At 60.2% G+C, this 57,671-nt stretch carries 46 protein-coding genes and 1 pseudogene; 23 read left to right on the top strand and 24 right to left on the bottom strand.

The genetic code is table 11. From position 1 onward, the window contains the following. Positions 1–159 precede the first annotated feature (159 nt). Positions 160–369, top strand: a complete 210-nt coding sequence (locus BBF93_RS19485; RefSeq protein ID WP_162786460.1) for a hypothetical protein — start codon at positions 160–162, stop codon at positions 367–369. Positions 370–394: 25 nt separating this feature from the next. Continuing rightward, the gene (locus tag BBF93_RS06945) at positions 395–586 is read left to right on the top strand and encodes a hypothetical protein (protein WP_114105446.1); all 192 of its coding nucleotides are present in this window, start codon (positions 395–397) and stop codon (positions 584–586) included. Here the strand turns inward: BBF93_RS06945 and BBF93_RS06940 are convergent. From BBF93_RS06940 to BBF93_RS06925, 4 genes are all read right to left on the bottom strand, one after another. Next, a complete protein-coding gene (locus BBF93_RS06940) occupies positions 580–828 on the bottom strand; it encodes a hypothetical protein (protein WP_114105445.1) in 249 nt (82 codons plus the stop codon). The two genes, BBF93_RS06945 and BBF93_RS06940, sit on opposite strands and share 7 nt — an antisense overlap. 180 nt (positions 829–1,008) lie before the next feature. Next, the gene (locus BBF93_RS06935) at positions 1,009–1,230 is read right to left on the bottom strand and encodes a hypothetical protein (protein ID WP_035595742.1); all 222 of its coding nucleotides are present in this window, start codon (positions 1,228–1,230) and stop codon (positions 1,009–1,011) included. Beyond that, positions 1,230–1,775 (bottom strand): MgtC/SapB family protein, encoded by a 546-nt coding sequence (locus BBF93_RS06930; protein ID WP_114105444.1) that lies wholly within the window; start codon positions 1,773–1,775, stop codon positions 1,230–1,232. Before BBF93_RS06930 ends, BBF93_RS06935 begins: the two co-directional genes overlap by 1 nt. 68 nt (positions 1,776–1,843) lie before the next feature. Next, the gene (locus BBF93_RS06925) at positions 1,844–2,872 is read right to left on the bottom strand and encodes a mechanosensitive ion channel family protein (RefSeq protein WP_114105443.1); all 1,029 of its coding nucleotides are present in this window, start codon (positions 2,870–2,872) and stop codon (positions 1,844–1,846) included. A 174-nt stretch (positions 2,873–3,046) separates the two neighbouring features. Between BBF93_RS06925 and BBF93_RS06920 the strand changes: the two genes are divergently transcribed. Beyond that, entirely contained in the window at positions 3,047–3,367 is a 321-nt protein-coding gene (locus tag BBF93_RS06920; RefSeq protein ID WP_114105442.1) for a hypothetical protein, read from the top strand. After that, positions 3,360–3,695, top strand: coding sequence for a hypothetical protein (locus tag BBF93_RS19480; RefSeq protein ID WP_162786459.1), 336 nt, complete (start codon positions 3,360–3,362; stop codon positions 3,693–3,695). The genes BBF93_RS06920 and BBF93_RS19480 overlap by 8 nt, the downstream gene beginning before the upstream one ends. 71 nt (positions 3,696–3,766) lie before the next feature. Here the strand turns inward: BBF93_RS19480 and BBF93_RS06910 are convergent, their stop codons facing one another. Beyond that, positions 3,767–4,429, bottom strand: a complete 663-nt coding sequence (locus BBF93_RS06910) for a hypothetical protein (RefSeq protein WP_035595746.1) — start codon at positions 4,427–4,429, stop codon at positions 3,767–3,769. A 235-nt stretch (positions 4,430–4,664) separates the two neighbouring features. Further along, positions 4,665–5,192, bottom strand: coding sequence for a DUF4142 domain-containing protein (locus BBF93_RS06905; RefSeq protein ID WP_114105440.1), 528 nt, complete (start codon positions 5,190–5,192; stop codon positions 4,665–4,667). Positions 5,193–5,669: 477 nt separating this feature from the next. On the opposite strand from BBF93_RS06905, the gene BBF93_RS06900 reads away from it, so the two are divergent. After that, positions 5,670–6,401: a BON domain-containing protein gene (locus BBF93_RS06900; protein WP_114105439.1), complete on the top strand. Its 732-nt coding sequence runs from the start codon at positions 5,670–5,672 to the stop codon at positions 6,399–6,401. Between the two features lie 579 nt (positions 6,402–6,980). Here the strand turns inward: BBF93_RS06900 and BBF93_RS06890 are convergent. Beyond that, complete coding sequence (locus tag BBF93_RS06890) at positions 6,981–9,044, bottom strand: catalase (protein WP_114105438.1); 2,064 nt, start codon at positions 9,042–9,044, stop codon at positions 6,981–6,983. 594 nt (positions 9,045–9,638) lie between these two features. Here BBF93_RS06890 and BBF93_RS06885 point away from each other — a divergent pair. The 5 genes from BBF93_RS06885 (at position 9,639) to BBF93_RS06870 (ending at position 14,389) form a co-directional block, all read left to right on the top strand. Continuing rightward, positions 9,639–10,658 carry a glycosyltransferase family 2 protein gene (locus BBF93_RS06885; protein ID WP_114105437.1) on the top strand — a complete coding sequence of 340 codons (1,020 nt, stop codon included), beginning with the start codon at positions 9,639–9,641 and terminating at the stop codon, positions 10,656–10,658. Positions 10,659–10,750: 92 nt separating this feature from the next. Next, a complete protein-coding gene (locus BBF93_RS19475; RefSeq protein WP_162786458.1) occupies positions 10,751–11,647 on the top strand; it encodes an acyl-CoA dehydrogenase in 897 nt (298 codons plus the stop codon). Beyond that, positions 11,644–12,300: a PIG-L deacetylase family protein gene (locus tag BBF93_RS20025; RefSeq protein ID WP_370454413.1), complete on the top strand. Its 657-nt coding sequence runs from the start codon at positions 11,644–11,646 to the stop codon at positions 12,298–12,300. Before BBF93_RS19475 ends, BBF93_RS20025 begins: the two co-directional genes overlap by 4 nt. Further along, the gene (locus BBF93_RS06875) at positions 12,297–12,899 is read left to right on the top strand and encodes a class I SAM-dependent methyltransferase (RefSeq protein WP_162786456.1); all 603 of its coding nucleotides are present in this window, start codon (positions 12,297–12,299) and stop codon (positions 12,897–12,899) included. The genes BBF93_RS20025 and BBF93_RS06875 overlap by 4 nt, the downstream gene beginning before the upstream one ends. 386 nt (positions 12,900–13,285) lie before the next feature. Then, complete coding sequence (locus BBF93_RS06870) at positions 13,286–14,389, top strand: Fic family protein (protein ID WP_114105434.1); 1,104 nt, start codon at positions 13,286–13,288, stop codon at positions 14,387–14,389. 80 nt (positions 14,390–14,469) lie between these two features. Here BBF93_RS06870 and BBF93_RS06865 read toward each other — a convergent pair whose 3' ends face one another. The 5 genes from BBF93_RS06865 to BBF93_RS06845 form a co-directional block, all read right to left on the bottom strand. Further along, complete coding sequence (locus tag BBF93_RS06865) at positions 14,470–15,288, bottom strand: alpha/beta hydrolase (RefSeq protein WP_233349301.1); 819 nt, start codon at positions 15,286–15,288, stop codon at positions 14,470–14,472. Positions 15,289–15,452: 164 nt separating this feature from the next. Beyond that, positions 15,453–17,564, bottom strand: a complete 2,112-nt coding sequence (locus tag BBF93_RS06860; RefSeq protein WP_114105432.1) for a TonB-dependent siderophore receptor — start codon at positions 17,562–17,564, stop codon at positions 15,453–15,455. 90 nt (positions 17,565–17,654) lie between these two features. After that, positions 17,655–18,053, bottom strand: coding sequence for a DUF2946 family protein (locus tag BBF93_RS06855; RefSeq protein ID WP_114105431.1), 399 nt, complete (start codon positions 18,051–18,053; stop codon positions 17,655–17,657). A gap of 122 nt (positions 18,054–18,175) precedes the next feature. Beyond that, the gene (locus BBF93_RS06850; RefSeq protein WP_114105430.1) at positions 18,176–18,604 is read right to left on the bottom strand and encodes a hypothetical protein; all 429 of its coding nucleotides are present in this window, start codon (positions 18,602–18,604) and stop codon (positions 18,176–18,178) included. 63 nt (positions 18,605–18,667) lie between these two features. Beyond that, positions 18,668–19,204 (bottom strand): DUF1826 domain-containing protein, encoded by a 537-nt coding sequence (locus BBF93_RS06845; RefSeq protein ID WP_233349300.1) that lies wholly within the window; start codon positions 19,202–19,204, stop codon positions 18,668–18,670. A gap of 157 nt (positions 19,205–19,361) precedes the next feature. On the opposite strand from BBF93_RS06845, the gene BBF93_RS06840 reads away from it, so the two are divergent. The 7 genes from BBF93_RS06840 (at position 19,362) to BBF93_RS06810 (ending at position 28,934) form a co-directional block, all read left to right on the top strand. Further along, complete coding sequence (locus BBF93_RS06840; RefSeq protein ID WP_114105428.1) at positions 19,362–20,567, top strand: GTP-binding protein; 1,206 nt, start codon at positions 19,362–19,364, stop codon at positions 20,565–20,567. Between the two features lie 114 nt (positions 20,568–20,681). Then, entirely contained in the window at positions 20,682–22,874 is a 2,193-nt protein-coding gene (locus BBF93_RS06835) for a TonB-dependent siderophore receptor (protein ID WP_114105427.1), read from the top strand. Then, a complete protein-coding gene (locus tag BBF93_RS06830) occupies positions 22,874–24,064 on the top strand; it encodes an ABC transporter substrate-binding protein (RefSeq protein WP_114105426.1) in 1,191 nt (396 codons plus the stop codon). The genes BBF93_RS06835 and BBF93_RS06830 overlap by 1 nt, the downstream gene beginning before the upstream one ends. Beyond that, positions 24,061–25,122, top strand: a complete 1,062-nt coding sequence (locus BBF93_RS06825) for an iron ABC transporter permease (RefSeq protein ID WP_114105425.1) — start codon at positions 24,061–24,063, stop codon at positions 25,120–25,122. Before BBF93_RS06830 ends, BBF93_RS06825 begins: the two co-directional genes overlap by 4 nt. Next, the gene (locus BBF93_RS06820; RefSeq protein WP_114105424.1) at positions 25,122–25,889 is read left to right on the top strand and encodes an ABC transporter ATP-binding protein; all 768 of its coding nucleotides are present in this window, start codon (positions 25,122–25,124) and stop codon (positions 25,887–25,889) included. Before BBF93_RS06825 ends, BBF93_RS06820 begins: the two co-directional genes overlap by 1 nt. 348 nt (positions 25,890–26,237) lie before the next feature. Next, positions 26,238–27,821, top strand: a complete 1,584-nt coding sequence (locus BBF93_RS06815; RefSeq protein ID WP_114105423.1) for an alpha-glucosidase — start codon at positions 26,238–26,240, stop codon at positions 27,819–27,821. A gap of 147 nt (positions 27,822–27,968) precedes the next feature. After that, the gene (locus tag BBF93_RS06810) at positions 27,969–28,934 is read left to right on the top strand and encodes an aminotransferase class IV (protein ID WP_114105422.1); all 966 of its coding nucleotides are present in this window, start codon (positions 27,969–27,971) and stop codon (positions 28,932–28,934) included. A gap of 49 nt (positions 28,935–28,983) precedes the next feature. Here BBF93_RS06810 and BBF93_RS06805 read toward each other — a convergent pair whose 3' ends face one another. Then, positions 28,984–29,733 (bottom strand): TetR/AcrR family transcriptional regulator, encoded by a 750-nt coding sequence (locus tag BBF93_RS06805; protein ID WP_114105421.1) that lies wholly within the window; start codon positions 29,731–29,733, stop codon positions 28,984–28,986. Positions 29,734–29,768: 35 nt separating this feature from the next. Here BBF93_RS06805 and BBF93_RS06800 point away from each other — a divergent pair. Further along, positions 29,769–30,083, top strand: a pseudogene (locus BBF93_RS06800) (integrase core domain-containing protein); the annotation flags it as partial. Between the two features lie 249 nt (positions 30,084–30,332). Next, entirely contained in the window at positions 30,333–31,223 is an 891-nt protein-coding gene (locus BBF93_RS06795; RefSeq protein ID WP_162786455.1) for an endonuclease/exonuclease/phosphatase family protein, read from the top strand. 140 nt (positions 31,224–31,363) lie between these two features. On the opposite strand, the gene BBF93_RS06790 is transcribed toward BBF93_RS06795, so the two are convergent. From BBF93_RS06790 to BBF93_RS06775, 4 genes are all read right to left on the bottom strand, one after another. After that, the gene (locus BBF93_RS06790; protein ID WP_114105419.1) at positions 31,364–31,606 is read right to left on the bottom strand and encodes a hypothetical protein; all 243 of its coding nucleotides are present in this window, start codon (positions 31,604–31,606) and stop codon (positions 31,364–31,366) included. Positions 31,607–31,771: 165 nt separating this feature from the next. Next, the gene (locus BBF93_RS06785; protein WP_114105418.1) at positions 31,772–32,410 is read right to left on the bottom strand and encodes an acyl-homoserine-lactone synthase; all 639 of its coding nucleotides are present in this window, start codon (positions 32,408–32,410) and stop codon (positions 31,772–31,774) included. A gap of 164 nt (positions 32,411–32,574) precedes the next feature. After that, positions 32,575–32,976, bottom strand: a complete 402-nt coding sequence (locus tag BBF93_RS06780; RefSeq protein WP_114105417.1) for a helix-turn-helix domain-containing protein — start codon at positions 32,974–32,976, stop codon at positions 32,575–32,577. Between the two features lie 360 nt (positions 32,977–33,336). Continuing rightward, positions 33,337–34,515 carry a hypothetical protein gene (locus BBF93_RS06775; RefSeq protein WP_162786454.1) on the bottom strand — a complete coding sequence of 393 codons (1,179 nt, stop codon included), beginning with the start codon at positions 34,513–34,515 and terminating at the stop codon, positions 33,337–33,339. Positions 34,516–34,583: 68 nt separating this feature from the next. On the opposite strand from BBF93_RS06775, the gene BBF93_RS06770 reads away from it, so the two are divergent. Next, the gene (locus BBF93_RS06770) at positions 34,584–36,098 is read left to right on the top strand and encodes a trypsin-like serine protease (RefSeq protein WP_114105415.1); all 1,515 of its coding nucleotides are present in this window, start codon (positions 34,584–34,586) and stop codon (positions 36,096–36,098) included. Positions 36,099–36,245: 147 nt separating this feature from the next. Continuing rightward, entirely contained in the window at positions 36,246–37,607 is a 1,362-nt protein-coding gene (locus tag BBF93_RS06765) for a serine protease (protein ID WP_162786453.1), read from the top strand. Between the two features lie 201 nt (positions 37,608–37,808). Here BBF93_RS06765 and BBF93_RS06760 read toward each other — a convergent pair whose 3' ends face one another. Next, on the bottom strand, positions 37,809–41,093 hold the full coding sequence (locus BBF93_RS06760) for a CHAT domain-containing protein (protein ID WP_162786452.1): 3,285 nt from the start codon (positions 41,091–41,093) through the stop codon (positions 37,809–37,811). 86 nt (positions 41,094–41,179) lie between these two features. Here BBF93_RS06760 and BBF93_RS06755 point away from each other — a divergent pair, with 86 nt between their 5' ends. Continuing rightward, on the top strand, positions 41,180–43,441 hold the full coding sequence (locus BBF93_RS06755) for a caspase family protein (protein WP_114105412.1): 2,262 nt from the start codon (positions 41,180–41,182) through the stop codon (positions 43,439–43,441). A 457-nt stretch (positions 43,442–43,898) separates the two neighbouring features. Here BBF93_RS06755 and BBF93_RS06750 read toward each other — a convergent pair whose 3' ends face one another. The 3 genes from BBF93_RS06750 to BBF93_RS06740 all read right to left on the bottom strand — a co-directional run bounded on the left by BBF93_RS06750 (position 43,899) and on the right by BBF93_RS06740 (position 52,672). Next, positions 43,899–44,444, bottom strand: coding sequence for an RHS repeat-associated core domain-containing protein (locus BBF93_RS06750; RefSeq protein WP_114105411.1), 546 nt, complete (start codon positions 44,442–44,444; stop codon positions 43,899–43,901). Between the two features lie 453 nt (positions 44,445–44,897). Further along, complete coding sequence (locus tag BBF93_RS06745; RefSeq protein WP_114105410.1) at positions 44,898–45,989, bottom strand: RHS repeat-associated core domain-containing protein; 1,092 nt, start codon at positions 45,987–45,989, stop codon at positions 44,898–44,900. Positions 45,990–46,198: 209 nt separating this feature from the next. Further along, positions 46,199–52,672 (bottom strand): RHS repeat-associated core domain-containing protein, encoded by a 6,474-nt coding sequence (locus tag BBF93_RS06740; RefSeq protein ID WP_114105409.1) that lies wholly within the window; start codon positions 52,670–52,672, stop codon positions 46,199–46,201. Between the two features lie 106 nt (positions 52,673–52,778). Between BBF93_RS06740 and BBF93_RS19970 the strand changes: the two genes are divergently transcribed. Beyond that, entirely contained in the window at positions 52,779–54,188 is a 1,410-nt protein-coding gene (locus tag BBF93_RS19970; RefSeq protein ID WP_114105408.1) for an RHS repeat domain-containing protein, read from the top strand. Positions 54,189–54,487: 299 nt separating this feature from the next. Here the strand turns inward: BBF93_RS19970 and BBF93_RS06730 are convergent, their stop codons facing one another. From BBF93_RS06730 to BBF93_RS06720, 3 genes are all read right to left on the bottom strand, one after another. Further along, positions 54,488–54,748 carry a hypothetical protein gene (locus BBF93_RS06730; RefSeq protein ID WP_114105407.1) on the bottom strand — a complete coding sequence of 87 codons (261 nt, stop codon included), beginning with the start codon at positions 54,746–54,748 and terminating at the stop codon, positions 54,488–54,490. A gap of 38 nt (positions 54,749–54,786) precedes the next feature. Then, complete coding sequence (locus BBF93_RS06725) at positions 54,787–55,035, bottom strand: hypothetical protein (RefSeq protein WP_114105406.1); 249 nt, start codon at positions 55,033–55,035, stop codon at positions 54,787–54,789. A gap of 395 nt (positions 55,036–55,430) precedes the next feature. After that, complete coding sequence (locus tag BBF93_RS06720) at positions 55,431–57,671, bottom strand: hypothetical protein (RefSeq protein ID WP_162786451.1); 2,241 nt, start codon at positions 57,669–57,671, stop codon at positions 55,431–55,433.

Below are 57,671 nucleotides of genomic sequence, written 5' to 3'. Positions count from 1 at the left end.
GAAACAAGAGCCTTGTTCCCCAAGGCCTACACATTTTTTCCAAGGCACGCTTCAGCCTACGGAGTTTAAGCTCAATGGGCTTCCATCCACTTACTACAGATATTTAACGCAACAAAACGGCGGCACATCCGTTCCGGCCACACAGCTCAGGAGCATGATATGTCCTATACACCTCCCCCAGAGGATCCCCACCGGCCATCTTCTTCCACCTCGCCGCCTGATCGCCAGGAAAGTCCGGCCGAGACAACAGAGCGGAAACCCGTCCGCCCACCACCGATGCTTACACTTCTGGCGTTTCTGGTGGGTTTTGGTTTGATCATCGCCTTCGTCCTTTTCCGGTATATTCTGCCGGGCCATGCAGACTACTGACCACCTCACTCTGGAGGATAAGACCATGCTCTTGCGTCTACACTCTGCTTTATCTGGATTCTGGCAAAAAAATCGCACAGAGAACAAAACAGCAGCGCCGCAGCCTGTTCGGGATGCTGGCCCCGAAGCCATGAAAGATCCGCCTGCCGAATGGGATGAAATTGACGAAGCAGTGGACGAATCCTTTCCGGCGAGCGATCCACCGGGCGGCTATTGAGACGGCTTCTTCTTGGCGATCAGCCACCGGTAAATGCCAGCGACATTAATAAGTGTCAGCACTGCATTCTGCAGGATCAACGGCGTTTCGCCATCCTGAAATGCATATGTGATCCAGGTTATAGAAGAGATCGTGAAGATCACGAATCCATAACCCGTTAGCCTGCGCCCAACATTGGCAGACACCATGACCGCGGCGACCGTTCCTGTCAGCATGGCCGCATATCCGAGAAACTCCTTCATCGGAATACCGGCTGGAAATATTGCAGGATCATGATTGCTCTTCAGACTTTATATTAATGTCCCCTCACAATGCGTCAGCTTTTCGCCGGTTCCACGCTGGCCCCATCATTTAAGCTGACGTTTGAACTGAGCGTCTGCCCCTAACGCCAGGATGCCCAATGTGCCTGTACTTTCTGAAGGTTATTTGTCCGATATCTTTCCGACTGGGCTCTCCGGGCCGCCGCCGAGAACCGCATCTTCCGGCCGGCCACTGTAATGACTGACTTCTTCTCCGGGAGGCCCGACTGGCTCAGCGCCAGGGATCATCTGCCGCCAGCGCCGCCGCGCCGAAGCCAGTGACTGGAGCGCAAAACTGAGAGAAGTGCGCGGCATGGCCAGCCGGTCGAGGGGGGTCTTTTTCATCACGTATCCTCCTGTCTTCCTTCAACGCCTGGAGGGACGGATGGTTTCTGGTCTTTGTGGTCATGTTGGCGCCTGTCCGCCAGATCAAGCATGCGTTCAACGCGGCGCATCGGCCTGAGAATGAGCAGTACCAGGAAGGTAGCCGCCAATGCGAGGGTGAGCATGCCAGCGCCGCAGGCGAGGCCGATAGCGCCCGCAAGCCACATACCGGCCCCGGTGGTCAGCCCGATCACCTTCCCGCGTGCCTGGATGATCATTCCCGCCGCAAGGAAAGCGACGCCGGAGGTGATGGCCTCCACAACCCGCAGCGGATCGATCTGGACGCCTTCCAGCGTCCCGAACAGTGCGGTGATCTCTATCGCCGTGAGCGTGAAGGTGGCAGCGGCGAGGGAAACCAACATATGGGTCCGGAGACCGGCCGGCCTCCCGCGTATTTCGCGGTCGATCCCTATGAGAAATCCGAGGAGACAGGCACATCCCAGCCGGAGGAGAATGCTCCAGCCCGGGGTCCGGGTTGCAAACAGCTCTGCCAACTCATCAGCCATCGTATACTCCGGCGTATTTGCGTCTTCCCCGGAGAAGGCACCGATGCTGAGCGTGCGCGGCGAGCAGGTCAGGTAGCTGAGCGCGGGGCGGCATCGTCAGTGTCCGGGGGATCGGTCCTCTCGTGGGTTTCGTCGTGATCGCTGCGATTGGCACCCTCATCCCCTTCCCTGTAGAAGCGGCCTTCCAGCCGCTGAACCGGCAACGCATAAGGGGCCTGCGCCCGCAACCATACAATCATCTTTTCCCGCAGGTCACAGCGCAGATCCCAAGCGTCGGGCGACGAGCGGGCGCTCGCCAGAGCCCTCAGCTCAATTCGGTCCTGCCGGGCTTCGGTGACCTGCAGCACACAAACTCTGCCGTCCCACAGCGGATGGTCCTCGCAGCACTGCTTCAGGTGCGCCCGCATCTCTTCCAGAGGGGCTCTGTAATCGAGAGACCAGAAGATCGACCCGATGATGGACGCGTTTTGCTTGGTCCAATTCTGAAAGGCATTTTGGTTGAAATAGGTCAGAGGGGTTACGAGGCGGCGTTCATCCCAAAGCCTGATAATTACGTGGAACAGCCCGATTTCTTCAATCCAGCCCCACTCGCCCTCAACGACCACGGCGTCATCGATGCGGATGGGTTGGGTGATGGCAATCTGCAACCCGGCAATAAGATTTGCGAGGACCGGCTGAGCCGCAATCCCGACCACAATCCCCGCTACTCCGGCGGAAGCAAACAGGGACAAGCCGACTTCCCTGGCTACCGGGATCGACATCAGCGCCACAGAAAGGGTAATAACCCCCAACAGTACGCCCGCCACCCGCCTGAGGACGAGCATTCGTGTACGGAATTTTCTGGCTGATAAATTGTCCGCCACACTGATATCGGCGCGGTCAATTGCAGCTGCAAGCCGCCAGTCGGTCAGCAGCGCAACGGCCCATCCTACGGCGCACACTATCAGCACACGGCCCGCATATTCCGCCCATCCATGAAGCCCGCGGGAATCTGCCTCCAGCACCAAGGTCGACAAACCGATCAGACCGGCTCCGGACAATGCCAACAAGACCGGCCAGGACATTGGCCAGAGCCGCCGCTTTTTTCCAGAGATCATGCGCGCATCTTCCTTCTGTCCGGCGAGACAAGGCCTTTTGCACAAAGGCCATCATCGACGCGAATGAGACCAGAGAGTTCCATACTGCGAGCGCGAAACATCCTTGTTGCGCATGTGTAATGCAACCTTGGCGAACCGCAGGCGTAAGTCACCGTGTTGAACAGGAGCAACTGCATGCCAGACAAGCAGCCCCCTCCCAGCCCGACATCGGCAGCAACACGCTTGAAGCATGCCATCGACTCCGGAAACACTGGAGAAAAGGTCAACTATCCCGATCTGGCCGCAGCGCCTCTCGGAACGGATGATGAAGCGGCCGGAACCACACCTGCACTGACCAACAAGGAAATGGACATGGTCGGCGTCAGCCCCGCTTACAACCAGCGAAACTGGCTCCGGGAAAATCTCGGGGAAAGATCGGCGAGGATCGTCGTCCTGGCGATTCTGCTGGCACTCGCGATTGTGACGGGTCTTATCGTGCGCGGCCACAATGCCTGAACACGGCGCGCTGCGACACCTGGTTTTCCTCGACCCTGATCCCGATTTATCAGCTTTCGCAGAGCAGTGCATCGCTCTCGGCGGCGGGCTTTACATCTATTATACCGGCCTCTCCCGATCGCGCCTTTATCATAGACTTAAAGCGGCGCATCATCCTGAAAGACTTCTCGTGGCGCCTCTTGCGGACGATCCAAAATTCAAGGGCATGGCCGCTGGCGCGCTCAAGACTTTGCGTCTGCAAACAAAAACACATCCGACCAATACCCTGCAGGCAAAGCAAGCCGTCCATACTGGGAACTCGTCATTGGTAGCGGACGGTTCCCATTAATCCTCAACTACGACAAGAGCGCCGAAGTCAGGTTAGAGCGCGAGGCCTAGATTTTCGGCAGTTTCGAACACCTAAACCAAATCACCTGCCTTAACGGTATTTCTTTCCCTGTCCGGATTATTCAACAGGCTTTCTTCGCCCCCCGCCATCCAGTCGGCTATATCGGCAGGATCGGTAAGAACAGAGGGTAAGGCATCTGAGCGAAGTCGGCCTCCCTCCACTGGCTGGACAGCGAGAATAACGAACAGCTTCAGCCGGCTGTATACCCGGCGCCGTTCTGTCTCGCCCGGAAGGGATACAAGCCGCGTGTCACCCTCCCAGGAACGCCAGAAACCCGCCAAAAATCCCAGACCACCCTCCGGGAAAAACCACCTCTGGCGCCTGCCCTGCGTGATAGCAAATGCAGAAACCGGAACCAGGCAGCGATGACGCGCCTCAAGCAGATAGGACCGGTTCAACTCCTGCCACCACCGATCCTCGAGATCATGCACCTGGGAGATCGGAGGATTCCAGCCGTTCCGGTTGGTCAGGCTGCGCGGCGGAAAACCCCAGCGCATAAACTCCATCCCGGTCCCCTCTGCTCCCTTGCGGATAACGAGCGCATCTTCATCAATCCCCACAGGGGTTTCCGACGGCACACCCGCGCCGCGCGGGAGTTTCACTGCCTCCGCAAGAGATTTGTTGATGGCGCTGACGGCAAGTACCGGCGAGCCGGATAAAAAGCTGACTAACATTCCTGCATGAGGCGCTCATCTGCCTGTCAGGTCAACCCCAAAGCGAACACTAGATAAAAGTAAATACTTCAGATGTTGCATAGCGGGACACCAGAACGTTCTTCCCATCCAAACTCATCCGTACACAACTCGGGTCCGCAAGAACCACGCTGCGCATGCCTGCTGGCGGACTCGGACAATCGCCCGGCGGAAGCAAGAAGAACGGGGATCTGGCGCCAAATGCCTGCCAGGAAGATCAGGCCAGCTGCGCCATCTGATCAAGCCGCCGCTCCAAGAACGGCAAGGTAATACGGGCAAAAGCCCTCAACGCCTCGTTCTCGCCATACACCGCATAATAACAAAAGATGCTTACCGCCTCTTCATGCGACGCTCTCTGCTGATTAATAAACAAGGCACCGAAGTCATCTTTATCGCTTGTTCCTCTCAACCGCCCAAAAAGATGTTCGCGCCGTGGATCAAGCTGGTAGGGTACGAAATGATCAACGTCCCCCAGCGATGCAATTTTGAGGGTAGACCGCAGGCGCTGGGCCTGCTGGCGGCGTTCCTGCAGAAGCGACCGGGCGAGTGTCCGAACCTTCTCTCCGCCCTGCGCAAGCGCCAGTTCGGCGACCCTCATCTCGAAAAGATCCGCCATGGAAGCAGCCGCGACAAAAGCCCTCGAAATTTTCTCCGGCGCCTCACCTTCAATCCAGGTCGCGTCGCGTGACCGCAGCTCAGCATTGAGCCGCATTACGTATTCATGAGGGAGACGGAATTTTGTCATCGCCGGACTCTTTTCTGTTACCGGTCGCGATCACTGACCTGATATCAAAAAAAATATTAGCATAAACTACATTCACTGTTTCTTACGATCCAGTAATATTCTGTTCAAACAACGGCTGTTCCTTCGAATAAAGGATCTCGGTCATGCCAATCCCAGCTCCATCTGATCGGGTTACACTGCCAGGACGAGCGATTCCGATGAAGTCTCAAAAGGGCAAACAGACTGCAGGCCATCTGACTGCCTGTTCCAGCGACCATGTCTCCGACGCATTTTGGGCTTTCTGCGGCGTTTTCCTAAACCGCCTCACCTGAGATTTTATCCGTATAGGGATTATTGGTTGACAAGGCGCAGGGAAAGATAGCGTCCCTAATATTATTTAATGCAACCAGGCAGCGGTCGTCTGGTTGCTTGGGACCACCTTCCAAGAAGGTGGTGGCGGCACAGACCGTCACCCAAGAAGTCAAGGAGGACCTTCTCATGTCAAAACATAGCAGACACGCCCCTTATCAGGAACGGCGCCGGGACCATGGCTCATATGAGTCGAGGCAGGCACATGAGTCCCGTAACCCCGACACCAATGAAAGATACGAAGACAGTGATCTGTGGGAAGAAAATGAAGCCAGCGGCCGCTTCGAGGACGCCCAGTCTAACTACTTTGACCGCTCCGGAAGAGACCGCCCCCGGTCCTACCGCGAGAACGGTCGCAACCGGGACCGCGCAGACCGGCCCGACATGACCTATGACGATACCTACCAGGGGCGGCCCGCACCGGGCAGGTTTGACCAGGAAAGCCGCGGAAGTGACTGGGATGGCCGCGGCAGTGATGGCGTTGTCCTGCCTACAGGTCCTTCGGCCTATCTGCACGAACGCAGCAACGGGGACCAGCGCCATAGAGGAAAGGGCCCCAAAGACTATCAGCGATCGGATGACCGAATTCGCGAAGACGTCTGCGACCGGCTTGCGGACGATGGGGCCCTCGATGCGTCGGACATCACAGTCCGTGTCGAAAAAGGTGAAGTGACCTTGGCTGGACATGTTGATTCCAGAAGATCCAAACGGGCCGCAGAAGATTGCGTCGAAAGCGTCTCGGGCGTGCGTCATTGCCAGAATAATCTTCGTGTTGCTCGGAATGAAAATTTCCAGAGCAGCGAACGACAGAGCGCCGAAAATAAAAATGACGGCTCGTCCCGGAAGCAGAAGCAGAACTAGTACCTGATAGAGCTGCAAATTGAACGCCGCCCGGGAAGCCGGGCAGCGTTTCTCTGCATGGTGCTCGGGCGGACAGGTTGATGGGGGCCCTTAGCGCTGAGGCGGGTTCTTCCGGTACCGTCCGACTGATCGCCGGCCTTTCAGATAACTCAAGGCGATCAGGCCGGTCAGGCCGGCTGCCACAACCAGAAACACTCCGATACCTGCCAGAACGAAAATCTGGCTCCCCGCCAGATTCGCCCCCTCCAGAGAGACTTGCACATTGTTGATATCTGCGCGCACTTCCTTCCTCCAAACCCCGCTTTCCACACCCTTCCCGCCAACGCATAAGCCGCTTCAAAGTGCCATGCGGAGACCGGTTTCCTACCCCCCCATTCCTGTTAGCCGGGCCCATGGCGATGATACTGTCCGTGCACGGATGTCCAAATCCTATCTGGCGAAAAGAATCTGCGGGCAGCTCAGGGGTCAGAAGCTGCCCGCAGACATAGGCTGTTCTTCAGGTCAGGACGGCTCTGCAGCTTCGACGGCCTGAAGAGTGCCCATGCACGTAATCGAGATGTCTTGCCGACGTGCCGGCGATCAGGGGCGCTCCCAGTATCGAAGTTTGGGAAGCTGAGAGACAAATTGATCAATGTCGTCCGTCCCATTGAGTTGAACGCAACCTGAATCCAAGTCCGCGGGCAAACCTGCCGCCTGCCACAGAACCGAGGCGTCTGGCGAAAACGCGATAAATTTCTTGTGCGAATGGGCGTCCGCAAGGAAATCTCTCATGGCCGGATTGCCGGCAAGTTCTTCCGCTCCTTCCTTGGATGCCAGGATGGCGACCGCATCGAACAGTACGGAGGGCGCGCCTTCCAGAGCCTCATCTGCAGGGCGCAGGGTGCCATCTGAGTCCGTCACCCCGCCCACCCGCGGGCAGATCAATACCGGGACGCCGCCTGCATCCATGACCGCGTCCAGAATGCCTGAAACCATCCCGGCATCAGCGCCCTCAGTAAGCACCAGGCCCAGCTTGCGGCCGGAAAAACTCTCCGGCCCGTTCGAAAGGATGCTCAAGGCCGGTGAAGCCGGCAGGTCAGTAATCGGTTCCCGCGCGCAGGGCGCCGGCTCGGGCAGACCGAGATTCAGCCCATCGGCCACCTGCCGGGCAAGATCCTGATCAATGTTCAGGAGATGAGACACCATCCTGCTACGGATTTCCTCCCGCTCGCACTTCCCCAACTCGAACACCAGCGCCGAAGCTATATGAGCCTGTTCAATCGGTGTCTGGCTGCGGTAGAATTGGGCAGCCTGACTGTAATGATCGGCAAAAGTCTCGGAGCGTTCCCGCCCGCGCTCTCCGGACGCTGCCGCCGGCCAGGAACGGAACCCACGCGCCGGATCCTCTCGCGGCCCGCCCTTCTCCGCCCCCCAGCTATTGGGCTCATAATTGACCCGCCCTTTGGGGTTGCGCATGGCCATATGTCCATCCTGATGGAAATGGCTGACGGGGCAATGCGGCTGATTGATTGGGATATGGGTGAAGTTGGGACTACCGAGGCGTTTGAGCTGGGTATCGAGATAGGAAAAGTTTCGCCCCTGCAACAAGGGGTCATCGGTAAAATCAATCCCGGGCACAATGTTTGCGGTATGAAAGGCGACCTGTTCGGTCTCGGCGAAGAAATTGTCGACGACGCGGTCGAGAACAAGTCTACCGACAATCCGCACCGGGACCAGCTCCTCGGGAATAATCTTGGTCGCATCAAGAATGTCGAACTCGAATTCATCCGCGAAGGCTTCATCAAACAACTGTACGCCCAGATGCCATTCCGGAAAATCTCCAGCGCCGATAGCATCCCACAGATCGCGGCGGTGATAATCGGGATCAGCGCCGTTTATCTTGACTGCTTCATTCCAGAGGACGGATTGAAGCCCGCCCGCGGGCTTCCAGTGAAACTTGACAAAGGTCGACTGGCCCGCCTCGTTAACGAACCTGAATGTGTGGACGCCAAACCCCTCCATGAACCTGTAGGAGCGCGGAATGGTTCTGTCGGACATGATCCACATAACCATGTGCATGCTTTCCGGCGTCAGGGAAATGAAGTCCCAGAAATTGTCGTGCGCCGTCTGCGCCTGAGGGAATCCGCGGTCTGGCTCAGCTTTCGCCGCATGGATCAGATCAGGGAATTTGATGGCGTCCTGGATGAAAAACACGGGAATATTGTTACCCACAAGATCCCAGTTGCCCTCCTTGGTATAGAATTTCACGGCAAATCCGCGGACATCCCGCGCGAGATCCATTGAGCCCTTATTCCCGGCCACCGTAGAGAACCGGACAAAGACCGGGGTCTTCTCACCCGCCTTGCGGAATATATCTGCAGAGGTCACATCCGTCAGCGGATCAAGCGTCTCGAAGAATCCATGGGCTCCATAACCCCTCGCATGCACCACACGCTCGGGGATACGCTCGTGATCGAAATGAAACAATTTCTCACGGAACACGAAGTCATCCATGAGCATGGGCCCGCGGGCGCCGGCCTTGAGGTGGTTCTGATTGTCCGAAACCAGAACCCCCTGCCGGGTCGTCAATTTTTCCCTGCTTTCGTCTGCTGTCTGATGAAGAACACCAGCAGCATCAAGGCCGGATTGATCTTTGTCTTTCATAACGAAACCTTTTTTGCTGGTTGTTTTGGCAGGCGTCTTATACCGCCACGAACGGCGTCAAACGGAATTGCAAAGGCAACCTTCCTTTTGATCTGTATACGTTCTTTATTTAAAGACTTTCGCGCTGCCCTCAGCGCATGCGCTCTCCCTGCGGCGCGTCCTCCAGGCAGCGTTCGCGGCTGAAAGACACGCTCGCCAGGATCACAGGCCTTGACGCGTTTAATCGAAACGAATTCATGAAAGGGCCTCGCGAAATTGGCGGCATTATGCCTGTCTGCCCTCCCGCTGCCCCAACGCAGCTTCTCGGGCAGAGTTCCCGGTGGAGTTCCCTTTTTTACGACTATATCAGCGTCGTCTCCCGCCCCGCTTAACTTAGTTTAATGCAACCTTGGAGAATGTCAGACGTCGTTCGGCACACTTCACAGGAGCGCGCGCATGGTAGACAGGCCAGCCCTTAAAAGCCCGCTATCCTCGGCGGCTGGTCTCAGCCCCGCAATCGATTCTGGGGAGATCCCTTTCGCGATCTATACAGATTATGGGCCCCTGCCGCGGGTTGCCGTCCTTCATTTTTTCCTAACTTGGTAACGAGCTTCCATGCACGCTCCCGGCGTTGTCATCTCCATCCCTGTCCGAAACGAAGCAGAACTGCTTCCCCGCCTGATCGACGCCCTGGCCGGTCAGGACATCTGCCCGTCCTTATTTGCAGTCCTGTTTCTCTTCGATAGCTGTCATGACGAAAGCGTCTCCGTTGCCAGCGCTGCTCAGCAAACATGCGGCTTCCGGATGCTGAAGGCGCACCTGCCCGACGGTCCTCCAAATGCCGGACGGGCTCGCCGCGCAGCCTGCCGGCACGCGCTCCAATCAGTTCCTGAAGCGCAGTTTCTTCTGACCACCGACGCCGACACGCTCCCCTCTCCCGACTGGATACGCAGAAATCTGGCAGCGCTGGAGGCGGCCGATGTCGTCGCAGGACGGATCAGCCGCGAGAATGCCGCCGACCTGCCGCTGCGTTGCCGCCAGGAAACCTATCTGGAGCGCTTGCACAGCCTACGCAGGTTTCTGGACCCGGTCGCACATGACCCTTATCCCTCTCACCCCTCCCTCGGCGGCGGCAGCCTGGCCTTCCGGCGAAAAACATACGAGGCCCTGGGCGGATTTCCCGCAATCTCGACAGGCGAGGATACGGCACTTGTGGCCGAGGCACGCCTCCAGGGCTGGCGGGTTCGCCATGACCGCAGCGTCCATGTTCTCACTTCCGCCCGGACGCTCGGCCGGGCCCAAGCCGGCCTTTCCTGTGAACTCGCGGCCTTTCCTGCCGCCGCCGAAGCAATCCTGGTCCCCGATCCGGACGCGGCCGTCGTTCACTACCAGTGGCACAACTGGCTCAGGCGTCAGGTTATGGGTGTGGGCCCGCTCACGCTGCCGGCGGAGTTTAATCTCGCAATCAGCCCTGCACGGCTTTCAGAACTCAGAAAGGCCGCCCCGAGCTCTGATGCCTTTGTCGAAGCCGTCATCTTTGAAACTTACAAACTGCCCGAGCTTTCCCTTGATCGGGCCGAACAGCGGCTCGCCCAACTGGAAGCCGCGCTCTTGCCGAAAGCGGAAGCCGCATGAGCCCGCTCACCGTCCAGTTCTCCGCATCCTCCGTCCCCGCGGGCCTCCCGGAACACGGGATATCCTGTACCGATCCTCAGACGCCGAAGGAGATGAAATGCCTGCTGAGCCAGCTTCACGCGGCAGGCCGCCAGGATCTTCCCTATGCGCGGCTTCTTGAAGGACACGTCGATGCTATCCAGATCATCCGGCGATATTCCGGAATGCCGGGTCTGGCTGACACCCTTGCAAAAGCCAGCTGGTGTGGCGTGTGGAATGCTGATCTTCCCGGCGCCCCGCTGCGGATCGAGAGCGGCGTCGTGCGCGGTGGAAAATCCTTTGCCAGTGGCGCAGGCAGTCTGACGCACGCGCTGGTGACGACGGCCGCGAATGATCCGGCCCGCGTCCAGCTCTGGCTCGTGGATCTCCAGAAAACGCCGCCGCATATTGATCGGGACTGGTGGCAGGTCGTTGGTATGCAGGCTTCCCAGACGCACAGGGTCAGCTGGTCTGCCGTTCCGGCACATGCACTGACGAGGATTGGCGCGCCCGGCGATTACGCGCGTGAGCCCTGGTTCAGCGGAGGCGCGCTGCGATATGTGGCCATCCATGCAGGGGGCATTGCCGCCCTCTTTGATACCGTCCGCACTCACCTTGTCGTCAGGGAGCGGGAGCGAGACCCGCATCAGCTTGTCCGCCTCGCCCGGCTGTTCACCGCCGCTGAAACCGCGGCTGCCCTTTGCGACCGGGCCTCTGACATCTGGTTTTCGGCGGCGGGCGAAGCGCAATTGGCTTATGTCTCTCATGTCAGGCTGGCGGTCTGCGATCTTGCCATGTCCGCCATCGCCCTCACCCAGGAAGCAATCGGTGTCGAAGGCCTTTTTCACGACCATCCGGCCAGTCGCATATTGACCGATCTGATGGTCTATCTGCGACAGCCCGCGCCGGATCGTCACCGCGAAAAGCTTGGAAAGGCTGCGGCTCTGGGCTGCATTGCCCCTTCCCTGTGAAGCCCCTGACGCATCCTGGTCTGGTCAGGCGGGTGCGCGTCGTTGCCCCTCATCCGGATGACGAGACGATCGGCGCTTTCGGTCTCATGCGGCAACTGTCCCGGCACGGCGTGTGCGTCGAGGTCACCATTGTAACCGACGGGGCGGCGTCTCATCCGGCCAGCCGGGCCTGGCCGCCGGAGCGCTTGAGGCGGGCGCGCCGCCGTGAAACGCTCGCGGCGGTGCGCCTCGCCGGTGTTCACGCCGGCTCCGTTCGCTTCCTGGATTATCCCGACGGGTCCCTGTCAGCGCTCGGAGAGGCCCCTTTCCGATCGCTTGTGCAGCGGCTTGCGGCTGGCCCGCGCCCGGATCTTGTCCTGCGCCCTTCGCTCAGCGATACACACCCTGATCATGGGACTGTCGCTGAAGCCTGCCGGCAGGCCTGGCCGCCCGGTATACCGCAGGCTACTTACCAGGTCTGGCCCGCACACAGCCAGCCACCGGGCGCTAAGCCCTTTGTATTGGGCCGGGATCAGCTGGTTAAACAAGCTGCGCTCCGGCTCTATAAATCCCAAACCGGTCTGATCACGGATGATCCCGATGGGTTCAGCATGAACCGGGATCTGCAGCGAATATTCGCGGGGCCTGTCGAATGGTACGGGTGTGGGCCATGACCCGCCCCATCACGCTGGCAGAATTTGACGCGCGCTTTGAAGCAGATCCCGATCCGTGGCAGACAAACACGCAGCGCCTGGAGATGGTGAAACGGCGCCAGCTTTTGCAGGCCGCCGGCTTTCGCCGATGGAGCCGCGCGCTGGAACTGGGCGCCGGCAACGGCTCCAACAGCCCGCTCCTCGCGCGCCGCAGCCTCCGGCTTGATGTGTGCGAAGCAACGGCAAGTGGTGTCGCCCTGATCCGGCAGGCCGTAGCGCACTGCCCGAATACCGAGGTGTATGCCCATATCATTCCAGACAGGTTCCCCGCCCCGTCCTACGATCTGATTGTCATCTCTGAAGTGCTTTATTATCTGCGCCCCGATCACCTCGACAAACTCGCCGGTGAAATTTCTCGTTCGCTGGTGCCGGGCGGACGCCTCCTGCTTGCCCATCACCATCAGCGTTTTTCCGATGCCTGGCAGGCGGGCGAGAGAGCGCAGCGAAACCTGGTCGCGGCAATCTCCGCGCCGCTTCATCCGGCATGGTCCCGGCGCGATCATCGCTGGACCGTAGCGGGCTGGGACCGCGCAGCCGTAAAAAGTTGCGGGAAAGGCTGAGAGCAGGAGCGCGGCGAACCGATACTCATCGCGACGTCTCCTGCCCGGAATCGATCCGGCAAGACCTCGCTGAATACCACGGGGATCGAACCCGAAGGCTCGATCCAAGTGTTCAATTTTATAGGAGTTTTCAAAGACCAAAAATGGCGCGAGTGACGCGCTTCGAAGCGTAGGAGTAATCTTCAATATATCAATGCACTAAAGTTCTCTGATGCACGAATTGTAGTCCACCAAGTATCCAGTTTGTATCTCACTCATTTAAACGATATTGCTGCGGTTCATGCGGTAAACCCGCGTGCATATCGGCGCGCAGTGATCGATAAAACACCCTTTTATTAATCATTTTTACCGCATAATGTGATCGAAATCTTGGAGCTTTTTCGATCATGAACTGGAACTGGCAGCTTCGCGACTGGCCGGATTTCCTCCGGGACTCGCAGAGACTCGCCGCCCGAGAGGCCCGTTTTCTCGAGCAGGCCGGCCTGCTGATCGGCACATCCCGTCATATTTCCGATGAAGACCGGATCGAACTCGGTATATCGGTCATGAGCCTGGAAGCGATCGATACGTCTCAGATCGAGGGGGAAACGCTGGACCGGGCAAGTGTGCAGTCCTCTATCCAGCGCGCCCTCGGTCTGAAGGCCGCCCGGACATCCGCCCGCCCCGCCGAGAGCGGGATCGCGGACATGATGGTCGATCTCCTGCAGACAACAGGTGAACCGCTTTCAGGCGAAATGCTTCATCGCTGGCACAGGAAGATGCTGGCCGGTCGCACTGACCTCAAGAGACTCGGCGGCTACCGCCAGCATGAAGAACCGATGCAGATCATATCGGGCGCATCCTACGCGCCGAAGGTTCACTATGAGGCGCCGCCTTCAAGCTCCGTTCCCGGCCATATGGCAGCGTTCATCACCTGGTTTAACCAGACCGCGCCAACCGGCGAGGCGCCGCTGCTTCCGATCGAGCGGGCAGGACTTGCCCATCTCTGGTTCGAGTGCATCCATCCGTATGAAGACGGTAATGGCCGCATCGGCCGCGCCATCTCGGAAAAGGCGCTCGCGCAGGGAAGGCAGCGGCCTGTCTTCACCTCCCTGGCCGGCGCCCTGTTGCGTCACCGCAAGGACTACTACCGTGAACTGGAGCTGGCGAGCGTTACCCTGAACGCCGACCGCTGGCTCAGCTGGTTTGCGGATATCGCGCTCGAAGCGCAGGATCGGAGCCTGAGGCAGGTTGAGTTCATGCTGGCCAAGACCCGCCTCTTCGACCGGCTCGCAGGGCAGCTGAACCCGCGGCAGGAGAAAGCGTTGCTGCGCATGTTCGCCGAAGGCATTGACGGCTTCAAAGGGGGGCTGAGCGCGAAGAATTACATGACGATCACAGGCGCCCCGAGCGCAACAGCGACGCGCGACCTTGCCGACATGGTCGCCAAAAGCGCAGTTGTTAGGCAAGGGGAACTTAAATCCACCCGCTACTTCCTGAACCTGGACTGAAAAGGCTCTCGTGACAGATCTCAGTATCCCAGACTTGAAAAGACCAGAGCAGGCGGACCTCGAATAACGAGTGTCCGTTGTTAGTCCATCAGACCACGCATTCTCATCCAGGCAATGAACTGATCAAACCACGCATCACTCGTCGTCCCGTTTGGCCTCAGATCGAATCCGTGACCACCGCGTTCATAAACATGCAACTCTGCCTCCGCGCCCGCTTCGACCCAGGCCTGAAAAATACGGACACTGTCATTTCTCAGCATCTCATCATCGGCGGCCGAAGCGATGAATGCCGGCGGCGCGTCACCGGGCACTGGTGTACGCAATCCACCATACAGCACACCGATGAAATCCGGCCGGTCGGCCTCCTCTCCAATTGCCAGGTCCACCGCCAGGAAAGCGCCGGCAGAAAAGCCGAGGACACCCACCCGCCGGGGGTCGACACCCCAGTCGGCGGCATTCTCACGGATGAGCTCTATCGCGCGTACGCCGTCGGCGAGCGCAGCGGCCTCTCCCGCAAAGCCCGGGATCTCGGCCGGCGTCCCGGTCTGCGCGCGATCCATCAGCCTCTGCATTTCTTCCAGGTGAACCGCCGGTAACTGGTACGGGTCTCCTGCGCTCGGAATTGTGCGATATTTTAGCACGAATGCCGTCACCCCCTGCCCGGCCAGTCTTCGGGCGATGGCCGCGCCCCCTTGTTCGTATCCGATCCCAACGAATCCGCCTCCCGGGGCAACAATCACGCCAACCCCCGAGGCGTCACCTGAAGCGGGCAGAAACACTTCGATTGCCGGATCGCTGACATTGAAGATGAACGTCTCCCCGGCCTCGTCGACCACTACGCGCGTCTCCGGCACGCCAAGCGGGGTAATCTCTCCTGCCTCATAAAGCGGAATTATCACTCTGGCGTCCCCCACCGATTGGGGGGACGCACAGGCGACCAGCATTGCGGCAAAGCCAAGGGCAAGGATTATTCCAGCGCTCTTCTGAAGGTACGGTCTCATATGCCGGCTTTCAGCGTAAGGAAGACCATGACCTACCCCAGCCAGATTGTGCCAATACGGTCTCATATGCCGGCTTTCAGCGTAAGGAAGACTGATCTTGGCTGATTAGGCGCGACGATTGCATTTCCGAAATAGGAGAACGGATCGAAGGCTTCGCGTCCCCCGAGATTGATTGCGGATACGCCGACCGTAAAATGATCGAATTCGTAAGATGCCTGCGCATCAATCGCGGCATATCCGGGCACGGCCACGGTGTTTGGCAACGTAAGCTCGCGAGAACTGAACGCCGTGACGCCAGCCCCGAATGAAAGCCCTTTCAGAGACCCGTCGAGAACCCGGTAGCGGGCGGCAATCCTTCCGCTGTTATTGGGCACGCGCGTCAGCTCATCGCCTGGCGCAACGCCCTCATCGCGGGTGTCGGTGTAGGCATAGTTGGCGAGCAGCGAGAAGGCCGGAACGGGTTCCCAGACGAGATCGAGTTCCAGCCCGCTCGCCCGTTGCCGCCCGCTCTGGATGTAAAATCCGAGATTATCCGGATCGGACACGGTCACATCGTCCCGCACCTGCCGGAAGGCGGCAACTGTGCCCGACAGGCCTGTCGCCGGCAGATCCAGCTTAAGCCCACCCTCCAGATTGTCGGAAGTTTCCGGGCGCGGACTGGCAAGACCGATAAAGCCGAATGGCGCACGAAACGCGGTGGCATAGCCGGCATAGGCTGCAACACCGGGCACAAGATCGAACGTCGCACCGATGCGCGGCGAAACATGGGTGTAGGTGGAATCATTGGCGACGCCGATATTGCTGTTCTCGACGAATTTGAGCGAGGTGACGCGCAAACCGCCGGTGAGGTGCAGCCGGCCATAGCTGGCCTGATCCTGCACATAGGCTGCATATGTCTCGAACCGGTCATCCGTATAGGAATTGACGGGCAGTTGCGGCGTGTAAGAAAGGTTGTAGTCGGGGTCGGCCAGATCGATGGTACCTGAAGGTGTATCGCTGACGAACAGTCCCATGCCGCTATAGAAGTCGGTGCGGTCGTAATTGACCCCCAGCAGCAGTGTATGGTCGCCGCCCAGCACCTCAGCCCGCTTTGTCAGGTTTGCATCGAAGGTCGCCTCCTTCGTGCGTGTATCCATTGTAACGGGCGCGACCGGGTACACAGTTGGCGTCGCCGGGTCTGCCGGGAAGAGATCAGGAAAGACAAAGCTTCCATACTCATCGATGGTCCCGCGATAGTACCTGCCCGTCACATTCAGTTCGAGCTGATCGGAAAAGATGTGCCGCAGGCTGACCGTGCCAATGCGATTGTCGTTCTCGGTGCGGGGCTGGCCGATGGGCGAACCAGGAAAAACATCTCGCTCAATGGTGCCCGCCAGGGCCTGCTCAGCCGGTATCCCTGAATATTCCAGACTGCTGCGATGATTGAACTGGCCCTGGACCAGCAATTCAGTCTGAGGACTGAGCTCGAACAAAAAGCTGGGCTGAACTGACCAGCGCTCCCCCTCCACGAGATCAATCCAGCTGTCTGCGCTCTGATATTCGGCGGCAATACGCGCTGAGATGGCATCAGTCAGCGGCGCATTGAATTCACCGTAAGGGTTTATGGTAGAGAAGCTACCGCCCCGCAGGGCGACATAGCCGCCGCGTTTCGCATCTGGCCGCGCAGATGCGACATTGATCAGGCCGCCCAGCGGTGTGCCAAGCCCGCCGCCATAGAGCGTCGCCGTCGGCCCCTTGAGGACTTCAATGCGTTCGACACCGGTCAGGCTGCTCGGATCATAAGCCTGTTGATTGCCTGCAAAAATCGGCAGTCCGTCAAGGTATACCTCGGCCGGGAAGCCACGCATGATAGGCGGAATGAACAGGTTCTCGTCCGAGCGTGTCGGCGTCACGCCGGAAACATTGATCAGCGCCTCGTTGAGCTGACGCCGGTCCTGCTCCCTGAGCAGCGCCCCGGTAAGCACCTGGACAGATTGAGGCACTTCTATCAGGGGCGCGTCCGTCCGTGTCGCAGACGCGGTCCCCGAGACGGAATAGTCAGCGCGCTGACCGGTCACGACCACCGTGTCTTGCCGCCAGGAAGCGTCTTCATCGGCAGCTTGAGCGAATGCCGGGGCGCAAAGCGCGAGGAGTGCTGCTCCCGAAAGGAGGCGGCGGGAAAATTTCGATTGCATGGTGAATATCTCACATACTGAGGCCAGACCGCGCGAAAGCGCGCGACAGAAAGTGCGGTCCCGAACAGAACCGGCGTGATCGTCTTGCTGTCAGATGAGTACAGGCGGCCCGCGTGAGCCAAGCGGCGGGCCCTGCGCCTCACGAATGAGACCTGGTTCGAACCGCACAAAGACACCGGCACGGAAGCGGGCTACCGGAGCACCGAGGATGACCGGCTCCGGCAATGGTTCATGGAATGGAACCGTACATGCCGGACAATGGCCGTCATGCCCGGATTGATCGGGCGCATCCTCGCCCAGCAGCTCTGCGAGATGTACTGCCGCAGCATATACGTCCGGTGCACCACTGCCAGATGACACGCATAAAAACCGGGCGATGCCAGCATCATCAGGTTCTGCAACGGCCATTGGCCCTGGCAGGAACACCTGCAGGGCCATCCCCAGCATCGCGAGGAAGAGCGCCAGTTTGCGTTGCACCGGTCCGGTCATGGAACACCGGTTATATCAGATCGCGGATATCCGCATGTCTGTAATTGTCGCAGCCCGATCCGCCGCGGCCACAATCAAACGCTATTGCCGATGGAACACTATCCTGTCACCCGCTCAGCCGATCAGCCTTCGCCTCCGCCCGCAAATACCGGGCCGGCGCGCCAGATCCAGATCAGCAGCACAAGGCCAGTGATGATTGCGAGCGCAAATCCCGACAGCATCCATGAGTTCAGGTACCATTGATCGCCCCAGCTGAATTCACCGCTCATGATCCGCGTCCAGCCTCTGAAGTGCTTGGTCGAGGCAACCGACACGCCGAAGACGGCGAAGATGGCCGAGAGATAGCGCACGAGCCAATGCGCGGGATTGGGTAGGAGAAGCAACAGCCCGAGCAGACCGATGACCGTGCGCTGACTGCGGCAAAAGGGGCATTCATAGACAAGCCCGGACAGATCCACCGCCCAGGTCAGGGCACAGACAAGTAGCGCAAAGGCGCCAACAATCCGGCGGCGCTGCAAAAGGAATTGAGGGAGGTTATTGAAGGTGTTCATGTTGTCCTCTCCTCCGGATCGGCAGGCAAGGCCCGCGCAAACCCTATACGCAATGCTGCAGGTCTATTCCCAATGCGTCGGCAGATCCACATCCACAACGAGAACAAGCCGGGTTTCTCCTGTTCCCTCAATCGGCGGTGAGCGGTGGAGTATCCGGCCTTCACGGCCACGGCGCTGTCCGAGCAGCATCCCGACTTCGAAAGTCTGCATCTGGAATATCGAGGCGTTGCCAGCCCCGGTGTCAATCCACTGCGTTCCGGGCCCAAGATAGGTCGTAATCAGACGAAAGCCGGTCTCATCCTTGTGAAATTTCCGGCATGCATCATCGGTGACATATTCAAGACGCATCGACAGTTCGTCCCCAAGCCCCGAGAGCGGCGCGAGGAAGTCAGCCGCATCAGAAAGGATCAGACCGGTGACGGCAGGAGGCCACCCCAGCGCGTCCAGGAATTCTTGCGCGCCTGCCAGGATGTGCGCCATCGAACCGGCGATGCGAAAATCATCGAACTGATGCAAATCCAGTTCCCGAAACGCGCCAGAGAGCCCCGGATCGGGCTGCCGCGCCAGCGTCGCGAGTTCGGCGGTCTCATTTATCCCCACTGCCAGCAATTCAGCCAGGCTGCGACATACGCTGACCCCAGCGCACGAAACGCCGTCTCCGAACCCGGATTCACAATTTAACATCAGGGAGTGCCTTGAAACTTCATTGTCATCATGATTGTGATATTATCACATTACAATTCTGTCGAGCCCGCCGATGCCCCAAAATGAAAAACTGCCCGTCACCGTGCTGTCTGGCTTCCTGGGCGCGGGCAAAACTACCCTGCTCAACCACATCCTCAACAACCGGGACGGCAAGCGGGTTGCCGTCATCGTCAATGATATGAGCGAGGTGCATATCGACGCAGAGCTTGTCCGCCAGAAAGGCGGTGAACTTTCCCGAACCGATGAAACGCTGGTCGAGATGTCGAACGGCTGCATCTGCTGCACCCTCCGGGATGATCTGCTCAAGGAGGTTTCGCGGCTCTCCCGCGACGGCCGTTTCGAATACCTCCTCATCGAATCCACCGGGATCTCCGAGCCCCTGCCCGTTGCGGCCACCTTCGACTTTCGTGGCGAGGAAGGATTTTCACTCGGTGATCTTGCGCGGATCGACACCATGGTCACCGTTGTCGATGCGGCCAACATCCTGCGGGACTATGAAAGCGAGGAATTCCTCGCCGATCGCGGCGAAAGCCTCGGAGAGGCTGATCAGCGCCCGCTGGTTCAGCTTCTGGTGGACCAGATCGAATTTGCCGACGTGATCATCCTCAACAAGGTCAGCATGATCGCGCCGCAGGATCTGGAGGTCGTCCGTAAGCTCCTGCGAGGTCTGAACACGGACGCAGAGATTATCGAGACAGACTATTCACTCGTTGAAACCAGCAAGGTCCTAGGCACCGGCCGGTTCGATTTTGAGAAGGCCCACAATCACCCCCTCTGGGCGAAGGAACTCTACGGGTTCACAGACCATATGCCGGAAAGCGAAGAGTATGGCATCGAAAGCTTTGTCTACCGGGCGCGCCGCCCCTTCGATCCGCGAAAGTTCCACGAATTCATCCATTCGGCCTGGCCCAATGTCGTCAGGGCCAAGGGCTTTTTCTGGCTTGCGACCCGGCCGGACTGGATGGCCGAGCTCAGCCAGGCCGGCGCCCTCGTCCGGAACGAGCGGATGGGCCGCTGGTGGGCGGCCGTGCCCGAAGAGGACCGCCCCGCCTCCCCCGACTTTGCCCGGTATATCGAAACCGTCTGGGATCCGCGCTTCGGAGACCGCCGGCAGGAAATCGTCTTTATCGGTATCGGGATGGATCAGGCCGCGCTGACCGCCCGGTTGGACAGCTGCCTGACCGATCCCGGCGCGCCGTCCCCCTCCACCGGCTTTCACCCCCGCAAAGACCTGGAAGATCCCTTCCCGGCCTGGTGAACCAGACTATCCCCGCCCTTCAGGCGAGCGCCTGCCCCGGCGCTTCCCCCCATCAGATCCTGCAGCAATCCCGGCCGCTCAAAGTCCAAGACCCAGAAAGATCGCAAGAAACCCATGAACTCTCACCACAAAACCAGAACCGCTCTCCTCGCCACATCCATCCTGACGCTGCCCTGGCTGGCAGCGAACGCTCAGGAAGATCTCGCCGACGGCGTGCGTATCGAAGAGACCATCGTGGTTACGGCAACTCGGGGTGAGCAGCAGCTCATCGACGTACCCGCCTCGATAGCCGTTCAGGATACGGAGGAACTCCTGCGCAACGGGTTCACCTACGGAACGGATGAATTCCGGGGCGTGACGGGCGTGTTCTTTCGGCGCGGCGAAGGGGATGGCGATGAGTTTCCTTTCGTCTCCTTCCGCGGATCGACAGGAACCGAAGGGTCGCTGAGCCTCGTCGACGGGATCCCGATCATCGGACTTTATGAGGAAACGCAGACCAACCTCATTCCCTACGAAGCCATAGATCAGATCGAAATCGTCAAAGGCCCTGTTTCCGCGCTCTATGGCCGGGGCGCCCTCTATGGCGCGACGAACTACATCACGCGCAATCCGGAGGGCGACGCCGTCCGCACCCGCCTGACCGCAGGCAGTGATGATTACTATCGCGGCGACCTCTCTCTTGAACGCGCCTTCGGCGAGGCTGGGGGCGTGATGCTGGCCGGCACGTATGAAGATTATGGTGGCTGGCGCGAGCAGGGTGGCCGGACACTCTGGAATCTGTTCGCCAAAGCGAATGCCGACCTGGGCCCGGACACAACCCTGTCTGCCTATGCCAACTATAATGACCGCGACTCCGACATGCCAAACGGGCGCCCCCTCGGTGCGAACGGCGAAGTCCTTCCCTTTGACGGCGGTGATGAAGGGTTCATCGGCTATGGCCGCCCGAACAATCAGTCACAGAACTGGCTGACAGCGCTCAAGCTCGAGCACGCCGTCTCCGATGAGCTCTCGCTATCCTTCACCGGTTCCTACCGCGACATGAAGCGCGACGTCTTCCTCAACTTCTTTGATCCGTGGGGCGTCAATCTGGATGCCGGCATTGTCGGCTATAACGGGTTCCGCGGCGCAACCACCCAGAAGGTGTGGTTTGGAGAGGCCACCGCGCGCTGGGAAAGCGGGCGCCACAACATTCTCGCCGGCATCAGCGCCGAACAGTCCGACATCACGGAGTTTATCGGCTGGACCGGTCAGAACGGCTTCACCTTCGCCTGCGGCTTCACCTACTATCTCGTCGAAGTCGATTATCAGAGCGGCGATGTCCTGAACGCAAATCACCCCTGCTTCGTGACGGACGAGACCCGAACCCATACAGAGTTCGACAACGCATTCTACGGCGCCTTCATCCAGGACGAGATCAGCCTTGCGGAACGGCTGACCCTGACAGTCGGGCTGCGCTATGATGACTTCAGCCGGGACGCCACCTTCTTCCCTGTCACGGGGGTGACGACAGGCGGTGACATCAGTGCCACAGCTGATGCCTTCTCCCCCAAGGCCAGCCTGTCATGGCGCACGGATTGGGGCCAAGTATATGCCGCCTACGGCCGGGGCTTCAACTCCAACTTCGGCGCCACGTTTGAGTGGGATCCTGTCCAGTATGCCCGGCCGGAGTCGAAACCGACCGAGATTGACAGCTACGAGATCGGCGCCAAGGGGCGTTTCCTAGACAATACGCTAACGGTCGAAGGCGCGCTGTTCTACAGCGAACAGACGAATCGCCGCCAGATCGTCGATAATCCGGATGCCGCTGATGATTTTACCCTGCCATCGAACCTGATTACCTTCGGCGACGTCTACAAGAGCCAGGGCGTGGAGCTTTCGATGACCGCTCGCCCCTCGGAGTTCACCACCGTGCGCGCCGCCTATACCTACCTGGATCCGGAGTGGGACGACTATTCCGTGTCCGGTGCGGACTATTCCGGCAACACACCTGTCGGCGTGCCGCAGAATATTCTTTACCTTCAGCTCGATCAGCAAGTCACCCGCTGGCTCGACCTGCGAGCTGCCTATGAAGCTTATGACGACTACTACTACACTGTCGATAATGCGTACAAGGATGGCGGGTATGACCTTTTCTCCTTCAGCGCCCGTATGACGCCGGAAGCATTGGCCGGGTGGGCGGTGGAAGCATCGGTCACCAATGCCTTTGACACCTCCTACTATTCCTATTTCGGAAATAGCAGCACCCCGATGTATGCCATGCCCGGCCCGCCTCGCCAGTTCCGGATTTCACTCTCCGGGGCCTTCTGATGATCAGACGGATACTGGCCAGCGCTGCAATCCTGCTTGCCGGTTGCAGCGACCCGTCCGCGCCAGCATCTCCACCGGAAGGCCCGCCTTCCGGTGCAAGGGAACTTGCCTTCAGCCACACGCAGACCTTCAAGGTCTATGAGCGGGACGGATACCGCATCGTTGACCTCAAAGCCCCGGTGATAAGCTGGGGCAGCGAGGCGAAAGGCCAGGATCAGACCGCCCGTGTCGTGCTTGCGCCGAAAGACATGGATCCCCCGGCGCTGGAAGGCGATCTTGCCGGCGCCACGCTGATCCGCACCCCCGTGGAGCGGATCGCCGTCAATTACGCCACGCTCGAAGCCATGCTGACAGAGCTTGGCGCGGAAGACCGCCTCGTCGCGGTCGGCGGGGTCAAAAGTTACAACGACACCATACGGGTCCGCGCGCGGTCTGGTGAGCTAGCCCAGGTCGGGTACGGATGGCATGCGCCGCCCCTGATCGATCCGCTCGTGGGTGCCTCTCCGGACCTGTTCCTCATGGTACTGGGGGATCTCGGACACGCAGAGCATTATGAGCGCATCAGATCACTGGGCGTTCCGGTTGTGCCGGTCTTCTTCGAATCTGAACCCCACTATATGGGCCCGGTCGATTATGTCGGCCTGCTCGGCCTTATGACCGGCAAGGAAGCAGAAGCCAGTGAGTTCATTCAGATGGTGGAGGGGAACGTTGACGCGTTGAAGGCGCGCGCCGCGACCCAGCCAAAGAAGCGCGTCCTGAGCGCCTGGTTCGCCGGATCAGGGCGATGGATGGTGACCGCCCGCAATCTCGAGAATGCGCTTCTGGAGGACGCCAATGCCGAAAACCTGATGCGCGAACCCGATAATCCGCGGCTCGACGCCACCCAGAGGATGGGAACTGAAACACTCCTGGAACGGGCGCGGGAAGCAGATTGCTGGATCCTGCGCGACTCCCATTCCGTGGCCTTCGCGGACAAATCTGTTCTCTCTAACTTCCGGGCCTGGCGGGAGGGCTGCGTGTTCGCATCAGATGGTCTCTACAAGGCGGATGCCGACGCCTTCGACATTTACGAAACCGGCGTCATCCGGCCAGACCTCCTTCTCGCCGACCTGACGCGGATGCTGCACCCCGGTCTGCGCGACGCACCCTTTGTCTACATCCAGCCTGACACGAAAACACCTCAGCCATGAGCGACGCAGTCACCACCACACCGCTCAGGGCAAGCCAGGTGAAACTGGCCGTTCCCGCGCTCATCCTGTCGCTCGCGGCGGTCAGTCTCTTTACACTGACGACTGGCCAGGTCGCTTTCAGTATCGACCGCCTTTTCACCGCCCTCCTGTCGCCGGGCGCTGACCCGGTCGGGGCCCAGATCATCCGGGATATTCGCCTGCCGCGCATTGCCACCGGGATGATTGCCGGCGCCGCGCTCGGCATGTCGGGTGTCCTGATGCAGGCCCTTTTCCGTAATCCAATGGCCGATGCCTGGTCCCTTGGCCTGACGGCCGGCGGTCAGATGGGCGTGGCGCTGATTGTCACCGCAACCGCGTTCGCCGGCCCGGTCGCCATAAGTTTCCTCACGGCCTTCCAGGGCATTGGCCTGACAGCTGGCGCCCTCCTCGGCGTGGCGGCGTTTGCTGCCCTGATGACCGCGCTCGCCTCCCGTGTCGGAACGATCACTCTGCTCGTGATCGGCCTGATGCTGGGATTTACTGTCCAGGGACTGGTAAGCGTCATCATCCACTTCGCCAACCGCATCGGCGGGCGGGTTTATTCCGGCTGGAATGATGGCACCTTCGCCTCCACAACATCCGGCGACCTCGTCTGGCTCGCGGTTCCCGTCCTCGCCGGCGGCGTGCTGGCTATCCTCGCGGCCAAACCGCTGAGTTCGCTGTTGCTGGGTGAAACCTACGCCAGGAGCCTTGGCACGGATGTCGGCCGTCTCCGCTGGTTAGCACTGTCTGCAGTCGTGATCCTGGTCGCGCCCGTAACCGCCTTCTGCGGCCCGGTAACCTTCATTGGACTGATTGTTCCCCACTTTGCCCGCGCGATCGCCCGCACCTCCCGCATCCTTCCGCTCCTGCCACTCGCCGCGCTGAGCGGCGCCCTCCTCGCCATTTCGGCAGATGCCGTTGTCCACCTGCCCTGGGAGCAGCACTTCCTGCACCTCAACGCCATTCTGGCCATTATCGGCGCGCCGGTGGTGATCCTGCTGCTGCTCTTCTCTCCGGCCATGAGGGGCAGAAACTGATGCTTCGCCTTGAGAACCTCACCTGCGGATATTCCGGCCTGTCAGCGCCGGTGGTGACTACGCCGGACCTTGAACTCCCGGCGGGAAGCTTCGTATGCGTCATTGGCCGAAACGGGGCGGGCAAGTCCACACTCATGCGGACACTGGCGGGGCTTCAACCGGCCCTGTCCGGCGGCGCCTTTCTGGAAGGCGCCGACATCGCCCGGCTTGGCGCGCGTGAAAGATCGAGGCGCATAGCGGTTGTCACGACCGAACGGGTTTCGAGCCCCGGGCTCTATGCCCGGGATGTGGTCGAGATCGGCCGGCAGCCTTTCACGGACTGGCAGGGACGTCTTGCCAGCGAAGACTTCAAAGCGGTCGACGAAGCATTGCGAAAGGCTCGTGCCGAAGCTTTTGCGCCAAAACTCTTCGACGCCCTGTCTGATGGCGAGCGGCAGCGCGTGATGATAGCCCGCGCCCTCGCCCAGGCCCCGCGCCTCATGATCCTTGATGAAATTACTGCCTTCCTCGACCTTCCTGGCCGGGTCGAAATCATGTCCCTTCTGCGCCGGCACGCGCGTGAAACGGGAACCCTCATCCTGATATCGAGTCATGACCTCGAACTCAGTCTGGAAATGGCGGACCAGCTGTGGGTCGTCGACCAGAACACTCTTAGTCACGCGCAGCCTTCAGACGCAGCCCTGCGCACGCAGATCGCGGCATCCTTTGACAGCGCCGAGGTGGCGTTTGATCCTTTGACTGGGCGCTTCACTCTCACAAAAGGCTAAGTCCCGCGCAGGGCTCGGCGCCGAACCAACTCCGCAAAGGCGCTCGCGCAATGACGGCGGCAAACCGCCGTTTTGCCGAGCCCGCGCTGACGCCGGGACCTATTGCGGCTGGCAACGGGTGCGCCCGTGGTCAGTCAGGATCTCAGTCACGGGGCATCGCAAAGCTTCCGGTGCGCCGCGAGCCTCGACGTTTAATTCCGGTAGCCCGAGCATATTGTCAATATTTATCGAATATATTAGGGTGCGTAATGACCGAACCTCGCACGGAACAGTCACCGCAGGACACCCCTGAAGCGCGAAGCTCGCAAGCGGGCCGCGGACGCAGTCCACAACAAGAGAGTATCCAGTATGAGCGAACCCTGGTGGCACGGCGCGACGATTTATCAGATCTATCCCCGCAGCTTTAGTGATTCCAACGGTGACGGGATCGGAGACCTTCCGGGCATAACCGCGCACCTCGATTATATTGCCTCACTGGGTGTAGATGCCATCTGGATATCCCCCTTTTTCAAAAGTCCGCAGGCCGACTACGGTTACGATGTGAGCGACTATCTCGATATCGACCCGCAATTCGGGACGTTGCCGGACTTTGACAGACTGATCGAGCGCGCCCACGCTCTGGGTCTTCGGATATTGGTCGACCTGGTCTGGGCGCACACCTCCGACCAGCATGAATGGTTTGCCCAGAGCCGTTCCAGCCGAAACAATCCTAAAGCCAACTGGTATGTCTGGGCGGACGCGAAAGCCGACGGCACGCCGCCCACTAACTGGCAGTCGGTGTTTGGCGGGCCTGCCTGGACATGGGATGCGCGCCGCGGCCAATATTACATGCACAACTTCCTCTCGGCCCAGCCGCAGCTCAACGGGCACTCTGCGGAAGTTCAGGACGCGTTACTCGCGATCGCGCGCTTCTGGCTTGATCGCGGCGTTGACGGATTCCGGTTGGATGCGCTGAACTACATGATGCACGATCCGGCGCTGACAGATAATCCTGCGGCGCCAGAGGATGGTCGACGACGCAGCCGTCCGCATGACTTTCAGCGCCACCTGTTCAATCAAAGCCATCCCGACATCCCGATCTTTCTGGAACGCGTACGCCAACTCCTTGAAAGATATGGGGATCGTTTCGCCGTTGCCGAAGTTGGCGGCGCCGATACTGACCGCGAAATGAAACTGTTCACCGCTGGGAAAAACAGGCTTCAGTCAGCTTACGGATTCGATTTCTTCTATGCCCGCCAGCTCACGCCGTCAGGGGTTCGCTCCGTCCTCGAAAAATGGCCCGATGATCCGGAAACAGGATGGCCCAGTTGGGCGTTCGAAAATCACGATGTGCCCCGCGCGCTGTCGCGCTGGACGGAGCAAGAGCATTTCTCTGAGTTCGCGCGGCTGAAAACGCTCCTGCTGACCTCCCTCAGGGGAAATATCTTCATATACAATGGTGAGGAACTTGGCCTGCCACATTCCGATCTCGCATTCGAGGATCTGCGTGATCCCGAAGCTATCGCAAACTGGCCGCTTACGCTTTCGCGCGATGGCGCGCGCACGCCGATGCCCTGGCAGGCGGATGCGCCCAACCTGGGTTTTAGTGCCGCCCGGCCCTGGCTGCCTGCGTGCCCCGGGCACCGCCACCTGTCTGTCGAAACGCAGGAGCGCGCTTCCGATTCCCTGCTCGCCTTTACCCGCTCGGCTCTGGCTGTCCGCAGGGCCAGCGCCGCCCTGAGATGGGGCCGGATAGAGTTTATTGACACGGCCGCACCCCTCCTCGCCTTCGAGCGCCGGCATCAGGATGAGCGGTTGCTCTGCCTGTTCAATTTAGGTCCGGACACGCAGCAAGCATCCCTGGCAGAGATGGCGCATGAACACCTTCTGACGACAGGGGCGACAGAAGGAAGCCAGCTGGGGCCGTTCGCCGGACTGATTGCGCGCCTCTAGCAGGCAACGGAAAGGGCAGCAGCTTTTACGGCCATCCTTAAACAAGGTGGGGCACAAAATGCGGTAAGTAAATCGATATTTATTGACTTTCTTTGCGCATCCGTTTCGGGTGACATCCTGAGACCGAAGATACGACAGGGGACAGCAATGCTGATGTTTGAGAAACTGCTGACTGAGTTTCAAGCGCGGGCCGAGCACCGCGCAAAGCGGACAGACGAATTTGCAGACGGTATTGCCTGGATCGAAAATGAGTTTGTGCCGGTCGGACAAGCGCGCATTCCGATACTGGATCAGGGCTTCCTGCATTCGGACCTGACCTATGACGTCCCCGCAGTCTGGAATGGCCGGATCTTCCGGCTCGATGATCACCTCGACCGTCTGGAAACAAGCTGCGCCAAAATGCGGCTCCCGCTTCCTATGGCGAGGCCCGAGCTGCGCGGCCTGGTTATTGATCTCATCTCCAGGAGCGGGCTGCAGGATGCCTATGTCGAGATCATTGTGACTCGCGGGTTGAAGTTCCTGCGAGGCGCACAAGCCGAAGATATCGTCCCGAACCTCTATCTTATGGCAGTGCCTTATGTCTGGATTCTTCCCCTGGAGTACCAGCACCATGGCGCCCCGGCTGTCGTGACACGGACGGTACGCCGTACACCCCCGGGGGCGCTCGATCCCACAATCAAGAACCTTCAGTGGGGCGATCTCGTCCGGGGCCTGATGGAAGCAGGTGACCGCGACGCTTTCTTCCCCATTCTCCCTGACGGAGACGGTAACGCCACTGAGGGCGCTGGCTACAATATCGTCCTTGTCAGGAACGGAGAGCTTTACACCCCCCGTCGAGGAGTACTGGAGGGCATCACCCGCAGGACAGTTCTGGAGATTGCGTCTGCTCGCGGCTTGAAAACACATGTCACCGAGATACCCGTCCAGGCACTCTACGAATGCGATGAATTATTCATGTGTTCGACGGCGGGCGGCATAATGCCACTCGTCCTTCTGGATGGGAACATTGTGGGTAAAGGAACAGTCGGTCCGGTTACACGGATGATCTGGGAGGCTTACTGGGATCTTCATTATGATCCGAGGTTCAGCGAACCTGTGACGTACGCGCGGTGAGCGCGGCGCAGGCCCCTGCGCGCGCCCCTCCCTCTTTCGGGTAATCGGATCACCTGCCCGGTTCTTCCCCGCCCGCCTCAGTCATCTGGCCGACGATGCAGACCGGTTTGCCAGCGGCAAGGTTCGTGCGATGAACCTCGCGCAGCTCAATACGCTCGGGAAGGAACAAACGACAATATGCGGTGCAGGCATCGACCGCTTCGAGATAGAATTTCTCAGTAATGCGACCATGTTTGAGATAGGAAATGCGCCACACCGCATCGAGAATTTCTATAGTGATATGAAATTTAGTCTCCGGATCCCGGACGAAAGGCATATGAAAGACGGTATCGAGGCGGTGATACATCTCTTTGCCGGCCTCGATATTATACTGAGCGTCAGCCTGTCTGGTTTCCAGCCCCCCGAAACCGCCCAGAAGCAACTTCAAGGCAGCCGGATGGCGATTATAGAAATGCATGGCCTGTTTTTGATCCCAGGCCATAAGCGACTGCCAGCTCTCAAGCGCTGAAGGAGCGATCGGCTTGAGGGTGAGCGCTTCGAATCCGCTGAGGTAGCGATTGGCAAGCGCGAGAAAAGCCGCCTCTTTGGTCGGGAAAAAGTGATACACTGACCCGGGTGGCACGTTCGCCTGATCGGCAATCTGATACAATCCAATCTCATCGGGACTATGATCGGCGAGAAGCACCTCGACCGCATCCACGAGCGCTGCAAAGCGAATCACACCGCGTTCGCGAGAAGGCTTGCGAGGACTTAACTGACGCCTGGCAGCGGGTCCTTCAGATCCGGCCTTCTTAGCCATATTCCCTCCGGCAACTTAAATGCTGGTTTCAAGTACCCCGAAGCATTCGAGTCGACAACGGTCCGGAGTTCGCCGGGCGGGTGCTCGATCAATGGGCGTATCTCAACAAAGTCGAGCTCGACTTCTCAAGGCCCGGAAAACCCACGGATAATGCTTACATTGAGGCGTTCAACAGCCGGCTTCGGCAGGAGTGCCTCAACGCCGCCTGGTTCCTGTCGATGGCCGACGCCCGAAGCCGGCTAAATGAATGGCGAGAGGATTACAATGAAAACCGGCCGCATTCAGCGCTTGGAAACTTGACGCCAAGCGCCTTTGCGGCCCTACTTGAACCAGCCCGAAAAGTCGCATGACGGTCGGACCAAAGTCGGGGTCAGCACTAGGTGAACCTGACCTTGTTTCTGGACCATCTGACCCAAGAAAATTCCGGTACCTATATCTCTGCCCAGAACATCCTCCAATTCCGGGTCTTGCCGCCGCGCAATGATTTTCCAGGGGCTCCTGCGAGCCGAATACAGCGCCAGCAAAGATGCCTCTACAAGTGGTCATGACTTCAGGACCAGATGCAGCTAGGCAGAGTCAAAAGATTTGGAGAGGCAGTGATGCTTAAATTTCTATCCGGTCTCAGCGCCGCCCTGCTTATCTGCGCGTGCCAGATCAGCGCGCCCCGCGCGACGGAGCAGGAAGCCCCGCCGCTGCGCCTGGCAGCCTGGAACATGGAACACCTCACCGCCGAGCCGGGCGCTGGCTGCATGCCCCGCGATGAGGCCGGACTTGACCTCGTCGCTGACTATATCACCCGGGTCGACGCCGACATCTGGCTGCTTCAGGAAGTCGACGGGGAAGCCGCGCTCGCCCGTGTGTTCGGAGAGGGCTGGACCTTTCACGTCGAAGACCGCGGCCCGGCCGGCGACTACCCTCTCTGCCGGGGCCGGGAGGATGGCGCCCGTCTGCGCGCTCAGAACACTGCCATCGCCGTGCGTGACGGCATACTGCATGAGCGCCTGCCCGACCTCAGCGCGCTCGATCTCGCCGGGGACCGGCGCACCCGCTACGGCGTGGCCATCAACCTGCCCGGCGCGCAGCCTGTGGACATACTGAGCGTGCATCTCGCCTCCGGATGCTTTGCGGGCGAGAGCTCAGACCGCTGCCCGGCGCTCTTTGCTCAGGCCCAGGTCCTGGAAGACTGGATTGATACGCGCAGCGCAGCCGGACATGCCGTGATTGTCGGAGGCGATTTCAACCGCCGCCTGGAAACCGCTGGCGACCCGGTCTGGGCCAGGCTCAATGACGGCGTCCCCACAGGCCTGCATATTGCAGGCGCTGGCACCGGCCCGTCCTGTAACCCGCGCTATACCGACTTCATCGATTTCCTCGTCCTCAACGACGCCGCCTTTGCTGGCAAGCGCGCGGGCTCATTCCGGGAAACCACCTATGACCCGGGCGATCAGCCCTCCGATCACTGCCCGATTTCGGTGGAGCTGGCGCCGTGAACAGGGAAGATCCCCGCAGCATGCGGCGGTATAAGCCATGAGTGGCTGGGACCGGGACAAGTCAGGAGATTACACGCCGCGCCCGCCACCGGCCTGGGTGTGGCTGATTGCGGGCGCTGCGGTCTTCCTGCTGGTGATGTTCAGTCTGACGCGTTGAGCGCCCCGGTCTTCTGTAGCGAGGCGGCCAGGCTCAGCAGCTGCTCCCGCGCGATCAGCTCAATCCGGCCTTTCAGGTCCCGGGCCCTGCCCTCAAGGGCCGACTCGTCGACCCTGAACTTCACTGTCACCCTGGCCTGAGATCTGGGGTGAACGAACTCGACCGACACATCGAGATCCTCAAGATCTATCGTCGTATATCTGAAGTCCCAAAGCCTGTTACGCATTTCGTGTCTCCATGGATTAGCCGGGCCAGTCCCGGCCTGTCCATCTGACATGCGTTGATTGATTTGAGTTCCCCTCTAAGGGGATGGGGCCGCATCCGCCCGCCAGCCAGGCCGCTCCGTCGTCCCCTAAACCTTGTCCGTTCCCGGACCAGTTCCCGGCGGTCATCAGGCGATGCATGCGCCGGTCTGATCAAGCCCGGCCGCAATCAGGTCCGCGACGATCTCCGGGGCGATGCGCAGGCGTTCGATGAGGTGGTCCAATGCCTCGAGGTCGATCGCGGACATGGCCGGGATCCATCCCCCACCTTCTGCAAGATGGATGGGCTGACCGAGCGCCTGCGTCCGGAATGTCTCCGCCACCTTGCTGAAATGCGCATGGCGGACCAGCCAGACGATCTGCCCGATCCCCTCATCAAGGCACCAGGCAGTCATGCCCAGGGCCAGCCGGCAGCGAAGTTCAAACTGGTCGAGCAGGTCGGGAACGCTGCCCGTATCGACCACAAGCCGCGAGCCTTCCCAGATCCCGGGACCGGCCGGCCCGTCGCAGTGGGGCGCCAGAAAGTCTCCGAGCATGTGCGGGGAGGTCGTCGGATTAAGCCGGATGCATCCCTGCAGAACGCCGCCGTCTCCGGCCAGCACATAGACGGATTCTGCGGTATCGAACCGGTCGCGCCCCGGCTCCGGAACCGCGCATGCATAGACGCCCGGGCCCGCCGCCCGGACCACCGTCTCGCGCAGGTCGAACAGGCGGGCCAGCCTGTCGCGGTTCTGCGTGTGAGCACGGGGACCGATTACCCGGAACATGCCATTATGCCTCCTGCCGGGTCACAGGCGTAGCGCTCCCTGCCGTGTCTTCAATCCTCCCGGCCAGTCCGGAACCGGTGCGGCGATCAATACAATACATCATGAGGATACTCCTGATTGGTACCCTATACTAGAACATCCGATCTACTTTGGAAAGAAAAAGCTCAGTCCTTCCGGGCGAGCGCCCGCAACACCGCGACCATCTGTTTGAGATCGGCTTCTGACTCCGTGCGCGCCAGCAGCCAGCCCGCCTCTTCCCTCAGCGCATCGCGCCGGCGCGCCGCCTTATCGGCCCTGCCTTCCGTCTGCAGCGCTCCGGATCGCTTAAACAATGAGGCAATCGGCACGCCCAGCACCGTGGACGCCCTGTCGATCATGCCGGCGCTGAGCCGGTTGGCGCCGGTCTCGTATTTCTGGAGCTGCTGATGGCTCACCCCCATCGCCTCGGAGACTTCCGCCAGGGTCTGGCCCCGCCGGAGCCGCGCCTGGCGCAGATTCTCCCCCACGACCCGGTCCACCTCTGTTGGTGCCCGTGAGGCCGACCCCGTCCTGTCTGATTGTCCCATCGATATTTGAGCTCCTGTTCAGCCCCCCGCTGAAACTTAAACGAGCATATGGGTATATTCATCACGCGTCGAGATGCATGCGGACCTGGTCTCTCCGCTGAGAGCGCTTCCGGCGCGCGGCGTTTGTCCGATACGCCCTTTCCTCCGCGGTCGAGGTTTACCTGGCCGTCCGCTCCCCGGGGCCGGCCGTGACCAGATCAAACTGGCGTCCTGCATCGTTCACTGTCGGAAACTGTTCGTGCCCGAAGCGCGCCCTGGCGAGTTCGGGAACAATCCGGCCGACATAGCTGGTAATGTTCCAGTTGGAGATGCCGTCTCACGCTTCAACATAAATCGATCCAGTCAAAACGGCTCAAGATTTCAATCGGTCGTCTCCCCGGAGAAATTAACCGCCGGCTCTGAAACAAGCTGTGTTATATAGGGTATAATTTGCTGGATCGTCCTGTTCCCGAGCGCCTTGGGCTCGCCGGCGTACCGCTCGGCATTGATCTCCTCGAACGAACGTCCTTTTTCGAAAACCTCCTCAAGAAAATACCGGGTATCGCCCGTACGCCAGTGCGACGGAGCATAAAGCCTGGCCATCGAGAACGTTGCAGCGTTGTCCGATTTCAGCACGCCGCAATCGCGCCGCGTGGGCGCAGGGCGCCTGGCCGGGCAATAGCCATCAAAATAAGCGTATCGGTAATCAAGCCCCGCCTCGCCCGATCCCTGGGCAGAGAAGTATTTGAAGCCCATAACATCAGGACCGAACGTTTCGGTTTCTTCGAAGTCAGCCTTAAGATAGCTCAGGAACACTGCCGCATGTCCGCTGCCGTTGTTCCGGCTGAAATTGACGAAGTCGCCCGGCGCCGCGTCGGAAAATTTCACGCCCTGCCCCATCCCGAACAGGATCAGCGCGTCATGTGTGCCCGCCCCGTAGGCTCGTTTGTAGGACGGGATCTCCTTCTCTAGCTTCCAGACAAACAGCCAGGGCCGCAGCGACTGGAGCGAACCGCCCTGCCACTTCGATGCCGGCAGCTGTCCGTATACGTCAATATCCGGGTTCTGTTCTGCCCAGCGATTAATGGCGCGGATCATGATTTCCGTGACGGCGCCGACGCACATCGTCTTCGGTGACCCTTTGCCGGCCAGTGTGCTGGCACCATACATCAGAGGCTCGGTGTAGAAACTTGACAGGTCGTAGCCGAGGCCCTGCTTGCTGGCGGCCAGATCGTCGACGACGTTCAGTATTTCTGCCTGAAGTGTGGGTGGGGAAAGGCCCGCCGAAGGGCCCGCCACACCCTCTCCTTCTACCGTCAGGCCAGGCTGTTCGGAGTCTGTCATATCCGTGACCAGGGGACTTGCCAGCGTGCCCGTCGGCATTGCGGCCATCGACTGACCCTCCGAAGGCGTGACTTGCGCTGGCGGCGCCGGCGATCCGTTTGCGGACAGTCCTGTTGCCAGAAAGCCCGTGGTCAGTAAGGCGCAAACCAGGGCCAGCGGGCGCGGACCCCGCTTGGGTCGTTCTCGAGTCATTCGCATTCCCTTGGCATGGGACATTGACGGCCTTATTCAATACGCAGGATTGCGCAGGGCGCAACCGGGCAGTCAGCGGCGGGGCCACCGAAATGCATCATTGGATCGTCAGCCTCGTGTGCACCATGCTCATGTTGATCATGTCCGGTTGCGCCGCTGCATCAGATATTGGCGCGCCGGATGAACATTTCCGGCCATTCGACGCTATCCCGGAATGGGCTCCCGGGGTGCCCGGTCTCGATAAAGGGGTCGGCGCGGTCCAAGCCCGTGGGCGCGACTGGCGCTTTTTCGCCTCATTGAGGGGCCAGGTGGGCGGCGCTGTTCTTTATGACTGTGGTGCCAGTGCCATTTCTGAAGACTGGATCCTCACCGCCGCCCACTGTGTCGAAGGTGCATCGCGAGACGCGACCACCGGTGTCTGGTCGAGACCGGGAAAGGGGACGCTTGAAATCGTCCTCGGACAGGCCGACCTGACCGCTGTCAGGCCCGAACACGTTTATCGGGCGGTCGATGTGCGCATCCACGGCAACTACAGCCGCGAGGGCCGTCGCCACACACCCGTCAATGACATTGCGTTGATCCGGCTTGACCGGACCTGGGTAGGGCCGGTGATCCGCCTTTCGGGGAGCCGCGCCTCGGATGTGGACCGGTTTTTTGGCCAGGTATTCTTTGCCGGCCACGGAAATACGGAGCGCGAGACATCCACCCTTCAGAGCTTTCGTGTTGACGGCGTGCTACATCAGGCCTTTACGCCCGTCCTGCAGGCCGGTTTAATCCCTGCCCGGTCACCGGAATCCTGCCTTTCCGATTTTGACCTGGATGCGTTCATTCCCGATCTGATGATCTGTGCCGGGTTTGCATCCGGCGCCGTCGACGCCTGCCAGGGCGACAGCGGTGGCCCCCTGATTGCCCGGGACCTTCAAGGCAGGATCTACCAGGTCGGGATCATCAGTTCGGGCTTCAGCTGCGGCGCCGAAAACTCCCCCGGCCTCTACACCCGTGTCTCGGCCTTCCGCCCGTTCATCACTGAAGCGGCGGGCGCGCGTCCCTTCGTGGACGCCGTGCCGGAATTCGCGGTGACCATGACGAAGAGCGGCCTCAACGCGTTGCGCAGCCGGCTGGAAGGAAAAGATCAGGCAGAAAACGTCACACTCGAGTTATCGTCAAACGCTTTCGTGCTCAGATCCCACGCGCATCAGGAGGAGATGGCACTGACAATCCGGACGAAGGTGGGGGGACGCTTATGGGTCTTTGATATAGACGGTGAAACCGGCACGGTGACCTGTCTCTTTCCTTGCGCGGATACAGAGATATCGAAGTCGCTGGTCTCAGCCGGTGAAGAACTTCTGCTGCCAGGCGAACGCACGATGACCGATCCCATCCGGCCGAATAAGCCTGGCCCGGGCGAGATAGTTGCATTCATATTGCCTCCCCGTGTCGCCCTGGTCAGTGAGGCGATCCCCGATCTCGGCCTCACGAAGGGGGCCCCCGAAACAGTGCGCCTCGAATATCCTGACCTGCTGGTCGCCGAGTTCGACACGCCTTCCGCCTCATCCAAAGCGCAGCTCCCCGCCGGAGTCGCCGCTGCCGGATATCTTGTGGAGTAACCCATGAATTACCGGCTCGCTCCCGCATTGATTGCTACGCTTGCCACTGCGGCCTGCCACTTGGTTTTGGCGGGCTCTACCAACGCTCCGCCCCCTGAGGACTGGATCATCACCCTAACGCCAGAAGCGAGAAGCTCCGACCGGATCGTGAATGGACAGGCAGCCACGACCTCACAATGGCCTTCATTTGCCGCCCTGCGATGGCAGACAGGCGACAGGCAGTACGACTATCTGTGCGGCGGAACCTTCATCTCTGCCGAATGGGTCCTCACGGCTGCCCATTGTTTTGAAGACGAGATGAGGAGGACAACGCGAGGGTGGCGATATGCACCCCTGTCCGACCTGAGCATTGTCGGGGGCGCCGCCGACCTGGGCGGAACAGGCCCTTCAAATGTTCACCGCATCCGCAGCGTGGTGATCCATCCGGACTACCGTCCGAGCACGGAAACATCCGGTTCTGCCAACGATATTGCGCTGGTGCGCCTGCGCGATCCCTGGGCCGGGCAGGTGTCGCGCCTTTCAGCAGGTGGCCAAGCGGACAGTGACGCGACTGGCGGGCGCGCATTCGTCGCCGGATTCGGACTGCAGGCCGATCCGGACGAAATTGCAGGGATCAGCGCGTTCGATAGCCCGGCGGAGGGCATTTCGGCGGCTGCCGGATCACAATTTCTGTTGCATGTCATGTTGCCGATGAAGCCCCCTGAAGACTGCATGAAGAAATATGCGAAGTACCAGTTTGATGCGTTGTCGCAGATCTGTGCCGGCCATTTTGAAGGCAGGCGCGACAGTTGCAGCGGCGATTCGGGAGGACCGCTAGCCGCGCTCGACGAAAAGGGCAGAACCTATCAGGTCGGGATCGTCAGTTATGGCTGGCGATGCGCCGCCGAGCAGCGTGAAGCGGTGTACACCCGGATCGCCCGGTACAGGGATTTCATCCAGCTCCACGTCCCGGACGCCCGGTTCGTCGAGGCAAAACCGGAGATCGCCCTCGTCGCCTCCCATGAAATGATGACAGCGCTTGCGAGCGCGGTGCCGCCCGCCCGCAATGACGAACTCAGCCTGACTGTAGGACAGATGACATCCGGCAGCCGGCGCTCGCTCACGGTAAGTGTCGACCTGAAGGTATCTGGCCGGCTCCTGATCCTCGAGCAGGAAGCCGGTGGCCGGATCAACCGGCTGTACCCGAACGGGAAGACAGCTGAGGCAGATTACGTTCTGGATGCCGGACGGAAGATCGACTTGCCCGGCGCAGGCCAGATCATCCCGCCGAGCAAGGGAGGCGGTACGGTCTACGCCTTCGTGATCCCGGACGCCGTAACCTTCGCTGGCGATCTCCTGCCCACGCCTGAGCGGGTGCGCACCGTGCCCCTGAACCAGCAGGCTGAAGCCGAGCCGGTAACCTATGCGGCGCGCCTTTTGTCGGAAATCGCGGCGCGCTCGACGCGCGGCGGCCTGGCAGACTGGTATGCGGCTTCGTCCGCGTATCCCGACACCGCCGGCTCCCCCTGACCGCAGGTACAGTCCGTTTGGATCATACCCGGAAAACGGGGATGTTCAAACCGCATGTCGTCCGGATGTATCCTGCGTCTTCGAACTGTGCCCGGACATGCCCGGACGGAGAATGAAAACTGCGGCGTCTCCGCAGGTCTGCACCCGCAGGGGCCAGAGTTTAAAGCCGCGCCGCGTAAACCCGACCACTGCCCCCGCGACCTATTCGCCGCTCACCAGTATGAAGGGCGCCCATACGCGCGGATGCGCGAAGGATTCGCCCTGCTCGTCGCGATCGCGCGTCTGGGCGAGGGTGAACATGGCTTCGCGCATATGTTCGGCTGAAGAGGATGCGGCGCCGGACAAACGTGCCTCAGTCTGCAGGCGGATCGTTTCGGCAACCAGCAATGCTGATCCCGCGTCGTCTACCGGCCATTGCGAGACCAGGAGCGTCTGAGCGCCGGCAACGAAAAAAGCGCGGGCGAGCCCGGAAAGTCCTTCAGCCCCAGGCATACCGCCAGACGCCGTATCGCAGGCCGACAGAATGACCCACCGCGCCCTCAGCGACAGCAGCGCTATCTCGCTCGCCAGCAGTAATCCGTCATCCACATCGCTCGCGACAGCAGGCGGGGTCAGCGCAAGTGCCGGCTGCGTGAGCGCTCCTTCGAAGCTGCCCGCCACGAGGCCGTGGGTGGCAAACGCGATCACGTCGGCGGCAGCAAGGCTCCCGTCCTCATTCCGCGCCTTCACCGCGCGTTCCGTGGCGGCCATGCCGGTGAGGACGTTCCCGGCATCCGCCTGAAAACTGGCCGCCAGGCTTTTCAGTTCGCGGCCCGCCCCGCTGAGCCTGCGCAACTGGCGCAACCTCTCCAGATCGACGACACCATTGCGATAGACACTCGCAGGGTCCAGCACGGACGTATCGCTCGCCATCCCCTGAAATTCAGGGTCCCCGATGCCAAGGAACACATTCCCTGCCGTGGCTCCTGCGTTGCGGCCAGTACGCTGGGCAATCACGGCGGCAACTGACGGCACGACCGATAACGCCTTCTCGAGCCCGAGCCAGCTGGTTTTGCGTAGGGTTCCGGGATCACTGTCGCCTGCCCGGAGATCACCGTCCAGCGCCGGTGGCGGGGCCGTGACGAGCGCAGCGAAAGGCAACCCGAAGAGTGAGCTCTCCGGCGCAATGATCCACCGATGCTTGCCGTTGACCAGCCCCGCAATTTCCGGGTCCCCGAACAGAGCCGCGTAGAGCGTGTGGGATCTCTGCCGGTCGAAGACCTCCGTCCTGCCCACCGGCGCAATGGTCTTGAGACCCGGCGCGCGCGTATCCGTCCGGCCACCATTTGCCAGCTGGCCATGAAGCGCCAGCATCTCCGAGGTCAGCGCATCCGGGTCGATTTTGATCTCGGCCCAGGCGGCGTGTGATCGGGTCACGGCGAACACAAATCCCCGCCGCAAATCGTCAGGCCAGTAAGTATTTCCTGCCGACAGTACCAGGAGCACTTCGTCCTCACCGAGAACGCGCTGGAGGTCAGCCAGCGGCACCGCTCTGGGGGCCACCAGATCAAAAAAATCGCTTTTGCTGCGCAGACGGAACTCGCCCTCATCGCGCTGGGCCATGAGGCGCTGGCGTTCAACCAGGAGGTCGGCCACTCCCGGATCGCTCGCCGGCGCGCCGGGAATGGCTGCTGAAATCTTTGCATCTACCTGCCGCAGGCCTTCCAGCGCGGCGATCCAGGTTCGTGCAGCATCGCCCTGCCCGGCCTCAATCGCCAGCGCGCGCGCCGAGCCGATCGCGAGCCCGTCTCCGGCCGATGACAGGCCGACGAACTGCAATGCCTCGAAAGCCTCGGCCGAATGCGCGGCCCGGGCCTTGGGCAGGCGTTCTCCTTCACTCCAGGTCGCCCGCAGGAAAATCATCGCGCTGATGGTCACACGCTCTTTCAAACTGTCGCGATTGTCGCCCGCCGCCATGAATTCCGGGCGTCCGTAATTTTTTGCCTCAATCCTCCAAGCCGTTCTGGCAGGGGACACAGCCAGATCCGGCCGTCCCCAGGTGAGCATTCGCCATGCCCAGGGGGTATAGAATCCATTTGGCGGCGATCCCGCGCCATAAGCCTCCTCGAAGCGCGCCACGATGTGCTGAAACAGGGCACTGGCCTCCTGGATCCGTCCCTGTCGGCCTACCGACAGTGCAAGCAGTTCCTGCGCGAACAGCGTATTGATCACAGTCTCGTCCGGCGCGCCTTCCGCAAATCGGATCGCCTGCCTCAGTAGCGGCTCAGCTTCCGCGTACCGCCCTTGCTGGATCATGCGCCTTCCCAGCTGATAGAGCGCAGAGAAGCGTTGCGTGTCTGAGACACTCGCGTCCCCAGCCTGCAGGCTGATGATCCGGCGCATCACCCTCTCGGCGTCGGCAGGTTTGCCCTGCCTGTCGAGAAGCGCGATGAACTGTTTCAGCTGCTCGGCATCAGCGCTCTGTTCGGTGATCCCCTGCGCTGCGATCACGGACTGTAGCAGGCTCACAAACTCGGTTTCCGCCTCCACGGAATCTTCCAACTGCAGGACCGAAGCAATGTAGGCGGCATGAGTACTCCGCTCTGCGTGGTTCGCTGCTTTCCAGAAATCCCGCAGATGAGACTGCTCGCGCCGACGGAATTCGGCCTCCTGCGCCTCCATCCTGCGCCATTGCATGACCGCTCTGAGAAATCCGGCAGCGGCAGCGGCATGAATTTTCGCCTCGTTACTGCCATCAAAGGCGACGCGCCGCTCAGCCTCCAGGAGGCGTTCGCGCGCCAGACGTTCACCGCCACTTTCGTTCCCCTCAACGAAGAGCTGGGTCGCCAGGTTATGCAGCATGCCATGGAAATCGAGATCCACGCTGGGCACCGTCCGGTGGTCTGCGGACCGCCGGAAAAGCTGGTCAGCTTCCTGCGGACCAAGCTTCAGGAAGAGCATGTCTACCGCCGCCCAGAACTCCGCCTCGCCAATCCAGTTCGGCGAATTTGCAACGCCCATTCCGGGCGTGACAGAAAATATCTCGATTGCGTCGAGATAGAGGTCGAGAGCTTCTGTCCTGCGCTCGAGCCGGTCCAGTACCTTGGCCAGTTCCATGCGCATATACGCGGTCATCGGATGACGCGGCCCGTGCGTGAGGGAAGTGACGTCAACAGCTTCGCGCCAGGCTGGCTCCGCAGCGGCCCAGTCCCTGGCGCGCGAAAGCTGCTGGGCTGCCATGACGTGTTCAAGACGTTTCTGCTGCAAATCGGGCCTTGGCTCCTCCGCCTGACCCGGAATGTTCCAGGGCTGGCCCGGATCACCCAGAAACCTCGTCGCCGTCGGGCTGACCTGCGCGGCAGCGGACCCGGAAACAACCAGCAGGACGATGCATGTCAGCATGCTGCGTATCGAGACATGCCAGGCATCAGCAAGCATACCGACGTTCATGTCGCTCTCCGCAGGCGTCCCTGCTGAAAGTCTAGTAAGACTTCCGCTTGCAGACAATCGCCGCCTTGCCAGCCTGCTGGTTGCTGCATAGGCTTCGGTTACAGCCTGAACTCGTCCCGAGTGACAATGAGGAAGTGCGACCAGTGCAGCCCCTGCGCATCGAACGTCTCCTGATGGCCTGGCTCATGGGGTTCATGGTGTCCCTGCCCCTGGCGGGTCCTGCATCGGCGCAGGCTGATTCTTCCGGCGAACGCTGGGCGCTCCTGGTGGGGGTTTCGGATTACCAGAATATAGGCCCGCGGCTTTCCGGTCCGCGCAATGATGTAACGCTTCTGTCCGCCACGTTAATGGACGCGGGATTTTCCCGGCACCGTATGCGCCTGCTTGCCGACGGGCTGGAGGCCAGCACGGTCGAGCCCAAGGCGACTGCGGACGGCGAGCCCACACGCGAGGCCATTCTCGGCGGCCTTGACTGGCTGACAGAGGTGGCCGGGCCCGGCAGCGAGGTGATGATTTATCTTTCGGGTCATGGCTCGCAGGCGCCTGCGGCGACGCCTGGCGACGAGACGGACGGACTCGACGAACTGTTCCTGCCGATCGACGCCGTAAAAGCGTCCGCCGGGGAACCATCTGCCCTGAACGCGATCACCGACAATGAGCTGGGGGTGAAACTGCGTGCGCTGCGCAACAGGGGCGCGAAAGTATGGCTGATTGTTGATGCCTGCCACTCTGGAACCCTTTCACGGGCAGGAGAAACAGTGCGCACAGCGCGTTTCGTCGACCCCGAGAGCCTTGGAATCGCCCGCGGCATGGGCAGGGCCAGACCCTTAGGATCAGGTCCTGAGAGCGGATCGGCCGCTGACGGTGTCTTCAACTTTGGCGCAGCCGATAACTTTGTCGGCTTCTACGCCGCCCTCCCCTCCCAGCTCGCCTATGAAAGCAAGGCGCCCGGAGCCGAGGGGAGCATCGTCGGAGAGTTTACCTGGAGCCTCCTGACGGCGATCCGGGCAGGCGGTGCTTCCGACTATGAGGAACTTGGCCGCCAAATTGTCTCGACCTATGCCCAAGGCATGCGCAGCGAAACGTTCGCGATGTTCGAGGGCGATCTTCACAAGTCTCCGATGATCGGTTCGGGACCCGGAAGGAAGTCCTTCGCGATCCGGTCGGCAGGCGGCGAGCTCTTTGTAAAGGCGGGGGCGCTTGACGGCCTTGGAGAGGGCACAGTTATTGCGCTCAATGACCGGGCCGGCGATACGAGGATGCTTGCCCGCGCGCGCCTCAGTGTGACGGGATTGAGTGAAGCCCGCCTCGAAATCCTGGAAACGGCAGCAGCCGGAGAAGCAATCATTGCCTCTGCAAAGGCTGGCGGGCGCGCCGAGCTGGCACGCCTGGCTGCCGTCGTCATTGCGCAGGACCCGTCCTTTGTTCTGCATGTCGCAGGGCCCGCGACGCTGCCGGGCCGGACCGCGAGCCCCGGTGACCGGGATCTGGTGGCAAAGGTGACGGGCCTGATGGACGGGCTGCTCGACATGGCCCCCGAAAACCGGAAGGTCGCCATACAACGGGCGGGGCCGGATGAACCTGCAGACATATATCCTTACATCTCCGATGGCCGCGTCTGGTTCTTCAGGCGGGGCGCAGACCTCGCCCTGCGTGGCACCGGGGACCCTTACAGCCTGGATGCCGCCAGCCTCACGATGGGAAACCTGGAAGGGGCGCTCAGGCAATTCGGCAAGCACGCTAACCTGATGCGTGTGGCCGGGACGCTGCGCACTTCAGAAATTTCAGCTGCGCTCGACGTGCGCCTTTTCGTGCTTCCGGGATCTGCGGAAGCCCGTCAGGGGGCGCCTTGCCCATCCCTTGACGGGCCCGGGAATGCGCCCGAGCAGATTGGCGGCCCGCCCCCCGGCGCACGGGAATACAAATGGCGCGAGAGCCCGCCGGTCGTCAGGAATTGCGACTATGTCTATCTGGATGTCCGCAACACAGGCAGCGTCCCGCTCGATGTTTCGACCTTTTACATCGATGCCTGGGGGAACGTCTTCTTTCTGTGGACCTATGCCGGCGGTTACGAAGGCGACGGAATGAGAGTTCACCCGGGCGAGAGCCGGATTGTCTACTATCCAGAAAGTCTCGCCAATGCTGATCATCGCCAGGCGACCGGGCCCATGCAACTTCTCGTGCTCGCCGTTCCCGGTTCACCCGGAACAAGCCGTCCCATAGGCTTCAGGCATCTGGAAGCGCAGGGCCTCAGTGTGCGCAGCGCAGACCATCCCGCCAGCGAGCTGGGCGAACTGCTGGAACGGGCGGGTTTCGGCGACGGCCACACCCGCAGCGCAGGTGCGATCAGGACATCGGCAAACGGTGGCGCGCTGGTCATTCCGGTCGTGACCCAGGCAAACTGAACAGTACCCCGGAGCGGGTTGGACCGGCACTCCGCCTGGTGTCCGGCCCGGGAGATTGCGGCAAGCGGATCAAGCTCTATGGCCTCGACCCCCGAGGCGCCCCTTGCGCCTTCACCGTTACCGGCCGGGCGGGATCGGGATGATCGCGTAAAGGGAACAAGCTTTTTGTTCTAGTATCGATCAGCCTCAAATCTACTTCGGAGTAGTCCACCGATTTCTCTGCGCTATGCCCATAGAGATTCGACATTACCCACTCAATGTATTTTCGCTTGTACACTCGGAGAACGGGTGAGACACGCTTGTTCCCTTCCAACCTGTTTAAAGCTTCGGATATCGATGTCTTCGCATCCTCAGTTCTCATTGTTCGGAGATTCAAATATGCTTCCAAAAGAAAAAATCGATTCTTGGATAGCCTGGACTGTTGCGCTCTATACTACTTAATTTGAGCAACGCTTCTTCAAATCAGGAACCTCCCCAGCATGGGGTCATAGGCCCGCGCCTTGTAGTGATAGAGGGAGACCTCAGGCAGGGCGATCTGGCCGGTGTAGCGAAACCGGCTGCCGTTCCAGGCATCCGGTTCGCCATAGGGGCCATAGAGTTGGCGAGATGACGTCGCCCCATTCACGGCAACGATACTCCCCTGCCGGTCGGCGATCAGGTAGCGCTTGTCGGTGAGACCTGCGCCCTCATACCAGACCAGCGGCTCGTCGATCCCCGGCCCATGCAAATAGCGCCGCAGCAGCGTGCCCGCGCCGTCATACTCCGCCAGCAGCGCATTGCCGCCATACAGGAACTGCGTGGTCGCGCCGCCCGCCACCGTCTGGCGCAGCCGCCCGCCGGGGTCGTAAGCCAGCGTCATCGACGCAGCCCCGCTCACCGAGGCCAGCCGGTTCTCATAGTCATACCCGAACGTGCGGGCCCCGTCCGAGGACAGATTGCCCCGCAGGTCATAGGTGAACCCTGTGCCGGAAACCGCCGTGTACTGGTTCAGAGGCACCGTCATACTGATAGCTCAGCGTGCTCAATCGTAGACGAATGATCCGCCATTTAGCGTGAGATTTTGCTCTCTGTTTGTGCCCATACAATTGCTAAACACGCTGTTTGAGTCGAGCGATTGTTCCGAGCCCAATTAAAGACACACACATCACCCAGTAGCCTAGCGACAATCCGTCGTCACCCACAGCAAAGGAAAAAAGTATCTCAGAATGAACCCAGATAGCCCAACCAACAAAAATCAGAAATGCCAAAATCGCTAGAACGACTGATCTCAAACTCAAAATGGCGAATAAAAAAGCTGGTGCGATCAATATCATTGAAAAAATGAGAAAGTATAAAATTGTCAGTCCAAAGCTTCCAGCGACATAAAGTAGATCCATTTTTAGTACAAAGATCGAGTGCGTTGTCGTGACGACAGCTCCAGCTATAATTGATAGCAACCACACGCTTAGCGTTCGAATCATCTGCAAATTTTACTCCCTGTCGGCACCACGCACCCTTCGTTGCGAGCTTCGTCAGTGAGCGCTTTGCCTATCGCCTCCCGATGCGCTTGATTGCCAAAGTCAAAATCGCCTCCAAGCTCTTTTAAGACCGCTTGAACCGCTGAGTTTGGAGACATTTTCAAAGCACGATTTGCTTTATTCGAAAATTGCGCGCGATCTTTGTCAGGCATAGATTCAAGATAGCTTTGCACTAAAGACTGCTCAAGAGAAACAAGCGCATGATCAAGTGCGGTCCCAGATAGACCTTGGAGTTCTGAGGGCAGTGTACCGCCATCATACAGCGGCTCATACAAGGGTTTGTTCACCTGGGCATATAGAAGCACGCCCAGATGATTAGCATAAGTAACTGACTTGCCTGACATAGGATTCAACCACCGCGCACCAGGAATCATCTTGCCTATTTCACCTCCACCCAGACCTGTCAGGCCTGTAGTATAGGATGCTGCAGCGAAGAAGTACGTGGGATGTTTTGCTGTTCCGTCTTGGAGGGAGGCATTGAAGGATTGGTACGCTCGGCTACGTCCATATGTCGAGCGAATAAAGGCCTTCGCATGTACCCGCTCAGCGCCCGAAGGATCCATAAAGTTCAGCGGATCATTTCCGACATAGGCATACCAGTTGAGACCGTCCGCATACCCCACCGGATCGGTCTGGAGGAACCTGCCCAGCACCGGGTCATAGGCGCGGGCCTTATAGTGATAGAGCGACACTTCCGGCAGCGCGATCTGGCCCGTGTAGCGCAGCCGGGAGCCCGCCCAGATGTCAGGCTCACCATACGGGCCATAGAGTTGGCGAGATGACGTCGCCCAAGTCACGGCAACGATACTCCCCTGCCGGTCGGCGATCAGGTAGCGCCGGTCGGTGAGACCTGCGCCCTCATACCAGACCAGCGGCTCGTCGATGCCCGGCCCGTGCACATAGCGCCGCAGCAGCGTGCCCGCGCCGTCATACTCCGCCAGCAGCGCATTGCCGCCATACAGGAACTGTGTCGTGTTGCCGCCGGAGACGGTCTGGCGGAGACACCCGCCCGGATCATGTGCCAGCGTCATCGAGGCCGAGCCGGAGACCTTCAGTTTCGCGTGGCGGATTTCGCTGAGCGCTATCCGACCTAACAGTCGCGGAGAGACTCTGTCAGGCGAGAAAAACCAGAAGAGGATGACGCATCGGGCAAAACCGTTATCGAAGAGTAGTCAAAAGGAATATTGCAATTAGTCCCAATACATTAAACCACAAGAACCATTTCCACGGCGATCTCTGCCTACTCACACTGCCCCTCCTCAGTCACCTTGCAGATTTCCATCTCTCGCCTCCGGACAATCCGGCTTCCAGCCTCGGAAACAAGAAATGTGGCCGTAAGCGTGTTGGTGCCTGCGTCGTACTTGAAGTCCGCATTCGACGCCGCTGCCGCTATAATTGAACCAACTACTTCGCTTGAAAGCGTGCTTGGGTCGACTCCAGAAGCGACCAAGTTGTCGTGAGCAGAGTATATACTCGCAACGATGGATGCCGGCACGTTCGCTGCGCCAACAGTCAGGCCGACCGTGACAGGACGTTTGGTAATAGCTACAAGTGGAGCATTCAACATACTTCCGTACAGAAAGTTGCCTGAGTTATATGCGAATCCTTTGTCCAAGGTCTGATCGACCCCCATTCTGGCCAAGTTGAGTTGACTGTCCGTGCTCAACTTCAAAGAAGCAGCGACAACGCTATTTACAAAATCAGTTCCCGATCCATTCGTCGCATATCTCATTGCTGCACCAACCGCGCGCCCTCTGTCTCCAGCACCGCAGCTAAACATGTCCGCACCAGAACAAGAGTACGCGTGTGCTGCTTTTTGCTGTTCAGCTGCTTGTTGTGCATGGCGCTTTCTGTGGACACTGTCCAGTCCAGTGGGGTCAATCATATTCAACGGATCATTTGCGACGTAAGCGTACAGGTTCATCTGATCCGCATACCCCACAGGGTCGGTCTGCAAGAACCGTCCCAACACCGGATCATAGGCCCGCGCCTTGTAGTGATAGAGCTCAACGCCCGGCAGTCGGATCTGACCAGTGTATCTGAACCGCCCGCTCAGCCAGGTATCCGGCTCACCATAAGGGCCGTAAGTATGCCGCGTGAGAATGGCCCCGCTCTCGGCCACAATGCTCCCTTGACGGTCGGCGATCAGATAGCGCCGGTCGGTTAGGCCCGCCCCCTCATACCACACAAGCGGCTCGTCCACACCAGGACCATGGACATAGCGCCGGATCAATGTGCCGGCGCCATCATATTCTGCGAGCAGCGCGTTTCCTCCGTAAAGAAAATCAACCGTGTTGCCGCCACTCACCGAGACCAGCCGCAGCCGCCCACCCGGATCATAGCTCAAGCCCGCAGTCACCGGCCCACCCACACTTATCAGCCGGTTCTCATAGTCATACCCGAACGTGCGGGCACCGTCCGAGGTCAGATTGCCCCGCAAGTCATAGCTGAGCCCCGTACCCGATATGGTGGTGTACTGATTGAGACCGTTTCGATCATAAGCCTTGCCCGCCAAGGGCGCAGCCCAGGTATAGAGCTCATTCGTGGACGTTCTTTGCTCGACCTGGCTGGCCGGCGTGTAGGTATACCCATAGGTCTGATCATTGCCGGTGCCCGGATGATCAAGCGTCAGCCCGGACAGCCTTGAGGCGGAATCATAGTTGAAAGTGGAGATACTGCCGTCGCCTCGCGTCAGAGTCGCGCGGCGTCCAAGCGGGTCGTAGCTGTAGTCCGCCAGAGTCCCGGCGCCACTCTCGAGCACGAGGTCAACGCGATTAAGCGCGTCATAGGTGTAGGTCACATACTGACTGTCCGGCCAGGTTATCCGTTCGCGGTTGGACGCCGCGTCGTAGAGATAGCTCAGGGTCCGCGCGGTGCCGATCGTGCTCTGTTCGCTCAGCATCCGTCCGGCAGCATCGTAGCTGTAGATGAGCCCGTCGCCCCCGGTGGACACGAACCGGCTCGATAGCGCCCGGCCAGCCAGGTCATATTCGGTATAGACGTCCTCTGCTGTCCCGCCAGGAATGTCCTTCACGGTTTGACGGTTCAGGACATCAAACTCAAATCCGATGGTTTCGCCAGAGCGGAGTCTGAGGCTCGTCCGGTTGCCATTGGCGTCATAACCATACCCCTCATAGTCAGGCGCGGCGCCGCCACTGGCGCAGGTCAGCTCATTCTCTGCGATGCCCCCGGTGTTTGCCGCATTCGAACCCAGCGCCGCCACAGGGAAGTAAAGCCGGCACAGACGATCAAACCCGTCATAGACATAGACTGACCGGTTATCGTTCGCATCCCTCACGGACGCCTGCAGGCCATTCGGGGTGTAAGTATACCGCGCATAGTCCTGCTGCAGCGGCGAGCCATAAGCCCGCATGATACGGGTGAGCTGACCGGCCAGGTCATACTCATTACGGGTGATCCGGTTCACCGGATCGGTCACCTGCAGCAGGCGATCCAGCGGATCATAGGCATTCGTGGTCGTGTTGCCCGCCCCATTGGTCACCGTATGAACCTGACTGGTTGGGGTGTAAGTGCGCGTCTCCAGTGTCTGCCACGCCGTGACATCCGTACCCGAAAAAGCCGTGCCGCCCCTGGTTTCCTGAACCCGCCCCAGGGCGTCATAAAGGGTTTCGGTGGCGGCCAGCAGCCCCGCTGCGCTGCCCCCGTCATGGTTCTTTACGACCGTCGGGCGGCGCGCGGCATCATACGCCGTGCTCGTGGCGTTGCCTCTCGGGTCGGTGACGCCGGTAATATTGCCCCAGCTGTCAGGCGTGTAGAGCGTTGTGAGATTGAGCGCCGGGTTCGCGCCGATTGCGACGGTGGCAACCGTCATCGAGGTCCGGTCTCCGAGGGCATTGTAGCCATACGTCGTCGTACGCCCCGTGGGATCGGTCTCGGACGCGATCAGACCAAGCGCATTGTATCCGAATGTATAGGTCGGGTTCAGCCCGCCGACCGCCGGCCGCACGGCGGTTGCCAGCTGTCCTGCCCCGTTGCCCGACGGGTGATAGGTAAAGCTTGTCGTGTTACCCCGCGCATCCTGAAGGGTCGCGATCTTGTTCCAGGTACTGTCATAGGTCGCCTCAATCTCCAGCGGCGACAGTCCCGAGCCGGGCTTGGCGTTCCGGACGAGCTTTGTGACATTGTCCCGGGCGTCATACTCAAAGACATCATGGTCACCTTCAGGATAGGCGCGCTGTATGACCCGTTTGCGTCCGTCATAGTCAGCTGTGGACAGACGATTAATCTCATCAATGTAGCGGACAGGATTTCCGTCGGTGTCGTAATAGACTGTGTAGATGCCCCCTGCAGGATCCACGCGGCTGCCGCGCACCTGATCCGCGATGTAGAATATGTAGGGGTTCCGGGTCGCCTGAAGCGCGACCGCGTCGCGCACCTCTCTTACCCGGCCGAGCGCGTCATAAGTGTACTCGAGCGCAGGCAGGGTCGCACTGACAGGTTCAAAAATCCGGTAGATCTGCGGCCATACCGGGCGGGTGGTCGCAGATCGCCCCACACCCGGCGTGAACGCAAAATTCCACTTCTCCCCGGCGCTCGCTGTGACTTCCGTCCCGGGGGTGTTCACCGACGCACTCCGGCCGCCAATGGCTGCTGAATCTCCGTAATAAGTCAGGGTTCTCCCGAGACTGGAGGTAACGGCTCCCGGAAGAAATGAGAGGGAGGGTCCCTCAGGCCAGGTCCAGCTGCTCAGCGTGTAGTAAGACATTATTGCGCAGGGATCTGACGAATAGCCCGTTGTGACCGGAGCAAAACTGAGCGTGTCACCGCCAGGATTGCGCAGCGTGAAGGTCACCCCTGTGATATCCCACCGCCGGGCCGGGGCGGGCACCGCCGGTGCCTGAGAGGGATTGGGATGGCACATGTCCCGCACTTTGGTGCGCGGCGCAGATTGAGTGAGGGGGCCGGGATTGCCGACGGGCGGCTGCCATGTGTTGTCCGCGCGCCGGACATATTGTTGTCCCTGATAGCTCCGGGTCACCGTTGCCGTGTTGCCGACCATCCGGGCGCGCCACCAGTCAGCAGCGAGCGTCGCGAAGACATCCCGGCGAAGGTCATCCAGCCCAGCCTGATAGTAGATGTCCTGCATCGCCATGATCGCGATCACGGCATCTGTGGCCACCAGAGGGGTCGTTCCCCCCATCGCCTCAAGACCAGATCCCCCCAGCGTGAAGTAAATGTCCCAGTTTCCGGCCCAGCCTCCCTTCGGGGGCCCGATGCAGGGCCCGAAAATGCCCGTGCACCGCCCGCCCGGCTGGAAGGTCAGCTGATAATCCAGACGGTAAGGCGCTCCTTCGCCACCTCCGGCCGACAGCAGAGAGGGTGTCGTGTAACTTGTCTTGCCATTGGACAGGTTTACCCCGTGCACGGAACTCCTGTCTACGAACCTGTCCTTCAGGACATCGGGCGCCCGGCGCGCATCAAACTCGACCGCGCTCGATTCCGGAGAACTGCCCCCTCCCCCCTTTCCGATTTCGGTTCCTATCTGGACGATATGCCCGATCTCAACAACGTTGCCTTCCAGATCAAATTTGTTAGCCACAAAGGCGCCGCCGCGCTGCAAGCTCGGGGTGTAGGCATAGGTGGGACCAGGCAGCAGATTGCCCAGCCTGCCGCCCGGCCCCGTAAAGGCTTCGCTCGTCCCGATAACCGAAAACCCGCTATTCAAATACGCCTGAACAAGCCCGGAATAATTGTTGCGCATGTTGGAGCGCTCACCAGGCGTAATCGGGAGAGAATCTGTGCAGCCCGTGGTTGTCCCATCAAAGACGATCAGCGGCAGGGTATTGGGCGAGGTCAGGCCGGTGAAGTCGAAGAAGCGCCGGGCGCCGGTTGCACACGGATCTTCATCCGGTACGTTGGACCAGCCAAAGCGTGACGCCGTGGACGTACCGTCGGGCAGGTCCTGCATCTGCTCAACGACGGATCCCTCCAGCATAGCTGCGGCATTGGCCGCAGAGCGGGCCACCGCATTGGCACGGGCCGTGTCATTGTCCAGATTCACGACGCTGAGCGCGGTTCTGTAGTCAAGCAGGGTCTGCTGGTTGGAGACCCCGAAGTCGAATGGCCCCCCGGGCGCCACCTCATAAGTCTGCATGTCATAGGTCCAGCGCACCAGGCCGACACTATGGTGATGACCTATCAGGCTGTGCCCGACCCGCTCCTGAAGATAGAACATCTGGCTCAGCTGCGCGAGCCAGTTCGCGCCCAGCAGCTGCCGGGTGAAATCCCCTGCCGGTGAGAGAAATTGCGGATTGCAGAGATATTCCGGGGTGCATTCATACCAGCCGAGCCGCCCGGGCAGCGCCTTGTCTTCGGAGCGCTCCGTTGACCATTTGGCCGAAAGCTCCGGGGAGGTGCTTCCCCAGCCATGAATGATCGTGATGGGGATCGCGCCGCCCCCTGCATAGGTGATCAGTTGATCGGCATATGCCCCTGCATCGGCCGCATAGGGATGATTTACCTGTATCTCAGTGGCAAAATTGAAAGACGGCCCGCAGGTTCCCGGCGTGGGGCAATCGTACAGGATTGAGTTGAGCTTGACGTCATCCAGTTCCAGATGAAGTCCCAGGCTGAAATAGTCTTCAAATTCCTGAATGTGATCATAATCGAAGTTCGAATTGAACCCCAGGCGGCGACCGTAAATTTCATCGACCCAGAGCTGGCGCTCGAAACTCCCGAACCAGATATTCACATCGACATGCATGCCGGTGCGGTACTGATCCGGAATATCGCCGGTAACCGCTATCGCGGAAGCCACACCATAAGGAAGCGTGGTCGCCCGGAACCCGCCGGGCGGCGCATATACCTGCGCAAGGTTGGGTCCGCCCATAACTTCCGGCATATCGGCCGAGGGCGCGTTCGCAGACAGATCCGAAAGAAGCTGCTGCGACCGGGCGCTGAGATAGGTTGCCAGCGACGACGTTCCGATCTGCCGGATATAGCTCTGACCACCCTGCGTTCCCGTCTCCAGACCTGAGGAGGCCTGTGTTGCGGCGGCGCCGGATACAAAGCCTGATCCGGCCACAAGGTCGCGGCCGGCCGCTATATGCCTCGATTTGAATGACGGGTCGAAAACATACCACGTCCCGCCGATATCAACCTCAGACCACGCATGCTTCATATCGACGGAGATAACGGATCCCGACAGGTCGCAATTGGCCGGAGAGCTTCCGTTTATCGCCGCTGGTATGCCGTTATAGGCAAGCAGTTTGCAGGCGGCCGCCGCATTTGAAACGCCCGTCCAGGCTTCAAACTGCGCGCCGGTAAACGTCGCCGTGCCGATCTGGTACCGTGCAGAATAACCCGCCTGTCGCACGATCTCGACAAACAGCACGTTGATGTCGAACGGTGTGCCCGACCGGTCAATCAACGTGCCGAGCGCGCCTTTGCGCAGCCCGAACGAGAATTCGACGTCGATATGGTTATGGACGTATTCGTATATCAGATCGACATTGTCGCCGAGTGCTCTTGCCTGCTCGACGATCTCCGGCGGCCGCCCCTCAAATCCCGACACCCCTGTGAAAGAAGACGTCCGTGTTGCAGATGTACCATAATAGGATTCTGCGGCAGCGGGCGATACGAGCAGTCCGTACTCAAACTTTGTCGCAGGCAACAGCTGAGCGCGCGCGGCGCCGCCCGCCCCGCTGAGCGTCTGAAGGATCGACACTACGAACAGCCAAACCAGAGCCCGCATATTCCACCCCAACTTCGTCTTGACAGGCCCAGTATTTGTCTATTTTTGATTGAGTCAACCATTGGGCGAGCGGTTCCGGGATATTTCCCCGGGAAAGGGGCGAGACATGATTGGCCGGCGCGGTTTTCTCGCCCAGATCCTTGCGGGCGTATCGGGCGCCGCTTTGCTCAGCCTACGGAATAATGCATTCGCCGATACGGTAACCTATACTTATGATGAACTCGGGCGGGTGAAGACCGTCGTCTACAGCAATGGCGCAACAATCACTTATGAGTACGATGCAGCCGGCAACCGGACGACACTCAGTCAGACGCCGCCAGATTCTGTTCAGGCCACTCTCGCTGCAAGCCCCACCGAAATCGCGCAGGGCAATGCCTCAACCCTCAGCTGGACGAGCAATTTTGCAACCGGCGTCTCCATTGATCAGGGAATCGGAGCCGTGTCACCGATTGCAGCGGGTTCGGTAAATGTTTCGCCCGCCACAACCACGACGTATACCCTGACCGCCATCGGCCCCTTTGGTCCGGCTACGGCGCAGGCGACCGTCACTGTCTATCCGACCCCCACCTGCACGCTGATCGCAACCCCCGCCACACTTACCCTGGGCGAGACAACAACGTTGAGCTGGACCAGCGCCAACGCCACGAGCGCAGCCATTGATAATGGTATAGGGGCCGTCAGTCCCGTCGCAGGCGGGTCAATCGTCATCACGCCCTCAGCATCGGGAACCTACACTCTGACGGTCAACGGCCCGGCGGGTGGGAGTAATACGGCGAGCGCTTCGGTGACGGTCAATGACCCCATCTTCGAGACAACTATTCAGATAACCGGATCAGGTCCGGTAAACCTCCGCAGTCTCGCGAATGCCGCCGGCTATAACGGCGCCATGAATGCCAACATCACCTTCGAAGTCGGGAATGGTGTGGCCATTACCGGGCCCGGGGGCGTTCCGGGGGGCATCGCCATCGATACCGGCACATGGCCAGGGGCCCCTTTCACGATCAACCTGGCTCTGGCGATCAAAACAGGAGGATCCGTGTTCGGAGGCGGCGGCGCAGGCGGTGAAGGCGGAATTAATGCTATGCCCGGCGGCGCCGGGGGCGATGCCATCTATTGCCGGCATCCGATCACAATCACGATCGACAGCGGCGCGCAGGTCCGCGGCGGCGGCGGGGGTGGCGGCGGGGCAGCAAGCACCGAACAGGGCTGGCCGGAACCCGAATATCTTGCGGGTGGCGGCGGCGGCGGCGGCGCGCCCAACGGGCCGGGGGGCGCTGGCGACTGGGGTGCGTCCAACGGCAGCAATGGCACATCCTCCGGAGGGGGCGCAGGTGGCACTGGGGGCGCTTATGGAGGCGCAGGCGGTACCTACGGTACGCCCGGCGCAAATGGCCAAGGCTGGCTGAGCCCCCCTTCTCCGGGTGGCGCAGGAGGCGCGGCCGGCTACTGTATTCGCAAGAATGGTCATACGGTCCCCGTTACCAACAATGGATCAACCTCTGGCACTATCGGCTGAGATCTGCCCCCGTATTCTTTCCCCCCGCCTGCCGCCGGCAGAAATCCAAATCAACATGAATTACCGCGGCGACAAAGGCATCAAACCTGCAGGAAAGAACTCCCCTTCTGTCCAAAGCAGAAGCTCCCCCCTTTGATGCGGCGCTCAAATGGCTCGACACCGGGCATGGTGAATTTCATCCCGGCCGGCTTGCATCCGAGTGCCGACAGGCCAGCACACCGCGCAACGAATGGGAGGATGTAGGGTGCGGCCCGGCACGCCGGGCGGGAGCTCCGGCTCACATCCCTCTTCCCGTCTCTTTACAGACTACGAATGTTCGTGATCAGAGGTTCCCACTTCCCGTCCCTGTCTTTGGGAGATGTGGGCGGGAAGCCCCGGCGCAGGACATCGATCTCGAAGTCCTCGCCCGCCGCGCGGATCCCCGGCCCGCCACTGTCCGCGCCGACAAAACCTTCGGCCAGGTTGCCCGCATGGGCGCCGAGCCTCACTTCGCCGCCCAATGCCTTGTTGGCCGCGTCCATCACGCGGCCGGGAGACCCGAAGGAATAGAGGTTGCACATGGGCGCAGCCTACGCCCGCGCGCAAAAAGGAAAAGCCCTCAATGTTCGGGCCGTAGCCGCTTGAGGATCTCCTCTGCCGAACCGGTCAGTTCGAACTCACTGGCAATGTACTGGTCTGCTGTGGCTTCAGCCTGCAGCCGCCCAAGCTCGGCCTCATCGCGCGCATATTCCGGAAAGTCTTTCCCGAACTCCGCGTCCACGAAGATCACCAGCCAGCGATACCCGTGCTCCAGGCCATACCGGACCTGATCAGGCATCGCGTCAATCACAACGGTGGGATCAGCCATGGCACAACCCTCTCTTCGCAATCAGGAGTTTGTTCTTATTTGTTCTCATTTTCGGCGTCAATTTCAGAAACCGCGGGGGCTAACATAATGGAGGCTATTGCTGAGAGGCAGGCCAATCCGGCGGAGCCTGGCCTTGTTCCGGTCCGTGACGAGGAACCGATCAATCAGAAGTTCCCCTCCCCGTGCCTAGCGCCGGTACACTGCCCCCTGTCGGATCGCCTGCGCGGATATCTCAGAAGCTGACGCCCCCTCGTCCCGCCACATCAGGAGCGGCGCAGGCTGAACGTTCAACGACAGATCCAGAATCTGTTTCAATCCGGGTCCGAATGACGCGTCCCGGCCCCTCCGGCTGCGGGGGCCATTTGACGCGGCGCCGGTGGCATTTCTCATCCCTATCAAGGTCGGGATACCGGCTGCCAGTCCAGCAAGGGGGGGCGCGGTTCCTGTTTCGCCAAATCATTCAGGTGCTTCAACTTCCTGAGTTGGCGAGAGCGCTTCTCACCATCAGCTGGCAGAACACCATTCAGCCAGTAGTCAAACCACTCGACGGCACCCTGCTGGATCGCGAGCGTCTGCGCCGGATTCTGCAGCAGGTGGCTGCCATTCAGAACATCAGGAGCAAGATTGAATTCGACAGGCAGTCCGGTATGCCTGGCTCTGGAGAAGAATTCCCAGGCGCTGAGCAGGAAGCTTGGAGTTTTCGCCCCCTCCGCCTGCAGACGCAGAGGCGTCCTGAGACGTTCAACGCTGAACGACGGAGACATTTCCAGCCAGTTCTTCAGGCCAGTTCCATACGGAGCACTACCGAGTTCGAACTCCGCTGATCCAGGGATCATCAGCGGATGAGAATACCCTCCCTGAATGTTGTCACTGGCAATTGCTGCCGCAAACGGAATATCCGTGTGAGTCAGGGCGTAAAGCACATGCCAGCCGGTGCGGCTGAACCCTGAAATCCCCACCCGGTCTGGAGAAATAAACCCGCGATCGTCCAGTGCCCCGATTGCAGCGGCGTAAGCAGACATATAGGCCTCAAGTTCTTCCCTGCCCGAGGCAAACCCGCCCTGATCTTCCATCTGAAGAACAAACATTCCTCTGCCTGCGAGCGGCTGGGCAACATAGATCGAGACACCCGGACCCATTGCGGGATGAGATCCGCCCATCCCATTCAGTGAGAACTGCGAAGGCGCGCCGTGTCCATGCGTCTGCAGCACCAGCGGGTAGCGACGTCCTTCCTCATAACCTGCAGGATAGTAGAGCATGCCGCTCCAGGTCCGCGGACCCGCCGCCCATTCGAAATGCTCAACATGGCCGAGACTGAAGCGATCGACCAGGCCAGGGTTGGGATCATAGATCAGCAACTCGGTGCCTGCCCTTGCATCGACAGCAAAAAGAACAGGGGGGGTGTTTGCGTCCTGACGCGCTTCTACGCGGACAGGAGGCTCAATTGGCGCTTCGATCAGCGGCGCGGTCTCTTCGCTGAGCAAGCTCCACTGCCCTTCTGAACGGCGCAGAAGAAGCTCTGTCTGTCCCTCCCGGACAAGAACCGTATCATTCTCAACCCACCGGATCTCGTCCCAGGATCGCCGATCAGCGCTCAGCCCGAATGTCGGGAGGATGCGGCGTTCCAATGTATACGGATCAATTTCGATCAGTGCGCGCCCCCAGACCCCTGCCTCATCTGTGGGAAAAGGCAGGTAAGTCGGACCGACCAGAAAGGAGGTGCTGTCGGGAGACCAGAAAACATTGTCGAAGGCCAGGGGCACCGGGGCATCCAGCGCGGTACGCACCTCTCCCGTGGCAACATCAATGAGATAGTATTGCTGCAGCTGAATCGCCATCAGCCCGGTTCTGGGATTTACGCGCTCGTTCTTAACAATGACGTCCATGTAACCGCCCCGGTAAGCATCCCAGGTCGCTGGTATTTCGGCAGGCGTGGCGGCCACCACAAGATACCTGCCATCCGGAGAGAACGCGGCGACCCGTGTTCGATCCACATCATGACCCATTCCGCTTACGTCGATATGCCGGGGACTTTCTCCTGCACGCTGAAGGAACCAGCGGCGATTATACATGTCGGTAATTATCCCGGTAGCGTGCGCCTCGCCCTGCGCGAGCACATATGCATCCACCGACTCCACCAGGCCTCCGGTCCGCAGGAGACTTGGCGAAGGAGGCTCCGGCGGCGCAGGAACCTGATAGATGATCGTCCCGTCGGAATGAAACCGGAAGAAGGTCACACCCCGGTCATGCGCTGTAACCTGCGTCAAATGTTCTGCTGAAAGATCAAGTCTGAATACCTGTGTACTACCGTCCCCAGATTCCCAGCGAAACGCTACGGTATCTTCATTCAGCCAGGAGAACATCGGCTCAAACGTCAGAAGGATATCGGTGTTGCCCCGCGCGAGTGCGGATACCCTTGCAGCGACCCTCACATCAGCGGCCGTGTACAGATCGTCCAGCCGCGCCGTTATGATGTCGACCTCCACGCGGTCCTGCCCGATATTTCCCCGCACGACTGCAGATACGAACCGCCCGCCCGCCGGCGAAACGGACACGCTGTCTCCTATTCGTGTCCTTCGTCCGTTCAATTCAATATTCGTGGACGAGCCTGACTGCATGCGGGCAGTCTCAATCAT

It is taken from the genome of Hyphomonas sp. CACIAM 19H1 (genome assembly GCF_003325995.1).
GTDB classification, from domain to species: domain Bacteria; phylum Pseudomonadota; class Alphaproteobacteria; order Caulobacterales; family Hyphomonadaceae; genus Hyphomonas; species Hyphomonas polymorpha.
This window is presented reverse-complemented; position numbering and strand designations above follow the sequence as displayed.

What these genes read in the sequence shown, in the direction of transcription:
- BBF93_RS19485 (WP_162786460.1), top strand. Translation starts at nt 160, where the DNA reads ATGTCCTATACACCTCCCCCAGAGGATCCCCACCGGCCATCTTCTTCC.
- BBF93_RS06945 (WP_114105446.1), top strand. Translation starts at nt 395, where the DNA reads ATGCTCTTGCGTCTACACTCTGCTTTATCTGGATTCTGGCAAAAAAAT.
- BBF93_RS06940 (WP_114105445.1), bottom strand. Translation starts at nt 828, where the DNA reads ATGAAGGAGTTTCTCGGATATGCGGCCATGCTGACAGGAACGGTCGCC.
- BBF93_RS06935 (WP_035595742.1), bottom strand. Translation starts at nt 1,230, where the DNA reads ATGAAAAAGACCCCCCTCGACCGGCTGGCCATGCCGCGCACTTCTCTC.
- BBF93_RS06930 (WP_114105444.1), bottom strand. Translation starts at nt 1,775, where the DNA reads ATGGCTGATGAGTTGGCAGAGCTGTTTGCAACCCGGACCCCGGGCTGG.
- BBF93_RS06925 (WP_114105443.1), bottom strand. Translation starts at nt 2,872, where the DNA reads ATGATCTCTGGAAAAAAGCGGCGGCTCTGGCCAATGTCCTGGCCGGTC.
- BBF93_RS06920 (WP_114105442.1), top strand. Translation starts at nt 3,047, where the DNA reads ATGCCAGACAAGCAGCCCCCTCCCAGCCCGACATCGGCAGCAACACGC.
- BBF93_RS19480 (WP_162786459.1), top strand. Translation starts at nt 3,360, where the DNA reads ATGCCTGAACACGGCGCGCTGCGACACCTGGTTTTCCTCGACCCTGAT.
- BBF93_RS06910 (WP_035595746.1), bottom strand. Translation starts at nt 4,429, where the DNA reads ATGTTAGTCAGCTTTTTATCCGGCTCGCCGGTACTTGCCGTCAGCGCC.
- BBF93_RS06905 (WP_114105440.1), bottom strand. Translation starts at nt 5,192, where the DNA reads ATGACAAAATTCCGTCTCCCTCATGAATACGTAATGCGGCTCAATGCT.
- BBF93_RS06900 (WP_114105439.1), top strand. Translation starts at nt 5,670, where the DNA reads ATGTCAAAACATAGCAGACACGCCCCTTATCAGGAACGGCGCCGGGAC.
- BBF93_RS06890 (WP_114105438.1), bottom strand. Translation starts at nt 9,044, where the DNA reads ATGAAAGACAAAGATCAATCCGGCCTTGATGCTGCTGGTGTTCTTCAT.
- BBF93_RS06885 (WP_114105437.1), top strand. Translation starts at nt 9,639, where the DNA reads ATGCACGCTCCCGGCGTTGTCATCTCCATCCCTGTCCGAAACGAAGCA.
- BBF93_RS19475 (WP_162786458.1), top strand. Translation starts at nt 10,751, where the DNA reads ATGAAATGCCTGCTGAGCCAGCTTCACGCGGCAGGCCGCCAGGATCTT.
- BBF93_RS06875 (WP_162786456.1), top strand. Translation starts at nt 12,297, where the DNA reads ATGACCCGCCCCATCACGCTGGCAGAATTTGACGCGCGCTTTGAAGCA.
- BBF93_RS06870 (WP_114105434.1), top strand. Translation starts at nt 13,286, where the DNA reads ATGAACTGGAACTGGCAGCTTCGCGACTGGCCGGATTTCCTCCGGGAC.
- BBF93_RS06860 (WP_114105432.1), bottom strand. Translation starts at nt 17,564, where the DNA reads ATGCAATCGAAATTTTCCCGCCGCCTCCTTTCGGGAGCAGCACTCCTC.
- BBF93_RS06855 (WP_114105431.1), bottom strand. Translation starts at nt 18,053, where the DNA reads ATGACCGGACCGGTGCAACGCAAACTGGCGCTCTTCCTCGCGATGCTG.
- BBF93_RS06850 (WP_114105430.1), bottom strand. Translation starts at nt 18,604, where the DNA reads ATGAACACCTTCAATAACCTCCCTCAATTCCTTTTGCAGCGCCGCCGG.
- BBF93_RS06840 (WP_114105428.1), top strand. Translation starts at nt 19,362, where the DNA reads ATGCCCCAAAATGAAAAACTGCCCGTCACCGTGCTGTCTGGCTTCCTG.
- BBF93_RS06835 (WP_114105427.1), top strand. Translation starts at nt 20,682, where the DNA reads ATGAACTCTCACCACAAAACCAGAACCGCTCTCCTCGCCACATCCATC.
- BBF93_RS06830 (WP_114105426.1), top strand. Translation starts at nt 22,874, where the DNA reads ATGATCAGACGGATACTGGCCAGCGCTGCAATCCTGCTTGCCGGTTGC.
- BBF93_RS06825 (WP_114105425.1), top strand. Translation starts at nt 24,061, where the DNA reads ATGAGCGACGCAGTCACCACCACACCGCTCAGGGCAAGCCAGGTGAAA.
- BBF93_RS06820 (WP_114105424.1), top strand. Translation starts at nt 25,122, where the DNA reads ATGCTTCGCCTTGAGAACCTCACCTGCGGATATTCCGGCCTGTCAGCG.
- BBF93_RS06815 (WP_114105423.1), top strand. Translation starts at nt 26,238, where the DNA reads ATGAGCGAACCCTGGTGGCACGGCGCGACGATTTATCAGATCTATCCC.
- BBF93_RS06810 (WP_114105422.1), top strand. Translation starts at nt 27,969, where the DNA reads ATGCTGATGTTTGAGAAACTGCTGACTGAGTTTCAAGCGCGGGCCGAG.
- BBF93_RS06805 (WP_114105421.1), bottom strand. Translation starts at nt 29,733, where the DNA reads ATGGCTAAGAAGGCCGGATCTGAAGGACCCGCTGCCAGGCGTCAGTTA.
- BBF93_RS06795 (WP_162786455.1), top strand. Translation starts at nt 30,333, where the DNA reads ATGCTTAAATTTCTATCCGGTCTCAGCGCCGCCCTGCTTATCTGCGCG.
- BBF93_RS06790 (WP_114105419.1), bottom strand. Translation starts at nt 31,606, where the DNA reads ATGCGTAACAGGCTTTGGGACTTCAGATATACGACGATAGATCTTGAG.
- BBF93_RS06785 (WP_114105418.1), bottom strand. Translation starts at nt 32,410, where the DNA reads ATGTTCCGGGTAATCGGTCCCCGTGCTCACACGCAGAACCGCGACAGG.
- BBF93_RS06780 (WP_114105417.1), bottom strand. Translation starts at nt 32,976, where the DNA reads ATGGGACAATCAGACAGGACGGGGTCGGCCTCACGGGCACCAACAGAG.
- BBF93_RS06775 (WP_162786454.1), bottom strand. Translation starts at nt 34,515, where the DNA reads ATGTCCCATGCCAAGGGAATGCGAATGACTCGAGAACGACCCAAGCGG.
- BBF93_RS06770 (WP_114105415.1), top strand. Translation starts at nt 34,584, where the DNA reads ATGCATCATTGGATCGTCAGCCTCGTGTGCACCATGCTCATGTTGATC.
- BBF93_RS06750 (WP_114105411.1), bottom strand. Translation starts at nt 44,444, where the DNA reads ATGACGGTGCCTCTGAACCAGTACACGGCGGTTTCCGGCACAGGGTTC.
- BBF93_RS06745 (WP_114105410.1), bottom strand. Translation starts at nt 45,989, where the DNA reads ATGACGCTGGCACATGATCCGGGCGGGTGTCTCCGCCAGACCGTCTCC.
- BBF93_RS06740 (WP_114105409.1), bottom strand. Translation starts at nt 52,672, where the DNA reads ATGCGGGCTCTGGTTTGGCTGTTCGTAGTGTCGATCCTTCAGACGCTC.
- BBF93_RS19970 (WP_114105408.1), top strand. Translation starts at nt 52,779, where the DNA reads ATGATTGGCCGGCGCGGTTTTCTCGCCCAGATCCTTGCGGGCGTATCG.
- BBF93_RS06730 (WP_114105407.1), bottom strand. Translation starts at nt 54,748, where the DNA reads ATGTGCAACCTCTATTCCTTCGGGTCTCCCGGCCGCGTGATGGACGCG.
- BBF93_RS06725 (WP_114105406.1), bottom strand. Translation starts at nt 55,035, where the DNA reads ATGGCTGATCCCACCGTTGTGATTGACGCGATGCCTGATCAGGTCCGG.
- BBF93_RS06720 (WP_162786451.1), bottom strand. Translation starts at nt 57,671, where the DNA reads ATGATTGAGACTGCCCGCATGCAGTCAGGCTCGTCCACGAATATTGAA.